The following is a 55,609-nucleotide window of genomic DNA, read 5'->3' on the forward strand; positions in this document are numbered from 1 at the left end:
CGCGATCACCACACCGAGCGACGAAGCGAGCTGTTTGGTGCGCCGGGTGTCCTCGGCGGCGACGACATCGGCACTACCAAGGGCATCGCGCAGGCGCTGCGAGGCATCACCGACGTCGCCCATCGGAGTGGCGGCAAGGATCAGCATGGGTCCAGTGTCCCGCATGCCGAGTAGTGGCTTCTCGCGCACTCCTGATCAACGCCTACGATCGGGTACGTGACCTTGTTGACCTCTGAGCGCTCCGGCGACCGGTCGATGGTCAGTCCCGGGCCGACCGTTGCCGCGCGGGACTGGTTCCACGACACCGATGCCCGACGCGGTTGGATCGTCACCATCGTCGTCACCGTCATCTGCGCGGTCACTCGTTTCACGATGTTGCGCTACCCCACCGACGCGGGGACCCCCGTGTTCGACGAGAAGCATTACGCGCCGCAGGGGTATCAGGTACTCACCGGCGGGGGCGTCGAAGACAATCCGGCGTACGGACTCGTCGTGCATCCACCGGTCGGCAAACAGCTGATCGCCGTCGGCGAAGCCCTGTTCGGTTACAACGGATGGGGTTGGCGTTTCTCGTCTGCAGTGGCCGGAACCTTGTTGGTGCTGTTGGTGATTCGGATTGTCCGACGCCTCGCCCGATCGACCCTCGTCGGTGCGATCGCAGGCATTCTGCTGACCGTCGACGGTGTGACCTTCGTCAGCAGCCGGATCGGCATGCTGGACATCTTTCTCGCATTGTTCGTCACTGCCGCGCTCGGCTGCTTGATCGTCGACCGCGACGACATGCGGCGAAGACTGTCGAGGGTGCGCGACGAGGGCCGGATGGACGTCAGTGCCCTCGGTCCGCGAATGGGCGTGCGGTGGTGGCGGTTCGGGGCCGGAGTCATGCTGGGCCTGGCCTGTGGCACCAAGTGGTCCGGTCTGTACTTCATCGCGTTCTTCGGGTTGCTGAGCGTGGCCTTCGATGTGGCTGCACGCCGCTCGTACGGCGTGCAGCGCCCGTGGCGCGGAACTGCTGTGCGTGACGTCGGGCCTGCGCTCTACGCACTGGTGGTCGTGCCGGTGGCGGTGTACCTCATGACGTACTGGGCGTGGTTCACCTCCGAGACCGGTGTAGACCGGCACGAGATCGGTAACGGAATCGGTGCAGGCGGACCGTTCTCGTTCGTGCCCGAAGCGCTGCGGTCACTATGGTACTACAGCGGCAATGTGTTGCAATTCCATGAGGGACTGACCAATTCGGCCGGCAACCGACACCCGTGGGAATCGAAGCCGTGGACGTGGCCGATGGGCCTGCGCCCGATGCTCTACTACTTCGCCGACGGCGAGAACGTGTCCGGCTGCTCGGCGTCGTCGTGCGTGAAGGCGATCATGCTGATCGGCACACCCGCGATGTGGTGGCTGGCCTTGCCGATGCTGGCCTGGACGATCTGGTCGGTGTTCGTCCGACGTGACTGGCGCTACGCGGCAGTGCTGGTCGGCTACTCCGCCGCGTTGCTGCCCTGGTTCGCCACACTCGATCGGCAGATGTACTACTTCTACGCGGTGGCACTCGCCCCGTTCATGGTGATGGGCTTCGCGTTGGTGCTGGGCGACATCATCGGAAAAGCCACGGCGACAGCGGAACGGCGAGGTACCGGACTGTTGCTGGTGTCCCTGTACCTCGCCGTGGTGATCGCGAACTTCGTCTGGCTGTGGCCGATTCTGACCGCAATGCCGATCACGCCACAGATGTGGCAGGAGCAGCTGTGGCTGCCGAGCTGGCGCTAGGCGAGCAACCAGCCGCCCGTCTATGCCAGTAGCGCCGTCTTGCCCTTGGTGAGACCGTCGATGCTGATTCGTCCCGCACCGAATGCGGCGAGAAGCAGTGCGCCGACCCCGAGTGCGACGACCAGTTCGTAGCCGTTCTCGGTGACGAACACTCCGCTGTCGAAGTGGACGAAGATCGCCGCACCGAGCATGTCCAGGAACAGCAGCAGGCCGGCAATGGGCGTGAAGATACCCAGTACGAGCGCCCCACCGCCGACGAGTTCGACGAACGTCGCGAAGTAGGCGGACGCAGTGGGAAGAGGCACGTTCATCATCTCGAAGCTGGCCGCCGCACCGTCGAGGCCGTAGGTGTGCAGTTTCTGCCAACCGTGCGCGATGAAGACGACCCCCAGTCCTATTCGGGCTACGAGGGCGACGGCGTCGCGGACGAGGGTGGAGTTCATCGGTACATCCTTCTGAAGCGGCTACGTGGGCCGCACCACCCTGTCAGAAGTATGTTGAAGCGTCAACTTAACGCCCGCTCGCCCCTTTGAGTGCCGATTCGAGAAAAGAACGCGCCTGATCGTCGTCCAAACCGATGGATCGAACCGCTTTGACGAACTCCGTCGCCGCCCGAGCCGCGATGTCGCGCGACGGGTCGCCGCCCGAAGCAACGAACGACCCCGATCGTCCCCGCGTCTCGATGACCCCTTGCTGTTCGAGTTCTCGGTACGTCTTGGCGACCGTGTTCGGCGCAATTTTCAGTTCCTCTGCGAGGCCGCGAACCGTCGGAATCTTGGTTCCGGCGATGAGGTCTCCCGATCGCACCAACCCGAGAATCTGCATCCGCAACTGCTCGAACACCGGGGTCGTGTTCGATGAATCGATCCGTACGCGCACAGCCGGTCCCTCAGCCGAGAGCGTCGACTGCGTCGACGATCGGCGTCGAACCCGACATCAACATCAGAGTCTTGTGCACTGCACCGCCGGTCTCGAGCAGTTGCGCGATCACTGCGGCCACATCGGCACGAGGCACTTCACCGTATTCCGCCGGCGGCTCGGTCAGAGACACCGAGTTCGTCGGATCCTCGTCCGTCAGCTTACCGGGACGCAGAATTGTCCAGTCCAGGCCGCTCCTTGCCGAAACATTTTCTTCCGCAGCAGTTTTGGCCTCGATGTAGGCCTTCCACCCGTCGTCCACGTCGTCGGCAACCGGCTCACCGGCACCGACCGAACTGATCAGCACGTATCGGCTGACACCGGCCTTCTCGGCTGCATCGGCCAAGAGCACGGCACCTGCGCGATCGACGCTGTCCTTGCGCTCGGGACCGCTGTCGGGCCCGGCACCTGCCGCGAACACAACTCCGTCGGCCCCGTCGAGCACTGCCGCCAACTCGTCGACGGACGCCGACTCGAGGTCGATGATCTGCGGCAGCGCACCGAGCGCCGTGACCGCATCGACGTGGTCGCTGTTGCGAATCAGCGCCACCGCGCGGTCCCCGCTCGCCGTCAGTACCTGGGTGAGATGTTGGGCAATCTGGCCGTGCCCACCTGCAATGACAATCCGCTTGTCGGTCATGAAAGATTACTCCCGTTCCTAGCGTGCATCTGTGCAGGTGGACCTACCCGCGTGGCAGGATTGCAAACATGACAGGGTCTGCGACGATTTATCACAATCCGCGCTGCAACACCTCTCGCACCGCATTGAAACTGATCGAGGAAGCCGGCGTCGTACCGCACGTGATTCGGTACCTCGACACTCCGCCGACCGAGGACGAACTTCGCACGTTGCTCGCGAATGCAGGGCTCGAACCTCGTCAGGCCATCCGCACACGCGAGAGCATCTACAAGGAACTCGGCTTGGCGAACGCCGATGCGGATGCCTTGATCGCTGCGATGATCGAGCATCCCATTCTCATCGAGCGCCCGATTGTGGTGACCGAGAAGGGAACCGTGCTGGCGCGGCCCGCCGACAAGGTACACACCGTCCTCTGACTGCTACGCAGCTCGGGCCGACGACCTGAAGTATTGTCGAGGTCGTGCCGATGCCCGAGTGGAACGTCCGCGAACTGACTCCCGGCCAACTGTCCGAGCGCAGCGGAGTTGCCGTCTCGGCGTTGCACTTCTACGAGAAGCAGGGGCTGATCAGCAGCCGGAGAACCTCGGGCAACCAGCGCAGATTCCACCGGGAGACGTTGCGACGCGTGGCGTTCATCCGCATCTCGCAGAGGGTCGGAATTCCACTGGCCAGCATCCGGCAGGCTTTGAGCGAACTACCGGACGAGCGGACGCCTACGCGCGAGGACTGGGCCAGGCTCTCGACGCTCTGGCATCGCGAACTCGATTCTCGGATAGAGCAATTGACGCGCCTTCGCGACAACCTGACCGGATGCATCGGCTGCGGCTGCTTGTCCCTGGCCAGCTGCGCTCTGGCCAATCCTTACGACGAGCTGTCTCACTCGGGCCCGGGTGCGCGCACGCTGGACGTCGAGTTCGACGATCCCTCGCCTCGACGCGGGACCAGCAACTTGGAGAACTGATCGTTGGCCCGCTGCAGCACGAATTCGTAAGGCGGAGCGAACTTTCGAGCCATCCAGTATCCGAACCGAATGTCGTTGGAGGAGTAGACGAGGTACTTGCGCTTGGCGATTCCGGCGAGAATGGCGTCGGCGACCACGGACGGCTCGACGGCCCGCTTCTCGAATCGATGCTGCAACTTCTGCACTCGTGGATCGTCGCGATCCACACCGGCGATCTGAAGTGTCTGCACCAGACCGGTTCTGACGCCACCCGGCACTACGAGACTGACGCCGATTCCATGGCGTTTGAGGTCGTACTTGAGTACCTCGGACACTCCCCGCAGCCCGTACTTGCTCGCGCTGTACGCCGCGTGCCAAGGCAAGGGAATCAGGCCTGCAGCGGAGGAGACATTGACCAGGTGGCCGCCGCGTCCGGCATCGATCATCGGCGGTAGGAACTTCTCGATGATATGAATCGGGCCCATGAGGTTGACGTCGACCATCGACTTCCAATGTCGGTGCTCGAGATTTTCGACCGTCCCCCAGGCCGACACTCCGGCGACGTTCATGACCACGTCGAGGCTGCCGAATTCGGCATGAATGTCGTCCGCGAACGCGGTGACCGCCTCGAAATCGGACACGTCGAACGGCAGCGAGTGGCTGACGGTGCCGCCCACGCGGCCGACCATGTCCACTGTCTCGGCCAGTCCTGAGCCGTTGATATCGGTGAGAAAGAGCTCGGCTCCCACTCCAGCAGCAGCGATGGCCGTCGCCCGGCCGATTCCGCTACCCGCGCCCGTGATCAACGTCTTCTTTCCGCGCAGATCGTATGTAGCCATCGAAGCCTGTATCCCCCACCGGTTGCCACGTGCAGTTCGATTTCGATGTCGACCCTACGCGGTGACGCCCGGGAGGGTCGTCACAATCTCTGCGACATCTCGTCCCGGTAATCGGCGATGGTTCGCTCGATGCGCGCAGCGTCGTCGTCGGCGCCGCGCTTGTGCGCGTCGTCCGCGCGCTGCTGCAGCGTGCCTATCGCTTTCCGGAGCTCGTTGTCCGACATCCTCGACCTCTGTGCTGTGTGTTCCATATCACACAGTGTGCCCGGCGGCGTGCCGCGCGGCAAGAGGTAGTGGAGCACGAAGCGATCAGACGGTGACGGATCCCGACGTGATGTTCTCGCGCACGAAACTGGACAGACTGCGCGCAGCGAACTCACGGAAGTAGGCGAGCTTGTCTGCAGGTACCAGCGAAGGGAGGACCGTGTTCCAGACCTTCTCCATCCGCGAGGGAGCATCGTCGAGACGCGACTGCGCCTCGGACACCATCAAGACACCGGCGAGCATCTCGCACACCAGCAGCGCCGCGTTGCCTGCGTCGAGATGGTCGGCCACGTCGCCGTGCTCGATAGCCCGCTCGAAGAGATGCTCGAAGATGTTTCCCCAGGTCCCGAACACGCTGCCCCGGGCGGTATCGGACCCGTCGATCTCCATCTGCAATCGGTACATGACGCGAACCAAGGGGTCCGACGCGGCGAGCTCGAGCACCGAGTACGAAATTCCGATGACGGACTCCAGCGCCGGGCTACGACTGTCGACCAGGCCGGCGCACGCAGTGGACACGCGCTCGTGCCCCTCGTCGACTATTGCGCGGGCCAGCTCCTCCTTGGACGCGAAGTGGAAGTACAGCGCACCCTTGGTCACACCCGACTGCGCCGACACCTGGCTGAGCGTGGCATTGGCATGCCCCACTTCGAGGAAGAGATCTGCTGCAGCGCGCAGTGCGGCCGCGCGCGTTGCTTCTGCCCTGAGTTGTCTCACCATGTTGCTACACCCCTGCTCTGTCGACCTTGCGATGACATCGACGCCCTGTACGTGCTGCTACCCCGTCGACCGAACGAAGTGAACTCCGAATTCACGTCGCTCCAGCGGGATGCCAGCGCTCGACAATGGTAACCGGTCCAGCGGTGATGTTGTGATTCGAACGTGACAATTGCATGAATAATGCTCGTTCATAAAACAATTGAAATGAAAAGTTCCACTTCTCCGGACCTTGTAACGACTTCGACTTCCTCCTTGTACGCCCGGAATATAGTGCCGGACGCAACGCACTCGTCGACCTGCGCCCACACATCCTCGAGAGGGTCGGACAACGAACCGCTCGGCGTGAATACCGCGAACACCCCGGTCGGTATCGCAACGAACACATCTCCCACCGCCACGTCGGCGGGAGAATCCACCGGCACGGCGACCACGGCGTTGACCGTGCCGTGCGGATCCGAGACGTAGACCGTGGTTACCTCGTCCACGCCGATATGCTTCTCGTGCACACGATCTCGTAAGAATTGCATCCACTCGCTACCACTCGATTCCGCGCCCGGTTCCACGAGGGGTGCCACCAGACCGCTGAACAACTCCGCGCTGCGCGCGGTGACCCGAAAGCTCATCACGAACGACCGGGCAGTGCGATTGCCAGATAGAGATCGATTTTGTACGCGTGCGGGTAACACTCGTAATCGCCGGTGAACGACCGCACTATCTCACCCTGCTCCTCGGCATGATCGATCTGATTCCACAACCGGGTGAGAACCTCCGGAAAAGACCCCACTGCAGAAAAGCGTGCATATTTCGCGGCGGGCACTTTCGCAACCAGGTGTCCGCGGACGACATCGCCGAGCGAAGAACACACATATCCGACTATTTGGGTGTTGTACGAGCCGATACCGGGGGCGAAGTCGGTATAGATAGCTGCCAACGGTCCCGAAGTGTCCTGATTGAGTACGGCAGACCACGCCTGATCCAGAGCCGGGTCGTTGATGCGGCCGAGAGCCCGTTTGGGGCTCCGAACCGGAAGACCGGCAACCCATGTTTCGGGCAGGTCGACGATCTCGAACGACATTCACACTCCGTAGAGACATTGCATGGGCGGATCTTGTGCTCGGAACCGGTCCGTTCACGATATCGCCCGTCAATCTACCGTCGCGGCGGCCAAGTCGATCGTCAATCGATCAACCATACTCGAGGCCCGTTTTGATCGCTACGCAACTTGTGGTCAGCACCCGACCGCACGAAGCCGTTCGACCGGGCAGAGCGCAGGTCGAGAGCGTGGGCTCCACCACATCCGAACTCGACGCTCGTCTGCCGATCGATCCGAGCCACCATGAGGTGTGATCGTGCGAACAGCATCGAGTTCGGTGAGTCCAGCTGAGTTCGGCAATTCCGGTGCGGGCCGGGGTGTCGGACGAAACGGACTGTATCGACGTCGATGCCGGGCGAATTCCGAGGTATGCGGCGAACGGTCGGGGCAAACAGAGGGCTATGAAGTCGATGCATACGAGCGTCACTGGATCACTTCATGCATTGCTGTCATCGACGAACAGACGTCGACGAAAATTCACTTACCGGATGCCGAAGTCGCAAATTCATTCTTGCCGATAGGTGACAAATTCCGGTCGGACGTAACGCTGGTACCGGAATGCGAAACCGGAAGAATTCGCGAATCACACGTGGACAGCATGCGCGTCAGGGGCCAATGAACTGTGTGCAGGATCATGTCCATGATCAGCAGCCGACCCAGTGCTCTACTGGCCAAGTTGTGGTGGTCCCACGTTCGATACGAACTCGACACGTAATGCCGGTACTCGAGTGGCGGCGTCAGCAGTCGACGTCCCGATACCTCGACACACATGGACTTGATCTGCGCGATACGCAGTCCGATGCGGTGCAGGCACAGCGACAGATCGATGTCCTCGTGCAGGTCGGTTCGAAGACTCACTCGGTCGCGTGCCGCCTGCCACGCAGAGCGACGAATGGCGAAGTTGTTGCCGGATGCGGCCGATACCCACAGCTCATCGGGCTTGCGCTTGGTGGTGTAGTTGACGAAGGCCCGGTAGGGCGCGGCCCAGGGAGAGTCGTACAGGTGGATCGGACCGGTCACCGCGGCGTAGTCCAGCCGCCGGTCGAAGAAGTCCAGTATCGACTCCGCCCAGCCCGGACCGACGTGGGTGTCGGCGTCGATACGTCCGATGATCGAACCGCCGGCGTGATCGAAACCCGTGTTCCGTGCGTGCACGACGCCTCGCTCGGACTCCGCCACGAGGGTGACCATCGGAAATCTCCGGCGACGATCCAGGACGATCGCAGCGGTGTCGTCGGTGGAATTGTTGTCGACGACGATGATCTCGTGAATGTGTTCGCGCTGCCCGAGCAGTGCATCGAGACATTCGCCCAAGTGGGCGGACTCGTTGAATGCAGGAACTACGACCGAAAGAGTGTTCACCGAAGCCAACCCCTGACAAATTGTTTTGGCAAACGTGTGGCTCGATTCGATTACAGCAATTTCCGTGCAATGGAATGGGAGCCGCGGACGCACCCGATGCTACATCATTACCACAGGAAAAGAATTCGCCGAATTATGCGGCGTAAACAATACGAATTACGATATCGCCTCTTCGAGCGAACCTCAATTATTTTGCGAAGCTATTAAACGGGGAGTATTCCGGTTTCATTCACGGTGATCCGACTGATCGCCCAGGCTTCGGACTCGTTTCGCCGGGCTCCCCACATAGACCCCGTCGGGATCGCAATCCTTGGTGACCAGAGAGCCGGCACCGACGATGCAACCCGCCCCGATCCGGACGCCAGGCATGATCACGGCACCGGAGCCCACCCAGGTTCCCGCTCCGATCGTCACCGGGATGCCCACCAGTCGTCCGGCCCGGCGAGTCTGCGTGCCGATCTCGTGGGTGCTGGTCAGTACCCGCACATGATCGGAAAGGAAGACCCCGTCACCGATATCTATGTTCGCCACCGTGTCGAAGTAGCAGCCGTGATTGACGAACGCGCCCGCACCCACGCGAAGCGTGCCTCGCCCCTGAACCATCTGCCCGCCGTACACGAGCGTCGTAGACGCCACTCGTACGCGTGCGCCGCGCAGTGCACGCCCACGCAGGATGGCGGGTAGAACCGGGCAGTTGGCCACCGAGACGACCGACGACTGCCGCAGTTGAAACAGAGCCCAGCGGACATCGTCGGCTACATACCCCCGCCAACCGCGCATGAGCGAACTTTAGCCGTGCGCACTGGACAGTCCGAACGACACACCCGGATCGATGGGGGCGGCTTCGCTGCTGCCCGCCTTCGGAACCGGAGGGCTGTCGAGGACCATGATCGTCATCGGCTTGTTGGACTCTGTGTTCCCCTGACAGACGAAAGCCGCCACTCGGTCGAGTGGCGGCTTTTCTGTTCGGGGTGGAGCTGGAGGGGAATCGAACCCCTGACCTTCTCGATGCGAACGAGACGCGCTACCAACTGCGCCACAGCCCCGTTGCCGTCGTCCGGACCGGCTGCGTAACTTTAGCAAAGCCGCTTGGGACAGTTGCTACGCGCCCTGCACTCTCCGCAAGTCGCGATCTTCGTCACGACTGGCCTGGAACGGCTCGTCGTAATGGTCGAGGTGCTCGAATTCGGGATCCTCGTCGTCGATCTCGAGTACCACGGCACCGGGTCGACGCAGACGCTGCGGGACGAGCTCGAGCTCGTCGTCGGTTTCCGATTCCACGCCGAGTCTGGAACGACCCATTCGAGTCAGGCGGCGCCGTCGTACCTCTTCCTCGATCTGTACCTGCCGACGCAAGTAATACAAGTATCCGACGAGAACGGCGACGGACAGACCACACAGCCACCAGATCGTCGGGGAGATGATGAAGGCCAGTGCCGCTGTGGTTATTGCTGCGAACACCAGACCCAGGACTGCCCGTTGCCGGAAGCTGTATCGCGCAGCTCGGGCGATCGAGTCGGCTTCGGGATCGAATCCGCCGCGGCCGTGTCGGCGGGGCACGAAGTCGTCGTCGACCACGCCTGGCTCGTGTGCAGGCGAACTCGCGCGAGCTGCTGGGGCGTCGCGGTCGAGATCCTTCTCTGCTGCGTGAGTGTCCATCGGGTCCTCCGCGGTACCGGGTAGATCGAGTGAGTCTGGACGAACAGTCGCCGTCGTCGCGCCGAAGATCTCGCTGGCCGGTGCCGAGACCCGGAGGTCGTCCTCCGGTCGCCAGTGGGGATCGCTGCGGTGCCCGGTCGCGGGTCCGCGCTGCTTGCGCTTCGTCCCACCTCGGTAGAGCACACGCGTGGCCAATGCTGCGTCGGTCGTCTGCATGATCTGCGGGCGCTTGGTCATCAGCATGGGAAGAAGAACGAAAAGCCAGACGGCCACGAGACCGATCCAGATGATCGAGTTCGGCATCGGCGACGTTCTCCTCTCTTGGGCGACGGCGACAGTGAAAGACGTCCTCAGGCTATGCGGAGGAGGTACGAGAACGACGCAGACGCGCCGACTCGAATTACACTCCTGTCACTTTGACAACATCGGTGCCCGACTCAGGTGTTGCTCGTCAGGCCCACGCTGCGCGGCCCGCGCGGACCAACCGATCGACGACGGTTCCCTGCACCTCACCTGAGGTGATCGCGACGAGCTTGTGATCGCGCCATTCGCCGTCCACGTCGAGGTATTTGCGGAGCAGTCCTTCTTCGCGGAAGCCGACGTTGCGCAGCACTGCCTGACTGGCGAGATTTTCCGGCCGCACCGTCGCTTCGACGCGGTGCAGTCCGACCGGGCCGAAGCAGTGATCGAGTCCGAGTGCGAGTGCTGCGGTCGCGACGCCTCTACCGTTGACGTCCTTGGACACCCAGTAGCCGATCCATGCCGACCGCAGAGCGCCGCGAACGATGTTTCCGGCGGTGATCTGCCCGCAGAATTCGCCGTCGACCTCGATGACCATCGGCAGCATGTGCCCTTTGCGTGCCTCGGACTTGAGACCGGAGCACAGGGTGGGCCACGACGAGATGTGGTGTCGTGAATTCCAGCTGCCCTCGCCGCTGGGCTCCCAGGGTTCGAGGTGGGCGCGGTCCGCGGTGCGAATCCGGCTCCACGCGGCCGCGTCCCGCATCCGCACCGGCCGTACCGTCACGGTTCCCCCGGCCACTCTCACTGGACCCAATTTCGCCGGCCAACCTGGGTGGCTCGACCACGTTCGCGGCATCCGTCGATGGTATGCGCTCCGCGCAGTAGTGCGGTCGAGCGCCCCAGGGGGGCACTCGCACCACTGGCGTCAGCCTCGCTGAGCGAGGAACGAGACCTTCACTTCTTCGCCGGTACGGATCTCGGTGACCTCGGGATCGATGACGACCAGGCAGTTCGCCTCGGCGAGCGTCGCGAGCAGATGCGAGGACGATCCGGGCGCGCCGCCGAGTGCCTGAACCAGGTACTCCCCGGTCCCCTCGTCACGCATCAGCTGGCCGCGGAGAAATCCTTTGCGGTCTTCGATCGAGGTGATCGGCGCGACGGTGCGCGCAGTGACGGTTCGCCGCATCGGCTGGCGTCGGCCCAGGGCGATACGGATCAGCGGGCGCACCATCACTTCGAACACCACGAGCGCGCTGACGGGGTTCGCCGGCAACAAGAAGGTGGGGACTTCGTCGCGTCCGAGCTGGCCGAACCCTTGGACGGATCCGGGGTGCATGGCGACTCGTTCGACCTCCATGTCACCGAGCTCGCCGAGCGCCTCGCGCACCCCCTCCGACGCGCCGCCGCCGACTGCCCCGGCGATGACGACGATCTCGGATCGGATCAGCTGGCCTTCGACCACCTCGCGCAGACGCTTGGGGTCGTGCTGACGATTCCGACGCGGTTGACGTCGGCTCCGGCATCACGCGCCGCGGCGGCGAGTGCGCAGGAATTGACGTCGTAGACCTGGCCGGGACCGGGCGTGCGATCGGTGTCGACCAGTTCGCCGCCGACCGATATCACCGACAGCCGCGGACGCGGATGCACCAGCACCTTGTCGCGCCCCACTGCTGCGAGTAGTCCGACCTGGGCCGCGCCGATGATCGTGCCGGAGCGAACGGCCACGTCGCCGGGCTGTACGTCATCGCCGATCTTGCGCACGTACTCGCCCGACCGGACCGGCCGGAACACCTTGACTCGGGCGCGGCCGCTGTCGGTGCGATCGAGCGGCAGCACGGCATCGGCCAGCGTGGGCAGCGGCGCGCCGGTATCGACTCGCACTGCCTGACGCGGCTGCAGACGGATGGGTTGACGCGACCCGGCCGAGACCTCGCCGACGACCGGCAGCGTCAGATCGATGCGTTCGTCCTCCTCGTTGCGCAGGTCCGTTCCGGCTGCTGCCACGTCGACGCTCCGTACGGCGTAACCGTCGATCGCCGCTTGATCGAACCCCGGAAGGGGGCGCTCGGTGACCACTTCTTCGGCACACAGCAGGCCCTGCGCTTCCGAGATGGCGACCCGAACAGGCCTAGGAGCCACCGCCGCGGCGGTCACTCTGGTCTGCTGATCTTCGACCGAGCGCATCTGGCCCTTCCTCTAAAGCATCGACCCGCGATGCTATTCGTACGTCGTCAGTTCCGGTGCCCAGCTGTCGCTCAAGCGTTCGTTCAGCCATTCACGCAGCGCCGGACCGTAGTCATCACGCTGTAGAGCAAAGTCAACCGCAGCACGGAGGTATCCCCCGGGATTTCCGAGGTCGTGTCTCGATCCGCGGTGCACGACCACGTGTACCGGGTGGCCCTCCTCGATCAGCAGCGCGATGGCGTCGGTGAGTTGCAGCTCGCCGCCGGCACCGGGCTCGATCCGACGCAGCGCGTCGAAGATGGCGCGGTCGAGCAGGTAGCGGCCCGCAGCGGCCAGGTTGGACGGGGCATCCTCCTGCTTCGGCTTCTCGACCATACCGGTGACCTTGAGGACGTTCGGGTTGACCGCGTCGGGCACGATCTCGACGGAGAAGACGCCGTAGGAGGACACCTTGTCGTCGGGCACCTCGATGGCGCACAGCACCGAACCGCCGCGCTTGGCGCGGACGCGGGCCATGACGTCGAGCACACCCCTGGGCATCACCAGATCGTCGGGCAGCAGAACTGCGACCGAATCCTCGTCGTCGTCGAGAGCTTCCTCTGCACATGCGACGGCGTGACCGAGTCCGAGCGGTTCGCGCTGAATGACCGATTGCACGTCCAGAAGCTTCGGCGCGACGCGCACCTTCTCGAGCATTTCGAGCTTTCCGCTCGCTTCGAGCTTCTTTTCCAGAACGAGGTCCTCGACGAAGTGGGCGACAACGCCGTCCTTGCCCGGAGACGTGACGATCACCAGTCGCTGCGCGCCGGAATCGGCGGCCTCGCCCGCGACGAGCTCGATGCCTGGAGTGTCGACTACTGGAAGCAGTTCTTTCGGAACGGTTTTCGTGGCCGGGAGAAACCGGGTACCCATACCTGCCGCGGGAACGATTGCGGTGCGGAAGTGCTCAGGCGTGGCGGCGGTCGTCGCTGTAACGGCTTCTGTCATGGTGCTCACCCTATCCATGGTTTCTGGTGATCTGCTCGCCGTGTGCTGCGTTCTACCCCCGAGTGCATATCGTTGAACGACTGCACAGAAAGGGTGGGTGAACCGTTGTGACCGTTCCCGAATTGTCGGAGAACACGCCCAAAGATCGATGGCGGGCACATGTCCTCGCCGAACGCCGACTGCTCGACGATGCGCAGCGCGCGATGGAGTCCTTCGCACTCTGCCACGTCCTCGCCGAACTGGCGGTGAAACAGCCGTCCGTGGCCGCGTACGTGCCGATCGGCACGGAGCCGGGTTCGATCGAGATGCTCGACGCGATGGCCGCGGCCGGGTCGGTAATCCTGCTCCCCAGTGCGCACGAACCCGGCCCGCTGCGATGGGTTCGCTACAGCGGACGCGACTCCTTGGTGGCAGCTCCGTTCGGACTGCAGGAGCCGTCCGGCCTTGTTCTCGACCCCGATGCTGTTGCGGCGTGCTCGCTGGTGCTGATTCCGGCATTGGCCGTCGATCAGCGCGGCACCAGACTGGGGCGAGGCGCAGGTTTCTACGACCGAACGCTGGACCTGTGCAATCCCGATGCGCTGCTGGTGGCGGTGGTGCGCGACAGCGAGGTGGTGCATCGATTACCGGACGAGCCACACGACAGACGGGTGACTCACGCGTTGACCCCCGGCGGTGGGCTCGTACGCTTGGGTTCGGAATAACGTTCCGATTCGATTGGTTGGCACTCCTGACTGTAGAGTGCTAATGCTCTCCCCAGTTTCGACGAACAGAATAAGACACCGGCGGTGTTCGGCCTCGGCTCAGACAGTGGCCAACCTCTTCGGTGACCAGCGCGGAGGAAATACGATGCCCACTTACTCATACGCATGCACCGAGTGCGACAACCGCTTCGACATCGTTCAGTCCTTCACCGACGACACGTTGACGGTGTGCCCGGCCTGCTCGGGCAAGCTGCGCAAGCTGTTCAATTCGGTCGGTATCGTCTTCAAGGGCAGCGGCTTCTACCGCACCGACAGCCGAAGTGGCTCGGGCACCTCGAGCGAGGGTGCAGGCGAGAAGAAGTCCGATGCCGCGGCTGCAAAGTCCGACTCGAAGTCCGAGAGCAAGTCCGAGTCGAAGCCCGCCGAGAAGAAATCCTCGGATTCGTCCTCGTCGAGTAACTCCTCGTCCGCGTCCACCACGAAAACTGCTGCCAGCAAGTAGCTTTCCGCTTCATCCACAGGCCGGGCCGTTATCCACAGCCCGGCCTTTTCGGTGTCTCGAGGCCGATTGCGGCCGATAGCGTGTCGACCATGGCTGCCGGCAAGAATCGACTCGACTCGACGCTGCTCGATCGCATCACCCTGCGCCCGGCATGGGTCCACTCCGCGAAATTCAGACGGATCGCGGCAGGCGCATTGGTTGCTCTTGCGACTGTCCTGTTCGTCGACGACGCCGCCGGTGACGACCGAGTGAGAGTGATCACCGCAGGACGCGACCTGACGCCGGGAACCGTGCTGACGGCCACCGATGTGGCCGTTGCGGAGTGGGATTCGGCACTCGTGCCCGAGGGCGCTCTCGTCGACTCCGGGGGCGTGGACGGACAGACCCTCACCGGACCGGTTCGAGCGGGTGAACTGCTCACCGATGTACGCCTACTCGGATCTCGGACGGCCACGACGGCGCTGGGGACCGAGGCACGCGTCGTACCGGTGCATCTCGCCGACGCCGGGGTGACCGACCTGCTTCGTGAAGGCGATCGGGTCGACGTGTTGACCGTCGAGGCGCAGGAAGACCCGAATGCCGTTCCAGCGGCACGGGTGCTGGCGTCGGGAGCCGTGGTTGTCCTCGTCTCTGCGGACGCCGGTGGCAGCCGTCAGCGAGACCGCGTGGTGCTGCTGGCACTACCGACCGTGGATGCGACGACGGTTGCTGCCGCATCCCTGGTCAGCGCGCTGACGGTGACGTTGCACTGAAGTCGACGCTCCTGCGGTTCCCAGCGTCCGAAAGAGCGCGATCTGGGTTAACGTTTCCCGAAACCAACAATCAGAACACGGGGAGATCGGCTCATGCTCAAGGGCTTCAAGGACTTTCTACTGCGCGGCAACGTCGTGGACCTCGCAGTTGCTGTGGTGGTCGGCGCGGCCTTCACCGCCATCGTCACCGCATTCACCACCAATGTCATCAACCCCCTGGTCGCAGCGGTGGGCGGCAGCAACGAACTCGGCTGGGGCGTCAGGATTTTGGGGGACAACGACGCCACGTTCATCAATATCGGGGCCGTCGTCACGGCGGTCATCAACTTCGTCATCATCGCCGCGGTCATCTACTTCGTACTGATCCTGCCGGTGAATACCGCCAAGAAGCGCTTCGTCAGCCAGCCCGAGAAGGAACTGAGCGACGTCGACATACTGGTGCAGATCCGCGACATCCTCGCAGGCGGAACCGTAGCGGGACAGAAACTCTCGACCTCGGCAGACGCCACCGGCGGCAGCGGCGACGCTATGGACTCGTCCTCCCCGGATCTCGACAAGCCCTGATACTCCCTCGGCTCGCGCGTGGTGGGCCGTCACAACGAATGAATGCGCCATTCACGCTCTCTGAGAGCGTGAATGGCGCATTCATTCGTTCGTGGGGTGGTGGGTAGAACGGGCCGAGAGGGGCCGCCAGTAGATCAGTTACCGAACGTGGTCAGCGGTAGCTCGTCGAGAGTGATCGAGGTGCCGTCGGCCTCACAGGCAGACTTCACTGCTCCGGCATTGTCGACGAATGCCTTGCCGGACTCGCTGTCGGTGCTCGACAGCTCGAGGGTATCTGCGGGGAGCGCATCGACGAACGTCGTCAGGGAACTTGCGACATCACCGGAAGCAGTGCTGGGCAGCGTGTTCAGCTTGTCGACGGCGGCCTGCTTGTCGGCAGTCCACTTGTCGATGTTCTCAGCCGATCCCGGTCCCGCCTTAACCAGGCCGACAAATGCGTTGTGATCGGCGGCAAAGGTGTTGCAGACGTCGGTGTTCTGACCGGAGGCTGCGGACTCGTCGCTGCTGCAACCAACAGCGAGGCCGAGAGCAAGGACAGCCCCTGCAGCGACAACTGTGAAACGGGCTTTCGAGTGCATCTTTGCTTCAGTGCCTCTCTGTACAAGTCTGACTATCGTGTGCCGAACATAGTTCAGGCCCGCACGGAGTGATCCGTGCGGGCCTGAACTTGTCTCGATTCAAAGCAGGTGAAGCGATGTCACCGAGCTACAACCGATCAGTAGATCAGTTGAGGCGAACCGGGACGCCGTAGGTGATGGCCGTGTCGCCCGTTGCGCTGGTCAGCGAAACGTACGGACGGATGGTGACGTTGCCCAGGATCTCGGTTGCAGTTCCGTGCAGGTTCGCGACCTGGATGGATCCGCTCGTGCCTGCAGCGTCGCCCTCAGCGGAGGTGATGTCAGCCGAGTCGTTCTTGACTGCGTACGCGCTCTCGGACTGAACGACGCCGGGGCCGTTGGTCAGGGCGATGGTGCCGGTTGCCTGCGGGAGAAGATCGACACCGACGTCGAGGCCGGACGTGCTCGCACCGGCACCCTCGATCGCTGCGCCGGCGACGAATGCGCCGAGTCCGCCGGGAGATAGGAGCTCGCCGGCCGTGGTCGTGCCCGTCACGGTGCTCGTGTTCGAGGAACCAATTCCGAGCGAAGCGGTGGGCGATGCCCAGGAAACTGTGACACCTCCGCCGAGGCTCATCGGGTAGCCGATCTGGTAACCGATCTTGAGGGTGCCCTCGAAGTCGTCGGCCGAGGGGCCCTGGACGTCGTAGGATGCCTTGCCGTTGGCGAACCACTCACGGGTGAGCGGGCTGCCGTCGAGGGGAGCGACACCGTTGATGAAGGTGTCGGACAGCGTCACCGTGATGGTGTTGCCATCGGCGTCGACAACCGAGTTGGAGCTGTCGACTGCGGCGGAAGCGGTTCCGGTACCGAGTACCAGGCCAACTACCGAAGCGCTGGCAGCAACTGCGACGCTCATGGACTTGAGTCCCCGGCTACGCCGCGACTTCTGGATCTCCGTCATTTACTTCCTCATCATGTTCAGTCCCAGCGCGGTGTCGCACGGGGAAGCTTGTGGCTTTCACCCTCGAACTGGTTCGGACGCGACGATGCGTACGAGGCCCGAGCCGGATGGAGCCGTGAAGGCCACATCCTCGTCTTGCTGTCCCGCGATCGAGGGCGCGGTACCTGTTGGTCCCACGCCCTCGCTGTCGGAAGCTGAGGGGAACATTAGAGGACATGCCGGATCGAGACAATCCCTACGACAACGAGCGCAATGTTGCTGTCGCGTGATGTGTTTCGACGACGTGAACAGTTTTCACACACGATTACGTGGTAACGCTCGTCACACCATCTGTGAAGTTGGCCAAACCGTTACACGTTGCGCAATCCTGCAAAGCCGCCCTGATATGGGAAGACAGGCGGCCAGCCGTGCCCGGTTCGGGCGGATAGTCGCGACCGCACCACGGTCCAACGGCCCCTATCCACCCTCGAACCGACCCCCGAGGCGATCGTTCGGGACTAACGACAGGTAAACGAACGACTAACAGACCTGTCATTCCGGACAACAAAATGTGTTGTGGATCACATCAAAAGTAATGAGGCGGGCGCTGTTGCTTCAACCATTCATCCGACGCGGAAACGCCGGTGTCGGTAGTCGCATCCCCGCCCCGCTCGTCTCCGGTCGTCTCGGGAAGTACGTCGCCGAAGATGCGAGCGAGCCGGGCCCGTTCTGCTCGGGCCCGGCTCGGTTCGTCTTCGGCCGATCGATCGTCGCTCGGCTCGTCGTTCATCGGTGTCGCTACGCGTCCAGCCCCGACAATTCGGCGATGACCTGACTCGCCAGTGGCGTCAACGTGGCCATCCCGTCGCGAATGGCAGCCCGCGACGATGCCAGATTGACCACCAGCGTGCTGCCGGAGACGCCGACCAGCCCCCGAGAGAGCCCCGCGTCCAGCGAGCCGGCCGCCAGACCCGAGGAACGCAGCGCTTCGCTGATACCCGGAATCTCACGATCGAGCACCTCTGCGGTGACATCGGGAGTCACATCGCGCGGCGAGACACCCGTTCCACCGATGGACACCACCAAGTCGACTCCACCGATGACTGCGGTGTTGAGTGCGTTTCTCACGTCCACCTCGTCGGCTGTCACTGCGACGACGCCGTCGACGAGAAAACCTGCCTCGGTCAACAGTTCGGTCACGAGCGGGCCGGTCGAATCCTTCTCGTTGCTGTGCGCAGTTCGGTCGTCCACGATGACGACCAACGCGCGCCCTGCCAGTGGTGCGTCGAGTTCCATAGTGCTCACCGTAGTAGTAAGGCCTCCGCCCGGCTCACGCTGTGCGTAAATAGTTGCCACCGTGCCGTGCCTGCCTGCTTCTCTCGACATCAGCGACCGCCCGGGAACGACGGGACCTGGAAGGGCAATTGCTGTTCCTGCTGCCGAGTCTGCGTCTGAGGCTGCGCGGGGGCCGTCTCCGCAGTTCCGAGCGTCACCTTCGCAGTCTTCTCGCTGCCGCCCTCGGTGTAGGTGATGGTCACCGAATCCCCCGGAGCGTGCGAGCGCACCGCCGCGATCAAGGCATCACCACTGGCGATGATGCGATCGTCGACCTTGGTGATCACCGCGCCCTTCGGAATTCCTGCCGACGCTGCCGGTCCGCCTTCTGTCACCTCGACGACGGTGGCACCGTTCGCGTCGTCCTGAGAGGGCACCTGCACACCGATCATGGCCTGGGTGGCCTTACCGGTGGTGGTCAGCTCGTCGGCAATTCGCTTGGCCTGATCGACCGGAATCGCGAAGCCGAGTCCGATCGAACCGCTCTGTGAGCTGGAACTCTGGCCGCCGCCCAGCGTGGCGATCGCAGTGTTGATACCGATCAACTGCCCCTCGGTGTTGACGAGCGCTCCACCGGAGTTACCCGGGTTGATCGCGGCGTCGGTCTGGATGGCGTCGATCACCGAGTTCTGATTGCCGGACTCACCGGAAGTCGACACCGGCCGGTTGAGCGAGGACACGATGCCCGTGGTGACGGTGCCTGCCAGTCCGAGCGGCGACCCGATCGCGACCACCTGCTGGCCCACCTCGAGGTTCGAGGACGTACCGAGTTCGATGGGCGTCAGGTTTGACTTGCCCTCGGCCTTGATGACGGCCATGTCCGATACCGAATCGGCACCGACGATCGTGGCGTCCGCCACGGAACCGTCCGCGAACGCGACAGTGAGCTTGCCGTTGGCACCTGCACCGGTCGCCACGTGATTGTTGGTGAGAATCAAACCGTCGCTACTGAGAATGACGCCCGATCCCTCGCCCTCCTCCTGTGAACCCTTCACCTGAATCTGCACCACGCTCGGCAGAACCTTGTTCGCGACGGCCTGAACCGAGCCGTCCGGGAAGTTCGCGGCCGGCTGAGCGGCTGTGACGGTGGAGTTCAACGAGCTGGTGACTCCCCCGCCGTTACCGTTCGCATTGTTCGTCGCGATCGCACCGACCGCTCCGCCGATTCCGCCGCCGACGAGAACGAGAGCGATAGCTCCGGCCACCAAGGCAGACCGACCCGAGCGGGTCTTCATCGCACCCGGTGCCGAGTTCGATTGCGGTGCAACGTGTTGCGGCTGTGCATGCTGGGATGCCTGCGGGTCACCCTGCTGACCGTACGGGCCGTAGCCGGGCTGGTACGCGCCCTGCCCATAGCCCGCGTACTGCTGCGGGTAGCTCTGTTGCGGGGGCTGAGATCCGGGATGCTGAGCATGCTGGGGCGGGAACTGCTGCGTCGGATGCTGTTGCGCTGGATGCTGCTGGGTCGAGTAGTTCTGCTCGTCGCCGCCCGAAGCCCGGTCCGCCGGTTGCTGCTCGCCGCCGGCACTGCGTCCCGGCTGTTCGGATTCGTTACGGTCGTCACTCATCGTTGCTGCTTCCTTCAGTAGAGACCTCGCCTTCGAGGTCCGCCCGCCTTCTTGCCACCCACTGTGCAGGGCGGTACTGAGAGCGCGCTGAGATCCGGCTATCAGTTTGCCGAGAGTGTCATCGGATCCGGCGAACCTTCGCCCGGCAGCACGATTCGAATCAGAGCGCCGCCGCGCTCGGACACCTCGACGCCGATGGTGCCGCCGTGCTTGACGACCACCTGCCGCACGATGGCAAGGCCCAGACCGGATCCGGGCATCGAACGCGACGTCATCGAGCGGTAGAAGCGCTCGAACACCAGCTCGCGATCTTCCTCGGGTATTCCCGGTCCGGCATCGTCCACCGTCAACTCGAGCAAGCCATCACCGATCTGCCGCATGGCGATTCGGACCTCGCCGCCGCTCGGGCTCCATTTCGCGGCATTGTCGAGCACGTTCAGCACGGCCCTCGACAGTCCCGCCTGATCGCCGTAGACGAACCACGGCATCAGTGATGCATCGAAGTCGATCTCGTTGCGACGACGGCGCGCTCGTTCGAGGCTGCGCTCGACGGCGTCGGCAAGATCGACGCGCTCGAACACCGTCTCCGGCGCATCCTCACGCGCCAGATCGACCAGATCCCCTACCAGCGTGGACAGTTCCTGAATCTGCGCCACCACGTCCGTTCGCAGCTCGGCCATGTCCTCGTCCGGAATGGACGGCGCACCGGGACGCCCGGCCGCGATGAGCAGCTCCATGTTGGTCCGAAGCGAAGTCAACGGGGTCCGCAGTTCGTGACCCGCGTCGGCGACCAATCTGCTCTGCCTGCCCCGAGATTCGGCGAGAGCGCGGAGCATCGTGTTGAAACTCTCGGTCAGGCGCGCCAATTCGTCGTCGCCGGTCACCGGGATCGGCGTCAGGTCGTCGGTGCGCGCCACCCGTTCGGCCGCTGCGGTCAATCGTCCGATCGGTCGTAACCCGGTGCGTCCCACAGCCATACCCGCACCCGCGGCCAGAACCACGCCGCAGGCACCGACGATCAACAGCACCCAGGCCAGGCGGTCGAGCACCTCCCCGGTGGGCAGCAATCGTTGTGCCACGATGAGGGTGCTGCCATCGGTGGTTCTTTGGGCGAGCACCCGCTGATCGTCGAGCGTGCGCAGCGAAAATTCCTGATCGCCGCGCACCACAGCGAGTTCGGCATCACCGATCGGCACCTTGGGTCCGGGTGGGTTGTAGCTGGACATGTCCGGATAGACCAGCGCCACGCTCACATCGGTGCTGTACAGGGTGGCACCGGCCACGAATCTCGGGTCGTAGGCCACCAGCGTGGACTCCGCCAACGCCGAAGCACGAGAACGCAATTGCGTGTCGACATCGCCGTACAGTGCCCGAGAGACCACTGTGTACGCGGCAATGGCCATGACCGCCACCGCGATCGCCACAACCGAGGCCGCCAACAGCGTCACCCGCCAGCGCAACGACACCGACCGAGTCAGCGGAGTCGGCGGCCGCATCGGCGTCGGCGTCAACGGTGGACTGTCGGCAGTCTTGCGCCCGAAGGAGGTGACCATCACGGGGGCGTTTCGCGCAGGACGTATCCGACACCGCGAACGGTGTGAATCAGCCTCGACTCCCCCTCCGCTTCGGTCTTGCGCCGCAGGTAACCGACATACACCTCCAGCGCATTGCCCGACGTCGGGAAGTCGTAGCCCCAGACTTCCTCGAGAATTCGACTCCTGGTCAGTACTCTGCGCGGATTCGTCATCAACATTTCGAGCAGCGAGAACTCGGTTCGAGTCAGGCTGATGGAGCGTTCTGCGCGGATGACCTCACGGGTGACCGGATCCATCGACAGGTCTGCGAACGTCATGGTTTCCGAATCGATGCCCGCCTCCATCGCGGTACGCCGGAGCAACGCACGCAGCCGGGCGAGCAGTTCTTCGAGCGCGAACGGCTTGGGCAGGTAATCGTCGGCACCCGCATCGAGACCGGCGACCCGCTCCGACACCGAGTCCCGAGCCGTCAACACCAGAATCGGCAGGTCGTCGCCCACACTGCGCAATCGCCGGCATACTTCCAGGCCGTCGAGCCGGGGCATCATCACGTCGAGTACCAATGCATCCGGACGCGCCGCCGCAACCTGCTCGAGCGCATCGAGTCCGTCCACCGCCAGGTCCACGGTGTACCCGTTGAACGTCAGCGACCTGCGCAGCGACTCGCGCACCGCCCGATCGTCATCGACCACCAATATCCGCATTCGTACAGTTTGTCCTGGTCGACTGAGACACACCTGAGAGGGGCGCCCACTCCACCTACGGGGTAGGCAGGTCCTTTGCCAGCGGGAGGTTCCACTTTCGCCACAGCGCGAGCAAACGTAAACCCGTCGCGAGCACCGTTCCCACTACGAGACCCACGTTCTGCGGCAGCGCGAGGGCGTCGGCCAGCACGACTGTCGTTGCGCCGAGCAACGCGGGCAGAGCGTACAGATCTCGATGCAGCAGCAGCGGAACCTCGTTGACCAGGACGTCTCGAATGACGCCGCCGGCCACAGCCGTCGTCGTACCGATGAGCGCTCCCGACAGGGCGCTGCCGCCGGCCGCCAGGGCGATCGTCGCTCCCGTCGACGCGAACAGGCCCATTCCGAAAGCGTCGAGCACCAGGACTCCGCGCCGCACCTTGCCCATCTGTCGATGCGCAACGAACACCACCAGCGATGCGACAAAGCCGACGGTGATGTTCGGCCAGGTGTCCAGGGACGTCGGCGGATGTATTCCGATGAGCAGATCGCGGATGATGCCGCCGCCGATGCCTGTCGTGATACCGACGACGCAGACCCCGAACAGATCCAACCGACGATGAACTCCGATCAGCGCACCGGAGGCCGCGAAGGCCGCGATACCCACGAAGCCGAGCAGGTCGAGAAGCACCGAACGAGCATGTCATGCGACAGACAGCAGACCCAATCCCCGCCACGTCCTGCGCGAGTATCCGAACTGGTCGACGGCTCAACTCAACCGAACGGTCCCGTCGTCGTCGACGCTCCAGCCGGGGTTGTGGCAGATTTCCGAGATCACGCTGCCAAGGTCGTGAAATGGACTCGCTGCTGCATCGTGTGATTGTTCCAGGCAACAGTCGTTTCAGGCGATAGTCTCGATCGGGTGCCGTCCGGCACATATCTTTCTGGAGCCGAGGTGACCCGAAGTGCCGATCGTCGACAATGCCGTCTACGTCGAGGGGAAGCGAACCGCCAATCCGGAAAGCCTGGACATCACCTTCGAGCTGGTGCGACAGCGACACGGACTTGCCTGGATCGGCCTGTACCGGCCAGGCAAAGACGAGATAGGTGCAGTAGCAGCCGAGTTCGGCCTACATCGACTGTCCGTCGAGGACGCAATTTCTGCGCATCAGCGGCCGAAGATCGAACGCTACGGCGAACAACTGTTCGTCGTACTGCGCCCCGCCAGATACATCGACGAGACCGAAAAGGTCGAATTCGGCGAATTGCACATTTTCCTCGGGCCGGATTTCGTCGTCTCGATTCGTCATGCCGAGTCACCCGATCTGAGCGCGGTACGGCAGCGGCTCGAGGAAACCCCGGAATTGCTCACACTCGGCCCGGAAGCAATTCTCTACGGCATTCTCGATCAACTCGTCGACGAATACGCGCCCGTGGTCGCCGGACTGCAGAACGACATCGACGAGATCGAGGATCAACTGTTCACCGGCGAGCCGTCCGTCTCCCGCCGCATCTACTCACTCTCCCGCGAGGTGAACGAGTTCGATCGGGCGGCAAAGCCGCTCGTCGAGATGATCGAATCGCTCAAACGGGGATCCGACAAATACCACGTCGACGTCGAACTCCAGCGAAACCTCCGCGACGTGCTCGATCACGCGATCCGCATCTCCGATCGAATCGAAACATTTCGCGGCAACCTGCAGAACGCGCTGTCGGTGCACACCACCTTGGTAGCGCAGCAGCAGAACGAGGAAATGCGCAACATGACCCAGGTCAGTCTCGAGCAGAACGAACAGGTCAAACGCATCTCGTCCTGGGGCGCAATACTGTTCGCCCCGTCCCTCATCGCCGCCATCTACGGCATGAACTTCGACGACATGCCGGAGCTGAAGTGGCAATTCGGCTATCCGATGGCACTGATCGCCATGGTGATCTGCTCGAGTGCGCTGTACGTGGTGTTCAAACGACAGAAGTGGCTGTAGAGCGGCTTCGCCGCATGTGAGTGGAACTTCGTAGCAGGGACCGAAGTTCCATTCACATGGGTGTCAGGACGAACCGAACCCGGCGGTGATCGGAATGTCCCGCTGGAAGGTCAGGCGATCGAATTCGTTGCCGTATTCGTCGATGGCTCCGATGATCATTCTGCTGGGCGTGATTCCCGGGATTCCCGGCACCACATCGACTCTGACGAACGAGTAGTTCAGGAAACGCACTCGCGACCAGGTGATGGACTCTGCCGACTTGGTGCCGTCGGGTGCCCACACGTAGCTGTTCGGCACTGCGGTGTCCGGCAACTCGTTGCCGCGGTAGCTGACGCCTTCGCCGTCCTGGAACGTGTACCGGGGACGACCGCCTCCACCGACGGTGTAATACACAGTGCCGTCGGTCTTCCCACTCACCGTCGCGTTGTCCCCCGCGACCCGTGTCGCGCGATTGCCGCGGATGGGATCGGTGCGCTCGAAAACGTGATTGTGAGCCTGCAGCACCACATCCACCTCGTACTTGTCGAACAGCGCCGCCCAGGCGTCGCGCACACCGCCGTCGCTCGCATGGGTGGACGTCGTCGAGTACGCGCAGTGGTGGAAGAAGCAGACGATGAAGTCGATGTTCGGATCGGCACGGTATTTCGCGAGAGTCTGCTCCACCCAGGTGTTCTGGGCTCCCCCGCTGTAGCCGGTGTTGGCCTTGATCTCGTAGCTGACGTCGTTCGCGTCGAGCGAGAGAACCGCGGTGTTGCCGTAGACGAACGAGTACGCCGACGGGCATCCCTTCGGTCCGTTGGTCGGTTGATCGAGCCGGGCCGCGTGTCCGCCGTAGCCGTTGGGGCTGTAGAGCGCTTCCATGTCGTGGTTGCCGGTGGCGAACAACCACGGAGCGCTGGACGCGCTGGCTTCGATCGCTTGAAAGTAGCCGTCCCAGACGAATGGGTTGAACTTGTCGAATCCCTGTGGCGGCTTCTGCCCGTGCTTGGCGAACTGGGGCGGAAGACCGGCACCGGACGGGTCCGCGTACGCGATATCACCGGCGAGGATGTGGAAGTCGGGGTGCGAGGCCTCGATCTGCCGATTGATGTTGCGGGCGTGCTTCACCGACGGTTCGTTGTCCGGCTTGTAGTAGAGGTCGTCGTAGTCCCCGGCTTGCAGACCCGCTGGCTGCGAGGGAGTTTCGTCGACGCCCTGATCGCCCATCATCGTGAACCGGAACGGCGCGATGCGGCCGGACGGCAGAGCTGGAGACGCGCAACGAACGTCGCTGACGAACCCGTCGGCGGTGCGCCAGCGGTAGTAGTGCGGCAACTTCGGCGTGAGATTGTCGACGGGGACGTGCACGTAGTACTGCTCCGCCGAGAGAATTCCGCCGTCGGTCTGCGGCACCTGACTGATCAGATTGCGCACCTCGGCCGAGGTCGTCGCGCCCAATGCAGGCGTGGGACCGTGATCGAGAAATACGCCGGTGATCCCGGGATTGCGCGAGAGCTGCGCAGAGAACCGCAGCTGCGTCGCCGGGTCGTTTCCGAATCCCATGTGCCGACCGGCCACCGCCAGCGGAGCGTCCTGGGCGTACGCGGTGCGTGCGAACACCGAATTCCCGACGCCTACCGCGGCCGCCGTCGCAGCCGCTCCCACCAGGAAGTTTCGACGACTCACCGGGTGCCGCCGCAGGAACGACCGATGCCAATCGTGCTGCTCGGCCATGGTCATGTTCTCGGCGAGAGTGCCCGGGATTCCGGTCGCGACCGTCTCGCCTGCGGGATTGAGCGTCATGAATCGATGGTGACGGTGACGTCCGCTCTATCCGTTAACCGAGCGAAGCAGTTAGGTGAACAACGCGAGAACAGCGACGCACAACGGGACGAACGCGGACAATCGGGCTTCGCCCGTCGTGCGCCTTTTGTACCCTTCCAGGTACGCAAAAGGCGCACGACGGGATCAGGTCCCCTTGACGTTGAGAATCTGCCGAAGCTCGTGCTCGATGCTCACCAGGTCTCGCGCGTCCTCCATCACGACATCGATCGGCTTGTAGGCGTCGGGAATCTCGTCGATGAAGTCGGCATCGCGGCATCCTGAGCAGATCGCGTCCTATTCAACTGGGAAGTGAACCGCCGTCGCTGTCCGCTCATGCATCAGCACCGTCCGCGTGCCGCAGTCTCCAGCGACGGATGACTACGGCGCTCTCCGTTCGTCCGAGCACTCTGGCTGCCTCCTTCACGGTCGAGGACAGCGCAATAGCGTCCTCGTCCGCCGCCCACGACCTCTTCCCAAGGAGTGGGCGAGCACGCATGCCCGGTGGCCTGACCCAAGCAGCGACTGACTCCGCCGCCAATCGCTTTCGATCCAGCGCGAAGCACCCTGGAGGGTAGGCCCACTCAGCCAGACGCGCCGCTGGGTCGTTCGCGACAATCAACGAGAACACGTCGTCGCGAGTGTTGCGTTTTGCCGTGCGAAGGGCCCCGCTAACTGTGCGTACCGTCGAGCAGAAGAAGTCCGCCAAGCTGGACGAGGCCGTAACGAAACCGACGAAAGGCACACCCGTCCGAGTGAATCCGACACTGCCATCGCCATCGAGCAATCCTCGAAAATATCCCCGCTGATGAAACGGACCGACAGGCGGAGCCACCTGGTTGGACTTGCGACCAGCCGGAACTCCACATGATTCCAGTTCGCGCCGGAATGCGAGGTTGCAGACACGCCAAGTGGCACTTGTGTAATCAGAAGAAAAGTTCGTCGTGCGGGTTCTCGTCGACACGGACGACCTGACATCTTCGAACAGTTGCGGAAGCCGCATCAGCAAGTCGACGTCGACGGCCGCTAGTTCGATTGTTGCTTTCCCCTTTTGCCCTTTCCCGCTTTCGAGATGACCGTCGGTTTGAAACAGTCCGATGAAGTAGGCGTGGTCCTCGCGAGTCAGATCGATGAAGGGCATGCCGACATTATCGGCCGACCCACCGACAAGAACAGGTAGTCGGGATGCCCCCCCCCGTCAGCCGGGACCTACACTCCCCCACCGAATGCGAGTCCCAGTAGATACGTCGCCCCGGCCGCGCCGTAACCGATAGCAAGTTGTCTCAGTGCGCGTTTGACCGGCGGCCCACCGCTGAGCAGCCCCACCACCAAACCGGTGCAGATCAGGGCAATTCCGACCAGAACGGCGGCAACGGCAAGGGCCACATAGCCTTCGAGGCCGAACAGGTACGGCAACACCGGAATGACGGCACCGGAGGCGAAGAAGCAGAAGCTCGCTCCGGCCGCTCCGAGTCCGGTTCCGATGGACTCGTGCTCGTCGACGTCGGGGGCCATCTCGTCGTCGGTGGGCAACAGACGCAGTACCTCAGACGCTTTCGCGTCGGCTTCTTCGGGCGTCATTCCGCGAGCGCGATAGACCAACGCAAGTTCGTTGGCGTCGACGTCCAAATGCTGCACGGCCTCGCGGGCAGCGTCGTCCGGCGACGACGCCTCGAGCAACTCCCGTTGTGAACGGACCGAGACGTATTCGCCTGCTCCCATCGACAACGCACCGGCGAGCAGACCCGCCAGACCGGTGACCAGGACGATCTGGTTGGATACCCCGGATCCGCTGATACCCAAGACGAGCGCCAGGTTGCTGACCAAGCCGTCGTTGGCTCCGAACACGGCCGCTCGAAATGTGCCGGACAGTCGATTGCGACCGCGGGCTGCGAGCGCCCTGATGACCTCGGCGTGGATCTGCTCGTCGGCGGTCATCGCCTGCGTCGCGTCGGCCTCGGTGGCGTACGGCGAGCGAGTTTCGGCTCGCTGTGCCAACGCGAGCACGAACACCGAACCGAAGCGACGCGCGAGGACTCCGAGGATGCGGGTGCGAACGTCACCCCTGAGCGGCTTGCCGACGCGCTCGCCCAGCAGATTTCGCCAGTGCTGCTCGTGGCGGCCTTCGGCGTCGGCGAGCGCGAGCAGAATCTCACGCTCCTCGCCGGTGCGTCGGCCCGCCAGATCGCGATAGACGGCGGCTTCGGCCTGCTCGTCGGCGAGGTACTGCCGCCATCGCTTGACGTCCTGTGCCGACGGAGCCGTTCGGTTCATCGGACCAATTTAGCGGGCTCCGCCCGTCGTGCGCCTTTTGCGCCCTTCCAGGTATGCAAAAGGCGCACGACAGGGGGGTCAGCTCGGGTCGTACACCCCGGCATGCACCGCTTTGACCAGTCTGCGCGGCACCCGGAACTCCTGGCCGCCCACCCGCACCGTCACCAGATCCGGGGCAACGGCCTTCCACTGAGCCCGTCGACTCCGAGTGTTCGAGCGCGACATCTTTCTCTTCGGAACAGCCATGACTCAGAGGTCCTTTCGGCTTCGGCGACCGTAGCGCTTCTCGAACTTCTCGACGCGACCCTGCGTATCCATCACACGCGTAGCCCCGGTCCAGAAGGGGTGCGATTCGGACGAGACGTCGACGACGATCAGCGGGTAAGTGTTGCCGTCCGCCCATTCGGTCTCTCGAACCGAGGTGACGGTGGACCTGGTGAGGAACTTGTTGCCGGTACTCGAATCCTGGAACACCACCGGGTGGTAGTCGGGATGGATGCCTGGTTTCATTCTGTTGCCTCTCGTGATTGTTCTGCGTACGGGGATTCACTGCTCTCACAGGGATCTTCGTGCCACTGACCGAACGGATCGGTCCAGGTGGACCACCGAGCGGGGTTCGCCATCTCGTCGTCGGACACCAACGCCCACTGCAGAGTTCGGTCGATCTCGGTGGGATCGGCCTGATGGACCAGGATCACCAGGGAGGTGTCCCGATCGCCGAATTCCGCATCCCATCGCAGCGCCGCCATCGCCCGACGGGTGGCGTCGACGCGCTCCTGCTGCTGCGGAGTCATTGCAGCCAGCCACGTTCCGGCACTCGCCACGCGCAAGCCGCCGCCGGCCGATTCGATCCACAGCGCTTCGTCGGGCTGAGTCGCGACCCACGCTCGTCCTCGTGCAGTGACCACGCCGTCGAGCAGCACGTCGATGGCCTCGTGCAATCGCTCGGGATGAAACGGCCGGGTGGCGCTGAATTCGACAAGGCCGACTCCGCAATCGACGGTCAAGGGCGGCTCACCCCGCAAGAGCGGGGAGTGGGCGTCGGTGATCTCACCGCGTCGGGCATCGGTGGGCACAGAGGCGAGCAGCGCTGGGGCGTCGACCATGGCGTCCTGAGACACCCAGACGACGGGAGCGTTGGGTGCCAGCCGCGCGAGGACGGCAGCGAGCCGGGCCCGCTCCCACGCGTCGACGTCGGAGCCGGCAGTGACGACGAGTGCATCGGCGTAGTCGACCTGCCCCACCACCAACTGCGCGACGGTTCGATCGTCGTCACCGCTCGCGACGATGCCGCGGTCGGCCAAGGTGTCGTCCCCGGTGGCGTCGGCCAGCCAGGTTGCCGCGTCGAGGCACCCGATCACGGCGTCGATGCGAACATCTCGCGACGCCGGGCCGTCGATCTGTCCGACGACTCCGGCCACGACGACGTTGTCGACGGCCCAGCACAGCGCCTCGGGCTCGAGCGCCGGGTCCATCGCGAGCACGATGCGATCGACGTTGCTACGCATGGACAGTGCGCGCAGCAATGGCAGCAGGTCCTCGCGGAGCGTGCACGAGACACACCCGTGCGCCAGTTCCAGGATGGTCTCGCGGGGGCTCTCGCCCGATACGTACAACGTGCGACGCACGACCCCCTCGGTGACGCGGCCCAGGTCGTGGCGAACCGCGACGGTTCCCGGCGCGAGTAGTGATGTCACGACCGCGTCCATTGCTCCGGTCCAGCCGGAGACGAGGACCATCGGGGTTCGATCGTCCGGTGTGTTGTTCACGAGCACCCTTCTTTTAGACAACGATTTTCATTACCTGCGGATGCACGCTACATTCGTGAACACGCTTTGTCGAAAACGATTGTCATAACGATAAGAAAGGAGTGCTCATGTCAGCGCACTGCCAAGTCACCGGCCGCACCCCCGGATTCGGAAAATCGGTCTCGCACTCCCACGTGCGCACCAGCCGCCGATGGGATCCCAACATCCAGCGCAAGACCTACTACGCGCCGAGCTTGGGACGCCGCGTCACCCTCACCCTCTCGGCCAAGGGCATCAAGACCATCGACCGCGACGGCATCGACGCCGTGGTGGCCAAACTGCGCGCGCGCGGGGAGAAGATCTGATGGGCAAGAGCACGGACGTTCGTCCGATCGTCAAGCTGAAATCGACCGCAGGCACCGGCTACACCTATGTGACCCGGAAGAACCGTCGCAACGACCCCGACCGACTGGTGATGAAGAAATACGACCCGGTCGTCCGCCGGCACGTCGATTTCAGAGAAGAGCGCTGAGCCGTGGCCAAGAAATCGAAGATCGCGAAGAACGAGCAACGCAAGGTCGTCGTCGCCCGGTGGGCTACCCGTCGTGCCGAGCTCAAGGAAACCATCCGCAAGCCCTCGAGCAGCGACTCCGAGCGCGCGCAGGCCCAAGCAGCACTGCAGCGTCTGCCGCGAGACTCGAGTCCGGTACGATTGCGCAATCGTGACGCTGCGGATGGACGTCCGCGCGGTTACCTGCGGAAATTTGGGCTGTCCCGTGTGAAAATGCGCGAGATGGCTCACCGTGGGGAGCTGCCTGGCGTCCACAAGTCGAGCTGGTAAAGGGAAAAGGTTTCAGATGGCAGTCAAGAGAGCACCGTCGAAGAAGGTCCGCGCAGAGGCAGGCCGTCGACCGAAGAAGAATCCGTTGAACGCCGCCAAGGTCACCACGGTGGACTACAAGGACATCAACCTTCTTCGTCAGTTCATTTCCGACCGCGGCAAGATCCGTAGCCGTCGGGTCACCGGGCTCACCCCGCAGCAGCAGCGCCAGGTCGCTGTCGCAGTGAAGAACGCTCGTGAAATGGCATTGCTGCCGTTCACCAGCCGCTGATCCAACTGTCAGGAAAGCCACGTAGCCATCGGCTACGTGGCTTTTCTGTTGCTACACGACAAGAGATGAGCACTTCCCGATGGCAGGCGTCCTCGAGGGCTTCACCGTCATCTTCGTCGTCATCGCACTGGGCTACCTTCTGGCGCACTTCGATGTCCTGGGCGAGCATGGCCAATTCGTACTGAGCCGTCTCGTCTTCTTCGTCGCGACGCCTGCGCTGCTGTTCGTCACCTTGGCGGGCTCCGATCTGGCGGTCATCCTCTCGCCCACGCTGGCCGTCGCCGGTGCCACGGCATTGCTCGTCGGGGCCATCTACTTCGTCATAGCCAAGCTCGTCCTGAAACGCGCCGTGCCCGACGCGACCATCGGCGCACTCGCAAGTTCGTACGTCAACTCCGCCAACCTGGGCATCCCGATCGCAGTGTTCGTACTCGGCGACGCGACCTTCGTCGCTCCCCTGCTGCTGTTCCAGATCATGATCTACACACCGCTCGCGGTGACGATTCTCGACATCTCGACCAAGATCGACAAGGTCTCGCTGCTCCGGACCGTCACGACGCCGTTCCGGAACCCGATCGTGCTGGCAGGCGCAGCCGGACTGGTCCTGTCGATCACCGGCTTCGAGCTGCCCGAGGCGCTGATGCAGCCGTTCCGACTCGTCGGAAACGCGTCCGTTCCGGGCGCGCTGCTCGCGTTCGGTCTGTCGCTCTACGGTGCGCGAGTACTCCAGAAGGGCATCAGCCCGCGGCGTGACGTGGCCCTTGCGACGGTGTTCAAGATGGCGTTGCAGCCGGCGCTCGGTTACCTCATGGCTCGGTTCGCCTTCGGCTTGGACGGGCACGATCTCTTCGCCATCGTTGTCATCTCTGCGTTGCCGACCGCGCAGAACGTGTTCGTCTTCGCCAGCCGCTACCAGCGTGGCGTGGTGCTCGCGCGTGACACGGCATTCGTGACCACGATCGTCTCCATCCCCGTCATCGCGCTCGTGACGGTCTTCCTCGCGTGAGACGAACGCAAAGGTTCTCCTCAGCTCCCGGCGCTACTTTGGAAGCATGAGGTTTCTCGCTGCAGGTGTCATGTTGTGCCTGCTGCTGGTCGGCTGCAGCACCGCCTCCAGTGGCGACGAGGAGACAGAGACAACGACGCCCACGGTCGCTTCCACCACAGCCGCGGGCCTCGTCCAACCGCCCAGCGCGCCTCCGGTTCCGCACGAGGTACCCGTCGGCGACGTCGGCACGATGTTCGAGCCGACTCCGGATCTGATCCGCGCCACCACCACTCCGTTCGAGTCGTGGAGCCAGGTCTCCCCCAACACCATTGCGGTGCACTTCGTGACCGGGACCCCCGAGTGCTACGGGGCCGACGCCACGGTGACCGAGACCGACACCACCGTCACCATCGAATTGCGTACGGGTACCAGGCCCGACGCCGCCGACAAGTCCTGCATCATGGTCGCCGTCTACGCCACCATGCAGATGACACTGGCATCGCCGCTCGATCACCGCACCATCCTGAATGCGGCCTGAGCTCCACGACGGTAGGGTCCGATCGGTGAGCGATCATCTGCCCGACCGAGATCGAAGCCGAGTGCGCGCCGCCGATGCCGACAGGAATCTCGTCGCACAGTTGCTCAGCGATGCGTGCGCCAACGGCCAACTCACCGTGAGCGAGTTCGACGAACGCACCGCAGCGGTCTACCAGGCGAAGACCTACGGCGAGCTCGATCTGCTGACCGGAGATCTGGTGCTGTCCCCGCCTCCCGCCGGCGCACCCTCCGGCGGTTCCTCCCACGACCGCGTCATCGCGATCATGAGCGGTGCAGTCCGCAAAGGAGAGTGGACCGCCGCCGCGCGCATCGATGCCGTCGCGTTCTGGGGAGGCATCGAACTCGACCTGCGCCGGGCGTCGTTCAGCGCCGAAGAAACCACCGTCAACTGCGTTGCGATCATGGGCGGCATCGAGGTCACCGTGCCACCCGGGGTGAGCGTCGAAGTCCGCGGCATGGGCATCATGGGCGGCTTCGAACACGTCAGTGCGGCCCACCCCGGCGCGCCGCGCGTGGTCATCACCGGCTTCGCCTTCTGGGGCGGCGTCAGCGTCGACATCAAGCCGGCCGGTAAGGGATCCAGGCTCGACAAATGAACTACGCTCTCCGACGCTTGAGGTAGTCGCTCACCACCGCAGCACCGAGCCCGTCCAGATCCGGCGCGATGACCCGTCCGCCCACTCGCTCGGCCATCTTGTCGACAACCCTGGCCAGTCCCGGATCGTCGCCGAGTCGGAAGATCGTCACCTGCGCACCGAGTTTGGCGACGGTATCGAGCTCACGCACCGTCAATCCCAGTGTCTTCGACGACGGCGGATAGTCGAAGTACGCGTGACCGTCCGGTTCCAGATGTGCCGTCGGCTCACCGTCGGTGACGATCAGCACCACCGGCTGCGCATTGGGGTGACGGCGTAGATGGCGTACCGCGAGCATCAGCGCGTGGTGCAGATTCGTGCCCTGATCGTAGGCACCGTCCAACCCGGCGAGCTCCGACGCCGTCAACGTCTGTGCGTGCCTGCCGAACCCGATGAGCTGTAGATCGTCTCCACGGAACCGGGTGCTCACCAGGTGATTGAGTGCCAGTGCTGTGCGCTTCATCGGCACCCAGCGGCCGTCCATCACCATCGAGAACGACGTATCGACCAACAGCGCCACGGCAGCCTGCGTGCGCGTCTCGGTCTCGCTGATCTCGACGTCGGTCACCTGCAGCTGCACCGGGAAGCCCGATCCTGTTGCCGCCGATCGCAAGACCGCATTGTTGACCGTGCGTGTCACGTCCCATGGTTCGGTGTCACCGAACTCCCAGGCCCGCGATGCTCCGGTGGGCTCCCCCATCGCGCCGGCCTTGCGGGTGTCCCGCTCGCCGCCGCGTCGAGACAGCGTGCCTGCCACGTCCTTCAACGCAGACTGCCCCAGCTGACGCATCGCCTTCGGAGACAGACGCCATTGACCGTCGGCACCCTTGTCCATGAAACCCTGCTGCTGCAGTGCTTTCTCGAGTTCCGAGAGCATCCGCGCATCCGCCGCAGCCTCCGGCCCGAGTTGCTTCAGCAGCGCATCGGCGTCGATATCGTCCAGCGCGGCCCCGTTGTACTGCTGCGAGAGTTGGTTTCCCAGGTTCTCCAGATCGGCGATGTCCTGAAGCGCGCCGGTACCGTCGCCCAGACCCATTCCGTTCTCGCCCCGGAAGTTCTGCGAGCCGTCCCAGTCCTCACCGGGCCGGGCCTGTTGCAGATTCTGATCGAGTTGATCGAGCTGGTTCAACAGGTTCGAGTCACCGAAGGCCTGCTGCGCCAACGCATCCAACTCGGCCCGCTGCTCGGGTGTCAACGAATTACGCAACCTTTGCGCCGCCGCAGCCCGCTGAGCGAGCGAATCCAACAGCTCGTCGACGTTCGATGGGTTTTCCGGGAAATGCTCGCCGTGCTTGTTCATGAACTCGGCGAACTGCTCGTCGGTGTCCTCGCCCTTGTTGTGCGCGTCGAGCAACTCGTTGAGATCCTTCAGCATCTCGCTGATGGCCTGGCGATCCTCTTCGGTGGCACCTTCGAGGGCCTGCTTCATACCCGCGAAACGCTGGTCGAGCATCTCGCGTCCGAGCAGGTCCTTGATCTTCTCGTAGTTCTCCCGCCCCTCCGAGGAGCGCCAGTCGTAGTCCGAAAGCTCCTGTACCGCTTGCGCTGTGGACGGCGACAGATCACCGATCTGCATTTCCTGGAACCGCGCATCGTCGTCGAGGGCACGCGCCAATGCCTTGCGCTCCTCGAGCACGGCCTTGTCGAGCAACTCTCGCACTTCCTGCAGAGTGCCGTCGAGGTTGTTCTTCTTCAACAGATCTCGGCGACGCTTGGCTGCCTGCGCGGCCAGGTCGTCGAGCCCGCGCATGTTCTTCGTCCCGCGCCGCAGCATCTCCTGCAGCGCCCGACGCGGTGACGCACCCTCGAGCACGTCCTCACCGATGGCATCGAGCGCCTCCCGCAGATCCACCGGCGGCGCAAGGGGATCCGGCCCGTCGTGATACCGCCCGTATCTGGAACGACGCATCAGCTGTACACCGTCTGACCGTCGTCGTCGGGGTCCTTGGAGATCCGACGCGCAAGGTAGAGGCCTTCGAGAGCGAGTTCCACGGCAGCGGCCTTCTCACCGTCCGAGGTCGCGTTGAGCCGCTCGTGGATGTCGCCGATCACCTCGACGTCGGGCAGCTCGTCGAGCAAAGCCTTGGCGGTGATGCGGTCGCCGGTGACGATCGGCTCGCCCGTCTCCACCGCCGTCACCAGAGCAGCGAGGTTGATACCGCCGAGGTGAGCCCGAACGGTATCTGCGGTCGCGCGTCGCAGCATGTGCTCGAGTACTTCGACTTCGCGGCCTTCTTCGCCGGACTCGAATTCCACCTTGCCACGCAGCACCTCGATGATGGTGCCCAGATCCACCGGCCGGGCCACCGGCTCGGCCTCACCGAGTATCGCGGCCCGGTGCACGGCTGCGGCAGCGATGGTTTCGGCCGCAGCGATCGCGAATCGAGCAGACACGCCCGAGCGCTGATCGACAGACGGCGACTCACGCAGCAGTCGGGTGAATCGAGCCAATACCTCGAGCAGATACGTGGGGACAGCGGCCTGCAGATCCGCTTCCTGCTCGATGACGGCAACCTCGTCGTCGAGCTCGAGGGGGTAGTGCGTCCTGATCTCGGCACCGAAGCGGTCCTTGAGCGGGGTGATGATGCGGCCGCGATTGGTGTAGTCCTCGGGGTTCGCACTCGCCACCAGCATGACGTCGAGCGGCAGACGCAGGGTGTAGCCACGAACCTGGATGTCGCGCTCCTCCATCACGTTCAGCAACGACACCTGGATGCGCTCGGCGAGGTCGGGGAGTTCGTTGATCGCCACGATGCCGCGGTGGCTACGCGGGACGAGTCCGAAGTGAATGGTTTCCGGGTCGCCTAGACTGCGGCCCTCGGCCACCTTCACCGGATCGACGTCACCGACGAGGTCGGCCACCGACGTGTCCGGAGTTGCGAGCTTCTCGGCGTACCGCTCACTGCGGTGCCGCCACTCGATGGGCAGATCGTCGCCGAGTTCCTTCGCCTTACGGATGCTGGCGGGAGTGATCGGCTCGTACGGATGCTCACCGAGCTCGGCCCCGGCGATCACCGGCACCCACTCGTCGAGCAACAGATTCAGGGTGCGCAGCAGACGCGTCTTGCCCTGCCCACGCTCACCGAGCAGAACCACGTCGTGACCGGCGAGGATCGCGCGCTCGAACTGCGGCAACACAGTGGAGCCGAATCCGAGGATCCCCGGCCACGGATCTCTGCCGTCCCGCAATGCCGCGAGCAAGTTCTCGCGCAATTCGGCCTTGATCGACCGCTGCCGATGTCCGGATGCCTTGAGTTCGCCGAGAGTGGAGATGCCAGGTTTGGTAGAGGTCACTTCTCCACGCTACGAGCGTTTGCCGATTGCTGCCATGTAGTCCCGAAGCTCGCCCCCGCCGAACTCGCACCTATGCCGCCTGAACTGGACAAATCGCCTGCAGAAGTGCGAGTTCGCTAGACCGGAGCACCCGCGGCTCGAAGCTTTGTTCCGACGCGCGCCACTACATCGTCGGGCCGCAGGCGTAATTGCTCCGAGTTGACGCGCACGATCTGCCACGTGCACTCGTGCAGATCCTCGAACCGCTCGATGTCGCGGGTCCGCTGGCGCTCGTCGAGCCAATGATGAACACCGTCGTACTCGACGCCGACCCGCCAATGCCGCCACCCGAGATCGATGCGTCCCACGAACCTGCCGGTGCTGTCGCGAACCTCGATCTGCGTCTCGGGCTTCGGTAAGCCCGCCCCGATCAGCAGCAGCCTGGTTCGCGTTTCTTGGGGCGACTCCGCACCACCATCGACAACGTCGAGCGCAGCGAACAGTCGACGGATTCCCCGAGTTCCGGGTCGCCGCAACGCAAAGGCTCGCACCGTCTCTGCATCCAGTCCCGTTGCCGCCATCAACGAGTCGAGAAGAATTGCCGACTGCGGTGACGCAACCCACCGCCCGATATCGAACGCCGTGCGCACAGGTGTGGACACATCGAACCCATCGACGATCATCACATCGCACGGGTCGAACGCGTCGTGGTGGATTCTGAGCCCGGGTAGTTGATGCGATCTACCGATTGCCAGCACGCTAGGTGGCGCGCCGGAGTCGATCCACTTCGCGCCATGGACGGCAGCGGCAGAAGCACCTGCGATGACGGCATCTTCGCCGACGCACACCGATGCAGCGAAGGCCATAGCCCGTGCATCGCGCGTGGTTCCCTTGCGAGCGTAGGTGTCGCGAAGAACCTTCTCGTAGTTGCGGCTCAGCTGATGCCTGGTCATCACGCCCGAACGCAGCGCCTCAGATCCCCGAAACGGCCCACCCTCGATCCCCATCGGTCAACCTTGGCAGGGCTGACGCCCACGAAACGGCCTGCACACACATCTGTGGATAGCTTCTTACTCATCCACAGATCGCCGAACTCGCAGTTATGCGGCCGAAAATGGGGTAAAGGCCTACATAACTGCGAGTTCGGCGGAAGGACTAGTGCGCGAAGTGTCGCGAACCCGTCAGATACAGCGTCACTCCCGCATCCTGTGCTGCGGCGATCACTTCGTTGTCGCGAACCGAACCACCAGGCTGCACAACGGCTTTGACGCCGGCATTCGTCAGTACCTGCAGTCCGTCGGGGAACGGGAAGAAAGCATCGGAGGACGCCACCGAACCCGCGACCCGATCTCCCGCGCGCTGCACTGCGAGATGTGCAGCATCGACGCGGTTGACCTGCCCCATTCCGACGCCGACCGACGCGCCGTCGTGCGCAAGCAGAATCGCATTGGACTTCACCGCTCGCCCTGCACGCCAGGCGAATTCGAGATCCTTCAAGGTCTGCTCGTCAGCGGGCTCACCGGCAGCGAGGGTCCAGTTGGCCGGATCGTCGCCGTCGGCGTCGAGTACGTCGCGCTGCTGCAGCAGGGTGCCGCCTGAGATCGGCTTGAGTTCGACGCCGGACGTGGGCGGCGCCTCCGCCAGCAGCACGCGAATGTTCTTCTTGCGCTGTAGCACTCCGAGTGCGCCGTCAGCGTAGGACGGCGCGATGATCACCTCGGTGAAGATCTCCGCTACCTGCTCGGCCATCTCGACGGTGACCTCGCGGTTGGCTGCGATGACGCCGCCGTACGCACTCACCGGATCGCAGGCGTGCGCTTTGCGATGGGCCTCGGCGATGTCGGCTGCCACTGCGATGCCGCACGGGTTGGCGTGCTTGATGATCGCGACCGTGGGCTCGGCATGGTCGAATGCCGCGCGCCAGGCTGCATCGGAATCGGTGAAGTTGTTGTACGACATCTCTTTACCGTGCAATTGCTGCGCCTGCGCGATGCCGGAGCCCGCAGGATCGACGTACAACGCCGCAGCCTGGTGCGGGTTCTCGCCGTAGCGAAGCACGGCCGAGCGGTCCCAGGTTCCACCGATCCACTCGGGGAACGGAGACTCGGACTCGACGAGCACGCTGCTCATCCACGTTGCAACGGCAACGTCGTACGAGGCGGTGTGCGCAAATGCCTGCGCTGCAAGCGAAGTGCGCTCGGCGAGGGTGAATCCGCCACCGGTGACGGCCGTCACTACGTCCTCGTACCGCGCCGGGTCGACAACCACGGCAACAGAGGGGTGATTCTTGGCCGCGGCACGCACCATCGACGGGCCACCGATGTCGATCTGCTCGACGCATTCGTCCGGTGTTGCGCCGCTCGCCACCGTTTCGGTGAACGGGTACAGGTTCACCACGACGAGCTCGAACGCTTCGATGCCCAGTTCCTCGAGCTGCGAAAGATGTTCGGGCTTACGGGTATCGGCGAGCACTCCGGCATGCACGCGCGGGTGCAGCGTCTTGACGCGACCTTCGAGGGTCTCGGGAAATCCGGTGAGGTCCTCGACCTTGGTGACCGGGATGCCGGCGTCGGCGATCTTCGCTGCGGTCGAACCGGTGGACACCAGAGCGACACCAGCACCGTGCAAGCCGGTCGCCAGTTCGATCAGTCCGGTCTTGTCGTAGACGCTGACCAGCGCGCGACGCACTGCTTTACGTTCACTCATCGGATTATCTGAGCCTTTCGTCCATCGGAGGTGATACCTGTGGCGGCCACGGCTGCGATCACGTCGACCAGCAATCGTCGCTCGACAGTTTTGATGCGTTCGTGCAACGCGGCTTCGTCGTCGTCGTCCAGAACCGGCACGGCTTCCTGAGCCAGGATCGGGCCGGTATCGACGCCGGAGTCGACCAGATGAACCGTCGAACCGGTCAGTTTGACGCCGTGGTCGAGTGCGTCTCGCACGGCGTGCGCGCCGGGGAACGACGGCAGCAGTGCGGGGTGGGTGTTGACGATGCGTCCGGCGAAGGACTCGAGAAACCGCGCGCCGAGGATCTTCATGAAACCGGCGGTGACAACCAGATCCGGCTCGAAACCGAGAACGGCATCGGTCAGTGCGTGGTCCCAGGCCGATCGATCGGCGAAATGTTTCAGGGCGATCCGAACGTGCGGGATACCGGCCTCGTCCGCACGGCGGACGGCATCGCAGTCTCGGTCCACTCCCACCGCAATGATGCGGGCTGGATAGTCCTGTGCTTCGGTGGCGGCGATCAGCGACTGCAGGAGCGAGCCGGTCCCCGATGCGAGGACGACGACCCGCGCGGGTGTCTCACGCAAGGCAGTCAGCGCACTACTCCTGAAGTATCGAGGCGGATCGTTCGAGCCAGCCGAAATCTTAGTCGCTGCGCCTCGCACACCTACCGGGCAGGTCCGTCCTGCTCCCCGGGTGGGGCAACGATCTCGACGTCCAATGGTTCGTCGGTGCGTGCATCGACGGTCGCGGCGGCCGGCTCCGCAGCCGGCTGCTCGACCGTTGCGGCCGGAAGTTCGTCCACGACCACTGCCTCGACGACTTCCTCGACCCGCTCGTCGTCTGTCTGCTCGGGATCGGCGTCGACGGCCGCTTCGGCGGCCGGCACCGGCGTCGGGGCAGCTTCCTCGAAGGCCTGCTCGGGTTCTGCTCGACGCCACACGACGAAGGCAGCGGAGACCGAACCGGTGACGGCCAGCCACGCGAAGGTCAGTAACCCGAAGCTCCACACCGTCACCTCGACGGTCCCGAAGGTGCCGAGATTGCCGCCCGCGGCGTATCCGAACAAGGCGGTCAGCGCTCCGGTGGCGGCCGCCACGGCCCACACAGAGGACAACGCAACCTGCGTGTCGGCGCTACGGATCGCACAGTCACGGCCGAGCAACAGACCCGCACCGATCGGTACGACGAGCATCACGGCCCAGATCGCCTGTGCCGGGCCTTCGGGAAGGACGGCCAGGATCGGCAACGGCGGGAGTGGTCCGCCCGTCGTCGCGAACAGACTGACCGACGCGTCGCCGAATCCAGCGGTCGATCCGGTCGCCACCGCGAGCGCACCGATCAGGACGTTGGGGAGATAGAGCACCGACATGACGGTCAGGCCGAGCATGCCGACGACACCTTGTCCGTTGTCGACCAGCGCGCCGACGGTCTCCCACGAGGCGAGTAGAGCGAGCAGCACAACGGCCGCGCCGCCGGCCACGAGGACCGAGACCGCGCGGACGAAGGGCGCGACGAGGGCACGGATCCACTGCGGCAATCCGCGGCGGACCACCAGAGAATCCCAGCGCGCGAAGATCAAGCCCGTTCCGGATGCTGCCGCGTGCACGCCTGCGACCCAGGCGAATGCGACGAGTGCATTGGGGCTCGACAGCCCGATGACGGCCGACGCGTCTTTGGCGACCGCCAGAGCGATGGCGGTGACGGCGAGCGGGCCGGCCATCGACGCGGCGAACACCCACCGGACCATGCGATTGTCGGTGTCGGCTTCCACCGCGCGGTGGACCGTCCGTGCAGCGGACCAGCCGATCAGCAGAGTCGGCAGCAGCGGTGAGACGCCGAGAGTTGTACCGCCGATGCTCAGAGGTACCAGGTGCACTGCAAACCACGACGCGGCGATCGCGCCGAGTGTTCCGGTCAGATCACTGTTCACCGAGACCAGAGAGATCAGGACGAGGGTCGTGGCGATCACCACGACCAGTCCGGAGGTCTTGAACGCGACCGCGGCAAGCATCCGCGACTGATCGGGGGTCGGCCCGGTACCGACGCGTGCCGTCCGAGCGGCTGCGCGTCGGGTGTCTCGGTTCAATAGATCGCTCATCACAACGAGAGTCGCATCAACTTCGCAGCGCGCCGGTCAGGCGCGCCGCGAAGTCGATTGTGATGCCTGAATCAGTCGCGTTTGTCCTCGTCGTCCGCCGGAGTGGCACCGAAAGACTGCGTGGGCGCACCGTACGGCGTCGACTGTTCGCCCGTTGTCGGTTCCGTGGACCTCGCCGGCTGCTGGCCGTATCCCGACGGCTGACCGTACTGGTACTGGCTCGGAGGGTAGGCCTGCCCGGCGCCGGGACCGCTCGGACCGGTGTACGGCGGCGGCGAGTAGCCGCCCTGCTGCGGGTTGTTCGGGGCCGGTGGGCCGCCGTACTGCGGCTGGCCGCCCGGGTAGGAATGCTGGCCCGAAGCCTGCCCGCTCGGTGTCTGACCGAAGTTGGACGGGCTGTTCGGGTTCGAAAGTCCCCCGGTGGCCTGTCCGTAGGACGGCGGATTGCTGTAGTTCTGGGACTGCGACGGCCCACCGAACGATGTCGTCGGCGCGTTGTACGGGTTCTGCTGGCCGTAGCCGGATGGTTGGTTCTGGTTGCCGAAGCCCGCAGTCTTGGGACCCGCAGGCTTGGAAGCCGGAGCCTTGACGATGCCCGCGTCGAGCAACAATGCGACCACCGCGGCGGCGGTCTGGACGAAGCCCAGCACGAGCACCAGTATCGCGCCGATACCGAGTGAGGTGGTGGTGGTGGCGAACTCGTTACCGTCACTGCTCGGCAGACTGAACGACTGGAAGACCAGCACCAGGAAGCCCGAAAGCGTCAGGGCCGCAACCACGGCCTGGTTCCTGGCGTCCTTCTGGACGAGCGACGCGCCGGCGATCAAGCCTGCAGCGAGCAACAGCGCCACCGAGACCGCGCTACCACCGGATCCGAAGAACGTGGTGCTGAACGACGTCTGGATATTGCTCGGCAACTGCTGCGCAGAGCTGACTTCGGCGGTGACCAGATCGAGCAGTCCGAGCAGGAAGTTGACGACACCGAGACCCAGCACCACGAAGGTGAGAATCCTCGCCAGATCGAGCGACCCGCCACTCGACGACTTCGGCTGGGGCGCGGGGCTTCCTGGTGCCGAGGTGCCCGGCACCGGAGGTCCGAAGGGATTGGACACGGACGGCTGATGGAACTGCTGCCCCTGACCGGGCTGGCCTGGGCCCTGCGCAGTAGACAGGGGCTGATTCGGCGAGGACTGATTCGGTGAGGAAGGTGGGCCGTAGGACGGTCCACCTCCGCCGTAGCCACCAGAGTTGGAGCCCCCAGATTCAGGGCCGCCGGGCGAGTAGGTCATCGCGTCTCCTCATCCTGATAGATACGTACCCCAGGTCGGTCGGGTCCTTTGTTCTCACGCTACTGCAAGGACCCGACCGATCTCGGCACTCCAGGTCAACGGGCCGCGACGAGCTTCTGGTCGTTGGCCTCGGCCGCCTCGAGTTCGCGCACCAGCGGCAGCACCCGGGCTCCGAAGTACTCGATCTCCTCCTGGAAATGCAGGAAGCCACCGAGAATCAGGTCGACGCCTCGGCGGCGATAGGCGACGATGCGCTCGGCGACCTGCTCCGGGGTGCCGATCAGTTGGGTCTTGAAGCCGTCGTTGTACTGAACGAGGTCCTCGAACGTCGAGTCGGCCCACATCCCTTTCTTGTCTCCCGTCGCGCTACCCGCCTGCTGCACCGCACCCTTGAAACCCTCGACGGCGGGCTTGTTCGCCTTCTCGATGATCTCGCGCAGGGTGTCTCGGGCTTCCTTTTCGCTGTCCCGCGCGATGATGAAACCGTTGAGCCCGAACTTGACCTCGCGCTGATGATCCCGCGCGACGCGGCGGAGGTTGTCGAGTTGCTCGGTGACGCCGTCGAAATCTTTGCCGTTGCTGAAGTACCAGTCCGAGTACCGTCCGGCATTCTCCTGCGCTGCAGAAGAATTGCCGCCCTGGAACAGTTCGGGGTTGGGACGCTCGGGGGTGTTGAGCGGCTTGGGCTTGAGGGTGAAGTCGTGGATCCGATAGAAGTCGCCCCGGAAATCGACGTCGTCCTCGGTCCAGATCTTGCGCAGCACCTGCAGGAATTCGGCACTGCGACGGTATCTTTCGTCGTGCTCGAGCCACGGCTCACCGAGGTGGGTGAACTCGTCCTTGAACCAACCACTGACGACGTTCACCGCGAACCGCCCGTTGGACAGATGGTCCGCCGTCGCACCGAGCTTGGCCAACACCGCCGGCTGCCACAGACCGGGATGCACTGCTGCAATGACTTTGAGCCGCTCGGTGGCCAACAGCAAGGCGAGCGAGAAGCTGGTCGACTCGTGTTGGAACTCGGCGCCGTAGCTTGCCTCGTAACGAACCTGACTCAGGGCGTACTCGAAGCCGTTGTTCTCGGCGGTCTGCGCCAACTTCTTGTTGTACTCGTAATCCCAACTGGTGCGCTGCTCGATGGTGCTGGTGACCAGGCCTCCCGAGACATTGGGTACCCAGTATGCGAATTTGACGGCGTCGGCTATCTTTTCGGTGCTCATGTGTGTGTCGTCCTTAGGTTGTGTCAATGGTTCATTCACGTGCTCAGACAGGGGTGAATGGACCATCGACTCGGAAAATATGGGGTGGACGGGGCTACGAGTACCAGGTGGGCTCGGGCAGCTCGCCCGTGAGAACCCAGCGCCCCACCTCGCGTCGCTTGTATGCGACCGGATCGTGCAAGGTGTGCGTGCGCACGTTGCGCCAGAAGCGATCGAAACCGTATTTGCTGGCCGTGGCCCGCGCACCGAGTGCCTCGAAAACGGTCGAGGTGATCTCGAGCGAGACCTCGGTGGCGCGAGCCTTGACTGCGGCGACCCGTACTTCGTGATCGCCGCGCTCCTCGGCGGTGACATTCCAGGCGTTGTCGTGAATCTTTTTCCCTTCCAGGGCAACTGCGTCGGCGAGGGCCTCGACGGCCCAGAGCTTGGCGGTCAGGTCTCCGTAGATGTCGATGATGTACGGCTCGTCGACGGCCTTGTCCACATCGCTGTGCAGCCACGCACGGGTCTTCTCCTTGGTGTACGACGCCGCCTCCTCGAGCGCACCCCTCGCGATACCCAGGTAGAAGTTGACGAACACCAGCTGGATGGTCGGCACGTTGAGAGTGTTGTAGACACGCGGCTGAAAAGCCTTGTCCACGAACCCTGCTGCGCTGGACCAGTCGACCCGAACCTTGTCGATGGTGACGCTGCCGCTCTCGGTCTGGCGAAGCCCGATGTTGTCCCAGTCGTCGTGGAAAGACAAGCCCTCGATGTTCGACGGCACGATCGCGAACACGTGATCGGTACTGCCCTCGAGAGCACCTTCGAGCACGGTCACGTCCGACACGCGGCTGCCGGTGGAAAAGGTCTTGGAACCGTCGAACACGATGGTCTCGCCCTCGTCGGTGACGGCGACGTCGTTGTCGCGGGGATTGACTGCACCGCCGAAGAACCACCTGTTCTTCGTGGCGTCCGCCTCGACGGCCTCGATCTGCTCGGGGGTCCCGACGAGGCGAGCGGCCCAGAACCACAACAGGTGGTAGCCCAGCAGCTGGCCGATGGAACCGTCGGCTGCGGCGACGGTTCTGATCACCTGGTACGCCGTCGGCCAATCCTGGCCGCCGCCAGCATGTTCGACGGGGCCGAGCAGCGTGACGAGACCGGCGTCCTTGAGCAGTTGAACCTCGTCGGTGGGCGCCGCACGACCCTTGTCACGGGCAACGGCGTCGACTGCGAGGAGTTGAGCTACCTCACCTGCGCGCGAAATCCATCCGGTCGCTGTGGTGGGAGCGTCGGGCCAGTTCTTGGTGAGTCCACGGTTTTCGGTAGTTGTCATGACGCACAGTGAAGTCCTTCGCCGAAGCAATGACCATACTTCGAGTCAGCGTGATTTCAAGAAGGTCTGTCCCGATCTTCCGTCGACGGGGACTAAGTTCAGCTCTCGAGCAACGTTCTGATCGATTCGCTCTTGTGACGCAGCGCCTCGCGTTCGACCTCGACTGCATCCAACGTGCGCTGCATCTGTGCGACGACCTGCGGACACATGTCGATGTGCAGAGCAGGGCCGGAGACGCACGGAAGAATCTCGCGGATCGATTCCGTTCCGAAGCCGGCCCGGAGGAGCCCGCGGATCCGGTAGACCGTCAGCTCGGCTGATTCCGGATAGCAACGATATCCGTTGGCATCGCGGATCGACTCGATCAGCGACTGCTCTTCGTAGTAGCGCAGTGAACGGGTCGACACTCCGCATCGCCGGGCGAGTTAGCCGATCAACATGATCCGAATCCTTTCGGCTCCGACTTGACCTTCACACCAGTGTCAATGCTTACCGTGACGACATGATTCCTTCAACCGATACTCTCGCCGGCTCGGACACCGTCGATGTGGTGATCGAGGGCTCCGGTCCTCCGTTGGCCCTGGCTCACGGAGCGGGCGGCGGCATTCGACTGAACTTCGGCGAGTTGATCGCCCGTATGAGTACCGTGCGGACGATGGTAGGCATCGACTACCCGGGTTCGGGTGGAACGCCGATTGCTGACGCGCCGTTGACACTCGATGCCCTTGCCGACAACATCGTCGAGGCGATGGTCGATGCCGGACACCACAGATTCCCGGTCCTGGGACTCTCACTGGGTGCGGCGGTCGCGGTGACCGCCGCCGTCCGCCACCCCCAGCACGTATCGGGGCTCCTGCTGACCGTCGGCTTTGCCGAGTCCGACCAGCAGCTGGAAGGCTTCATCGCACTGTGGCAGCGTCTTGCAGAGCTGAAGGAGTGGAACACGTTGGCACAGTTGATGGTCAACAGTGGCTCGCCCGCGACGTTGGGTGCAATGACGGCAGCCGACCACACGGCTGCTATCGCGGCGGCGCGAGCGAATTACCCAGCCGGGGGCGCGGCCCAGGCTGAGCTGGCCAGGTCGGTCGACATCAGGAACCTATTACCGGAAGTGCGCGTGCCGACACTGGTCGCCGTAGCTGGACAGGACCGAATTGTGCTGCCCAGCAACACTCGTGCCCTCACAGACGCGATTGCGGATGCCGAGTCCGTCGAATATCCCGGTGCCGGGCACATCTTCACACCTGCCGAAACCGAGCTTTGGATCGACGACATCTCCGAATTTTTGAATCGACGCCGGTTGTGACGACAGCGGTGGTACTCGGCGGTGGCGGCCTGGCCCGAACCGGTCGGACGAAGGGATTCGGATCGGGCCGATGTCGACTCGGATGATTCTCGGTGTCGTGACGCAGCTCGACTACGCGGACGGTGTCGCAGCGTTCGGTGCCGTCGACATTCCGTCCTGATGGCGCAGGATTTTCTCCATCACCTTTCCCTTGGCGAGTTCGTCGATCAACTTGTCGAGGTACCGTATTTTCTGCATCAGCGGGTCCTCGATGTTCTCGACGCGAATTCCGCAGACTACGCCCGTGATCAGCGTCGCGTTCGAGTTCAGGTTCGCTGCCGCGAAGAAGTCCTCGAATGTCGTGTCGACCTCGAGATGGTGCTCGAGAGTCGTTTGATCGAATCCGGTGAGCCACCGAATGATCTCGTCGACCTCGGCTTTCGACCGGCCCTTTCGCTCGACCTTGGTGACGTAGAGCGGATGGACTCGACTGAACGCCATCGCGAAAATCTTGTGCACGTCCGTCAATCTAGCCCACTGGCGACCCGGTGAAGTAGGTCCGCACTCGAGGGGTGAACAGCAGCACCGTCACCGCCAGCAGCAGTGCAACTTGAACTCCTTGAACCACATGGGTCCATGCCAAATTCGGGGTGAAGATCAGATAGGAGTAGGCGGCAACTCCGAAGATGCTCCAACTCAACAGGAGTCGATGTTCCGACGGGGTGCGCTTGGACAGTCGTCGGACGAGATACGAGTAGCCGAAGATCAGGCTGATCACAGTGATCACCCGCAGCGAGTAGGCACCGTAGACGATAGTCTTCGCCGACGACGGCAGTGAGCCGTCGTCCATGCCCTGCCTGTGCATCTGGAAATCCGCCAAAGACTTTGCCAGCACCACCGATGCGAATGCATACAGGCATGAGACCACCATGGCCGCGATCATCAACCTGCCGATTGGTCGGACGGCGCGGTCTGCCTGCCACCCTTCCCGATACAGTCGGCGCAAAAATTCGAGCATCATCCCTCCCTGAACAGTGTCTCGACTACTATGGCATCAGCTCATTACTTTGGCTATTGATCTGTCTTCACAAACCACAAGGCAGGGGGATAGAAGGACATGACACGCAAGAGGTTCGAATACTTCAAAGTCGCACTGTTCTTGGTCTGCGCAATCTTCATGGCGTGGACAGCTGGGACGTCGGGGTCCTTGTACTACGCAGCGATGGCAGCACTGTTCGGCGCGATGACCGTGTTCGTCCTGTGGCGAGTCGACAAATTCGAGACCGAGTAGCCACCGTTGGACCGCGTGAATGTCACATTGCCGCGCCAAGACGTATGCAGTGGTCCATTCACACGCCCGGATCGCGGCGGGAACCGACACGAAAAAGCCCGCCACGAAAACGTGGCGGGCTTTTTACGAAACGAAACTTACTTCACAGACATCGATTCCAGGATTTCGCGCGCGAGGGCAGCGGTCTCGGACGGCGTCTTGCCGACCTTGACGCCTGCGGCCTCGAGTGCGTCCTTCTTCGCCTGAGCCGTTCCCAGCGAGCCGGACACGATGGCGCCGGCGTGGCCCATGGTCTTGCCCTCGGGAGCGGTGAAGCCTGCGACGTAGCCGACGACCGGCTTGGTGACGTTGGCCTTGATGTAGTCGGCTGCACGCTCTTCGGCGTCGCCGCCGATTTCACCGATCATGACGATGACCTTGGTCTCGGGGTCCGCCTCGAACGCCTCGATGGCGTCGATGTGGGTGGTTCCGATGACCGGGTCGCCGCCGATGCCGATGGCCGTCGAGAAGCCGAAGTCACGGAGCTCGAACATCATCTGGTAGGTCAGTGTGCCGCTCTTGGAGACCAGGCCGATGGGGCCGGTTCCCGAGATGTTCGCGGGAGTGATGCCGACCAATGCCTCACCGGGAGTGATGATTCCGGGGCAGTTCGGACCGATGATGCGGGTCTTCTTGCCCTTCTCCACGTTGTAGGCCCACGCGTATGCGGAGTCCTGCACGGGGATGCCCTCGGTGATGACGACGAGCAGCGGGATCTCGGCGTCGATCGCTTCGACGATGGCGTCCTTGGAGAATGCCGGCGGCACGAACGCGATGGACACGTCGGCTCCGGTCTTCTCCATGGCCTCGGAAACCGAAGCGAAGACGGGCAATTCGATGTCGTTGCCCTGAGCGTCGACGTGCTTGACCGTGGTGCCGGCCTTGCGTGCGTTGACGCCGCCGACGACCTGAGTGCCGGCCTTGAGCATCAGTGCGGTGTGCTTGGTGCCTTCGCCGCCGGTGATGCCCTGGACGATGACCTTGTTGTCCTTGTTCAGAAAGATAGACATGGTTTCCTCTACTTCGCTGCCAGCTCGGCGGCCTTGTCGGCGCCCTCGTCCATGGTTCCGGCGAGCGTCACCAGCGGGTGCGCGGCGTCGGCGAGAATCTTGCGGCCCTCTTCGACCTTGTTGCCGTCGAGACGGACGACCAGCGGCTTGTTGGCGTCGTCGCCCAGCTTCTTCAGCGCGCCGACGATGCCGTTCGCAACGGCGTCGCAGGACGTGATGCCACCGAAGACGTTGACGAACACGCTCTTGACCTGATCGTCGCCCAGGATGACGTCGAGACCTGCGGCCATGACCTCGGCCGAAGCGCCGCCGCCGATGTCGAGGAAGTTGGCGGGCTTGACTCCACCGTGCGCCTCGCCTGCGTAGGCAACGACGTCGAGGGTCGACATCACCAGTCCGGCACCGTTTCCGATGATGCCGACCTGTCCGTCGAGCTTGACGTAGTTGAGGTCGTGCTCCTTGGCCTTGGCCTCGAGGGGATCGGCTGCGTCCTTGTCCTCGAACTCTGCGTGGCCGGACTGACGGAAGTCCGCGTTGGCGTCGAGCGTCACCTTGCCGTCGAGAGCGAGGATCTGATCGTCCGGGGTGCGAACCAGCGGGTTGACCTCGACCAGGAGAGCGTCTTCGTTGATGAAGACCTCCCACAGCTTCTGGATGGTCACCGCAGCGGTGTCGAGCACCTCGGCGGGAAGCTTGCCCTTTTCGGCGATTTCACGAGCGAAAGCAAGATCGACACCCTTGACGGCGTCGACCGGGATACGTGCAAGTGCGTCGGGGTTTTCCTCCGCCGTCACCTCGATTTCGACGCCACCCTCGACCGAACACATGGCGAGGTAGGTGCGGTTGGTGCGATCGAGCAGGAAGGAGATGTAGTACTCCTCGGCGATGTCGGAAGCTTCCGCAACGAGAAGCTTCTTGACGACATGGCCCTTGATGTCGAGGCCGAGAATCGCTTCTGCGTTCTCGGTGGCTGCTGCGACGTCCTTGGAGTACTTGACGCCACCGGCCTTGCCGCGGCCGCCGACCTTGACCTGTGCTTTGACCATTACTGGCTTGCCGATTTCTTCGGCAATCTCTGTTGCTCCGGCGACCGTGTCGGTGACACGACCGGCGGAGGTGGGTACGCCATGCTTGGCGAACAATTCCTTCGCCTGGTATTCGAAGAGATCCATCAGCTCACCGTCTCGTCTACGTTGACGCCCGCTCCAGGGGTGTGAGCGGGTCTGAGCATGGACTTTATCCAGATGCCCCGACGGCGCATCGGGCGCATCCATGCTATGTGGCCTATCTCACCGCCGAAAGCCCGATGCAGCGGCGGTCACCGATCGGCACGACGAGCCGAAAGTGCCGCGGCGACAGCGAAAACGACGATTCCCGCCACCAAGGGCAGGACGGCAGGCCCCATCTGCGGATCGCCGGCACGCGCGGATGTCAGCGGCCACGAAGCCAGATGAACGAGACCGGCGACCACTGCTGCGGTGAGCAGAACGCTGCCGCGGGCAGCCCGAGCGCGTGCGGCAACGACGGCCCCGACGACCACTCCGACGGCGAGCAGCAGCTGACCCCACGTGTCCCAGCCCCACGGAAATTCGGTGACGGTGGCTGCTGTGACATCGCTGCCCCGGTACAGCGGCAGGGCCAGGCCCAGGGCGAGGAGCACGGCACCGAACAACCCGGCACCCAGGACGACGCCGTCGGTCCGGGCATCGGTGGACGTGTCGACATCGTCGCGTTCGGCCGATCCGGCGAACAGCGCCAACAGTCCGGTGACCGTCGCTGCGACGACGCCCGCGATGATCGCGAGTGCGCCGGTGCCGGTGCCTACGCCCTCGACGTCCTCGGCGAGCACCACCGATTGCAACACCGACGCTGCCGCCGACACCGCACCGAGCCAGAACAGCGCCACGAACGGACGTGTGGACGAGGCGAACTCGGAGAACAGCAGCGGCACCGACCCCAGAATCAGCACGAATCCGGCGACCAACACCACCCGGGTGGCCAGGATCTGCGGCACGGCGGTTCCTGAGCTCGTCTCGAGAATCGGCAACAGCGATCCGACGACCAACAGCACTCCCGCGAGGACGCCTGCACTGCCCGCTGCGGCATGCCATCTGATCGCTCCGGGGCCCGCCACCCCGCGGGCACCGCGCGCTCCCCTCTCGCGCTGCTGCGCTCTCTCCAGCGCCCTACGGTCGCGGACCGCGGCAACGGGTGCGAGCACTGCGCCGCAGATCAGCAGCCCGAGCCCGGCGACGGTTCCCAGATACGCTCCGACTCCGGCGTCCACCCGGGCACCGGTGCTCAGCCCGGCGAGCAGACCGACGCCGGCGAACCCGAGCATGCCGAGCCCCGCACCGACCGACGCTCCCGACGCCACCGTCGGCGACAGGGACGCCAGTGCGGAAGCCGCCACCACCAGTGCCGCGATTCCGACCACGCCGGATCCCACCGCGACGAATACCGGCGACTCCACCACGGCCGTCACGATCACCACCGGGTCGTCCGAGCGATACAGCGACGTGAACGCCGCGACGGCAGCCAGCACACCGAAGCCGCCGAGCAACGTCGAGAGCAGCGGACCGACACGACCCGCCGCCGCGCGCCCCACATGTTCGGAATACACCGAGTGGCCGTATCCGTCACCGAGCCCGGCGCGGTGCACCGCCGACCACCCCGCAACACCCGCCAGAACCGACGCAGCGTGACCGACGAGCAGAACTTGGGCCCCCGCGGTGGCGTCGAGCATCGCGGCGCTCAGGGGACGGAACAGCTCGAGCCTGTTCGCGTCGATGGGATCCGACAGCAGGGCAACGTCGAGCAGGGTCGTACCGAGTGCCACGGCGCCGTATCCGGCCAGCAGTGCGGCAGCGCTGTCGACACGTCCCCGGGCAGCCCCCGCCGCCGCGAGAACAGCGACCAGAACCGGCAGTGAGACGGCCATGATCGCGGCGGACGGCGCACCGGTTCCCACCGGTGAACCGTCGACGCTCTCCACCACCCCGATCAGCAGCGCCGTCACCGCGGCGGCTGCGGCGAGCAGAGCGAGGACGACGGCAACTGCAATGCGAGAGGTGGGAGACGGATCGTCCGCTCGGCCGTGCTGCTCGTCCTGCGGTTGTATTCGCTGCGGTTCCGCACGCTCGGCCCGGCGGGCGGACGAGTCGTCGAAGGTGGGAGTCGGCATTCGGATCACGGTATCGGCTCGACCGGCGCGGTGACCGCTACTGTGTCAGCGTGCCTCCGATCCGGAGCGTTGGTCACGATCGGGTGACAAGCCGTGTCCGATTGCGAATGTGGCTCGTCACGACAAACCCGGTGGTCACCCTGTGAGCCATCTCACATATGATCCGAGTTTGGTCCGTTAACTTGCGCGCCCCGCAATCATTTCGTTACCGTCTGCCGAGTATTTCAGTAACAGCCGGATCACGGATAACGGAGGTTGTAGGTCTTGCAGCAGCACCGCGCGTCCTTCGCCTCGAGTCGATTCTCTCGACCTTCAGGTGACGACGCCACTACGGTCTACAGCTACGAGCCCTCCTTCGAGGCCGAACTCGCAGACGAGTCGAGCGCCTACGACGCGTACTCCTACCCCGCTTACCAGTACTCGGCTAACGACTTCGTCGAGACGCCTTCCTTCGCTGCCGACGACACACCGACTGTCGTCACCACGTTTGCCACCACCGCCGACGCCACCCCGGTGGCCCGTCGCGGCGGCGCACACCGAATCCCACTTCCCCCCAGTGCCCTCAAAGGCCGCGCTGCCGTTCTCGCGGTGGCCGCAGGTGCCGTCGTAGCCGCCGGACAGGCCGTCATCAACAACGACGCGCCCGCCACAGTCGCCACCTCCGAGTACGCACTCGCAGCAGGTGAAGCACCGGCCGCTGCCGCAGTCGCCGACACCACTGCCTCGCAGACCGTCGACCTTGCCGAAGAGTCGTCGAGCGCGGCCCCCTCGCAGGCACCGCAGATTCTCAGCGTCGCTGCACCGGCCGATCTGAGCCAGTTCAACGACTTGCTCGCCAAGGGCCAGCGCTTCAGCGACGAGCGTGCTGCCCGCGAAGCTGCTGCCCGCCGGCCTTTGTTCGCTCTTCCCGCGCTGGGCACCTACACCTCCAACTTCGGTCAGCGTTGGGGCGTCATGCACGCCGGAGTCGACGTCGCCAATGCCATCGGAACCCCGATCTACGCGGTCGCCGACGGCAAAGTGATCGACTCGGGCCCCGCCGCAGGTTTCGGCATGTGGGTGCGCCTCCAGCACGCCGACGGCACGGTCACCGTGTACGGCCACATCGACAGCACGCTCGTCACCGTCGGTCAGGACGTCATGGCCGGCGATCAGATCGCACGCATGGGCAACCGCGGCTTCTCCACCGGCCCGCACCTGCACTTCGAGGTCCACCTACCGGGCGAGGTCAAGATCGACCCGCTCCCCTGGCTCGCTTCCCGAGGAATCTCCCTCGGGCCCGAGATGGACTGAATCACCTCACTCCCAGCAACGCCGAAGCCGGACCCCGCTTTCGCAGGGCCCGGCTTTTCTGCTCTCCGATTCGCTACAGCTTGGTCATCGGGACGCCGCCGATCAGCATCATCTTGACGCGGCCGGCGGAACCGAAGTCGATCAGCACCATCGCCTTGACTCCGGCACCGGTCGATTCCAGCACCGTACCCAGGCCGTACTTGTCGTGACTGACTCGATCCCCCACGGCGAGAACGAGATTGGAATTGCGCCCTTTCGCGGCGCCGAAACTGGGCGACGAACTCTGGCCACGCGACGAGGACCCGCCGTAGCCACCCGAGCCTCCTGAGGCGTAGCCACCCGACCCATAGCTGTTGGACCCATAGCCACCGGATCTGCCACCGCCGATTGCCCGGCCGCCCCCGGTGCCGGGGTCCTCACGCCGCCAGTCGATCAGGTGCTGCGGAACTTCTTGCAGGAAGCGCGATTCCGGATTGGCGATGGGTTGGCCCCAGGCCGATCGCATGATCGCCCGCGTGAGGTAGAGCCGCTGCCGGGCACGGGTGATACCCACGTAGGCGAGGCGTCGTTCCTCGGACAGTTCGTTCGGATCGCCCAGTGCCCGCATGTGTGGGAATTGGCCGTCCTCCCAACCGGTCACGAAGACGACCGGAAATTCCAGGCCCTTGGCGGTGTGCAGCGTCATCAGTGTGACGACGCCGGTGCCCGAGTCGGGGATCTGGTCGGTGTCGGCAACGAGGGAGACCCGTTCGAGAAACGCTGCGAGCGAACCCGGCTCGGCCAGCCCGTCGACGCCACCCTGTTCATCACCGGTTTCGTCGTCGCCGGTTTCGAGAGCCTCCTGTGCCACCGCTGCCTGGTTACGCGCCTCGGACGTGAACTCACGTGCGACGCTGACGAGTTCGTTGAGGTTGTCGAGGCGAGCACCGTCCTGCGGGTCACTGCTGGCCTCGAGTTCGGCGCGGTAGCCGGTGCGGTCGAGCACGGCTTCGACCACATCTCCGATGTCTGCGATGTCGTTTCCGTCGCCGTCGGTCGCGGTGAGCACAGCGCGCAGTTCGTCGAGCAACTCCATGAACTGTGCAATCAGCTTCTGCTGCCGCGAGTTCAGCAACGCCACCTTGCCGTCGGCCGCGTCGCGCAGGGCGCGCGAGAAGCTGATGTCACGCTGCTCCGCGTGGACGGCGACGCAGGCCTCGGCACGGTCGCCGATGCCGCGACGCGGGGTGTTGAGGATGCGTCGCATGCTGACGGTGTCGTCCTCGTTGCTCAGCACCCGCAGGTAGGCGACGAGGTCTCGGACTTCCTTGCGCTCGTAGAAGCGGACTCCGCCGACGACCTTGTAAGGCAGACCGAGGCGAATGAAGATCTCTTCGAGCGCGCGCGAGGAGTTGTTGGTGCGATAGAACACCGCCACCTCGTCGAACCGGACGTCTCCGCCGTCGACGAGTCGGTCGATCTCCGAGGCCACGAACGATGCCTCGTCGTGCTCGTTGTCGGCGACGTATCCGACGATCAACTCGCCTTCGCCGGTGTCGGTCCACAGCTTCTTCTCGCGTCGGCCGATGTTTCGCGAGATGACCGCATTGGCGGCCGACAGAATATTCTGCGTCGACCGATAGTTCTGCTCGAGCAGGATGGTGCGAGCGTCGGGGTAGTCGCGCTCGAATTCCTCGATGTTGCGGATCGTCGCACCGCGGAAGGCGTAGATGGACTGATC

60 protein-coding genes, 1 tRNA gene and 3 pseudogenes (1 of these 64 cut by a window edge) are annotated in these 55,609 nt (G+C 64.0%); 18 read left to right on the top strand and 46 right to left on the bottom strand.

Annotated features, from left to right (window positions below):
- Positions 1-165, bottom strand: a pseudogene (locus tag RHODMAR_RS21830) (16S rRNA (cytidine(1402)-2'-O)-methyltransferase); the annotation flags it as partial.
- Between the two features lie 90 nt (positions 166-255).
- Between RHODMAR_RS21830 and RHODMAR_RS21835 the strand changes: the two are divergent.
- Entirely contained in the window at positions 256-1,767 is a 1,512-nt protein-coding gene (locus RHODMAR_RS21835; protein WP_008718945.1) for a dolichyl-phosphate-mannose--protein mannosyltransferase, read from the top strand.
- A 20-nt stretch (positions 1,768-1,787) separates the two neighbouring features.
- Here RHODMAR_RS21835 and RHODMAR_RS21840 read toward each other — a convergent pair whose 3' ends face one another.
- From RHODMAR_RS21840 to RHODMAR_RS21850, 3 genes are all read right to left on the bottom strand, one after another.
- On the bottom strand, positions 1,788-2,210 hold the full coding sequence (locus RHODMAR_RS21840) for a DoxX family protein (RefSeq protein ID WP_008718948.1): 423 nt from the start codon (positions 2,208-2,210) through the stop codon (positions 1,788-1,790).
- 67 nt (positions 2,211-2,277) lie between these two features.
- Positions 2,278-2,646 (bottom strand): GntR family transcriptional regulator, encoded by a 369-nt coding sequence (locus RHODMAR_RS21845; RefSeq protein WP_008718950.1) that lies wholly within the window; start codon positions 2,644-2,646, stop codon positions 2,278-2,280.
- A 10-nt stretch (positions 2,647-2,656) separates the two neighbouring features.
- Positions 2,657-3,325: an SDR family oxidoreductase gene (locus RHODMAR_RS21850; RefSeq protein ID WP_042940082.1), complete on the bottom strand. Its 669-nt coding sequence runs from the start codon at positions 3,323-3,325 to the stop codon at positions 2,657-2,659.
- 68 nt (positions 3,326-3,393) lie between these two features.
- Here RHODMAR_RS21850 and arsC point away from each other — a divergent pair, with 68 nt between their 5' ends.
- Both arsC and soxR read left to right on the top strand, forming a co-directional pair.
- The gene (arsC, locus tag RHODMAR_RS21855; protein ID WP_008718953.1) at positions 3,394-3,741 is read left to right on the top strand and encodes an arsenate reductase (glutaredoxin); all 348 of its coding nucleotides are present in this window, start codon (positions 3,394-3,396) and stop codon (positions 3,739-3,741) included.
- A 50-nt stretch (positions 3,742-3,791) separates the two neighbouring features.
- On the top strand, positions 3,792-4,286 hold the full coding sequence (soxR, locus tag RHODMAR_RS21860; RefSeq protein WP_008718955.1) for a redox-sensitive transcriptional activator SoxR: 495 nt from the start codon (positions 3,792-3,794) through the stop codon (positions 4,284-4,286).
- Here soxR and RHODMAR_RS21865 read toward each other — a convergent pair.
- From RHODMAR_RS21865 to RHODMAR_RS21930, 13 genes are all read right to left on the bottom strand, one after another.
- Positions 4,202-5,104, bottom strand: coding sequence for an SDR family oxidoreductase (locus tag RHODMAR_RS21865; protein ID WP_008718957.1), 903 nt, complete (start codon positions 5,102-5,104; stop codon positions 4,202-4,204). The genes soxR and RHODMAR_RS21865 overlap by 85 nt on opposite strands.
- Before the next feature lie 80 nt (positions 5,105-5,184).
- On the bottom strand, positions 5,185-5,355 hold the full coding sequence (locus RHODMAR_RS28755; RefSeq protein WP_198289508.1) for a hypothetical protein: 171 nt from the start codon (positions 5,353-5,355) through the stop codon (positions 5,185-5,187).
- A gap of 58 nt (positions 5,356-5,413) precedes the next feature.
- Positions 5,414-6,088, bottom strand: a complete 675-nt coding sequence (locus RHODMAR_RS21875; protein WP_008718960.1) for a ScbR family autoregulator-binding transcription factor — start codon at positions 6,086-6,088, stop codon at positions 5,414-5,416.
- Positions 6,089-6,276: 188 nt separating this feature from the next.
- The gene (locus tag RHODMAR_RS21880; RefSeq protein ID WP_008718962.1) at positions 6,277-6,711 is read right to left on the bottom strand and encodes an effector binding domain-containing protein; all 435 of its coding nucleotides are present in this window, start codon (positions 6,709-6,711) and stop codon (positions 6,277-6,279) included.
- A complete protein-coding gene (locus RHODMAR_RS21885) occupies positions 6,711-7,163 on the bottom strand; it encodes a GyrI-like domain-containing protein (RefSeq protein ID WP_008718964.1) in 453 nt (150 codons plus the stop codon). The genes RHODMAR_RS21880 and RHODMAR_RS21885 overlap by 1 nt, the downstream gene beginning before the upstream one ends.
- Before the next feature lie 495 nt (positions 7,164-7,658).
- On the bottom strand, positions 7,659-8,543 hold the full coding sequence (locus tag RHODMAR_RS21895) for a glycosyltransferase family 2 protein (RefSeq protein ID WP_008718966.1): 885 nt from the start codon (positions 8,541-8,543) through the stop codon (positions 7,659-7,661).
- Between the two features lie 225 nt (positions 8,544-8,768).
- Positions 8,769-9,323 (bottom strand): acyltransferase, encoded by a 555-nt coding sequence (locus RHODMAR_RS21900; protein WP_008718967.1) that lies wholly within the window; start codon positions 9,321-9,323, stop codon positions 8,769-8,771.
- Between the two features lie 192 nt (positions 9,324-9,515).
- Positions 9,516-9,589, bottom strand: a tRNA-Ala gene (locus RHODMAR_RS21910).
- Between the two features lie 55 nt (positions 9,590-9,644).
- Positions 9,645-10,505: a divisome protein SepX/GlpR gene (gene sepX, locus RHODMAR_RS21915; protein WP_008718969.1), complete on the bottom strand. Its 861-nt coding sequence runs from the start codon at positions 10,503-10,505 to the stop codon at positions 9,645-9,647.
- A gap of 148 nt (positions 10,506-10,653) precedes the next feature.
- Complete coding sequence (locus tag RHODMAR_RS21920; RefSeq protein WP_042940086.1) at positions 10,654-11,301, bottom strand: GNAT family N-acetyltransferase; 648 nt, start codon at positions 11,299-11,301, stop codon at positions 10,654-10,656.
- Between the two features lie 69 nt (positions 11,302-11,370).
- Entirely contained in the window at positions 11,371-11,907 is a 537-nt protein-coding gene (locus tag RHODMAR_RS29625; RefSeq protein ID WP_008718974.1) for a molybdopterin-binding protein, read from the bottom strand.
- Positions 11,889-12,629 (bottom strand): molybdopterin molybdotransferase MoeA, encoded by a 741-nt coding sequence (locus RHODMAR_RS29630; protein WP_008718976.1) that lies wholly within the window; start codon positions 12,627-12,629, stop codon positions 11,889-11,891. The genes RHODMAR_RS29625 and RHODMAR_RS29630 overlap by 19 nt, the downstream gene beginning before the upstream one ends.
- A 33-nt stretch (positions 12,630-12,662) precedes the next feature.
- Entirely contained in the window at positions 12,663-13,616 is a 954-nt protein-coding gene (locus RHODMAR_RS21930; RefSeq protein WP_008718978.1) for a UTP--glucose-1-phosphate uridylyltransferase, read from the bottom strand.
- A gap of 107 nt (positions 13,617-13,723) precedes the next feature.
- Here RHODMAR_RS21930 and RHODMAR_RS21935 point away from each other — a divergent pair, with 107 nt between their 5' ends.
- From RHODMAR_RS21935 to mscL, 4 genes are all read left to right on the top strand, one after another.
- Positions 13,724-14,320, top strand: coding sequence for a 5-formyltetrahydrofolate cyclo-ligase (locus RHODMAR_RS21935; protein WP_008718980.1), 597 nt, complete (start codon positions 13,724-13,726; stop codon positions 14,318-14,320).
- A gap of 145 nt (positions 14,321-14,465) precedes the next feature.
- Positions 14,466-14,822 (top strand): FmdB family zinc ribbon protein, encoded by a 357-nt coding sequence (locus tag RHODMAR_RS21940; protein WP_008718982.1) that lies wholly within the window; start codon positions 14,466-14,468, stop codon positions 14,820-14,822.
- Between the two features lie 89 nt (positions 14,823-14,911).
- Positions 14,912-15,574 carry an SAF domain-containing protein gene (locus RHODMAR_RS21945; RefSeq protein ID WP_008718984.1) on the top strand — a complete coding sequence of 221 codons (663 nt, stop codon included), beginning with the start codon at positions 14,912-14,914 and terminating at the stop codon, positions 15,572-15,574.
- A 93-nt stretch (positions 15,575-15,667) separates the two neighbouring features.
- On the top strand, positions 15,668-16,138 hold the full coding sequence (gene mscL, locus RHODMAR_RS21950) for a large conductance mechanosensitive channel protein MscL (protein ID WP_008718986.1): 471 nt from the start codon (positions 15,668-15,670) through the stop codon (positions 16,136-16,138).
- Positions 16,139-16,272: 134 nt separating this feature from the next.
- Here the strand turns inward: mscL and RHODMAR_RS21955 are convergent, their stop codons facing one another.
- The 7 genes from RHODMAR_RS21955 to RHODMAR_RS21995 all read right to left on the bottom strand — a co-directional run bounded on the left by RHODMAR_RS21955 (position 16,273) and on the right by RHODMAR_RS21995 (position 23,450).
- Positions 16,273-16,716 (bottom strand): hypothetical protein, encoded by a 444-nt coding sequence (locus RHODMAR_RS21955; RefSeq protein WP_008718988.1) that lies wholly within the window; start codon positions 16,714-16,716, stop codon positions 16,273-16,275.
- Between the two features lie 145 nt (positions 16,717-16,861).
- Positions 16,862-17,659, bottom strand: a complete 798-nt coding sequence (locus tag RHODMAR_RS21960; protein ID WP_008718990.1) for an MspA family porin — start codon at positions 17,657-17,659, stop codon at positions 16,862-16,864.
- A gap of 777 nt (positions 17,660-18,436) precedes the next feature.
- Positions 18,437-18,934: a MogA/MoaB family molybdenum cofactor biosynthesis protein gene (locus tag RHODMAR_RS21970; protein ID WP_042940087.1), complete on the bottom strand. Its 498-nt coding sequence runs from the start codon at positions 18,932-18,934 to the stop codon at positions 18,437-18,439.
- 89 nt (positions 18,935-19,023) lie between these two features.
- Complete coding sequence (locus tag RHODMAR_RS21975; protein ID WP_008718996.1) at positions 19,024-20,541, bottom strand: S1C family serine protease; 1,518 nt, start codon at positions 20,539-20,541, stop codon at positions 19,024-19,026.
- A gap of 101 nt (positions 20,542-20,642) precedes the next feature.
- The gene (locus tag RHODMAR_RS21985; RefSeq protein ID WP_008718998.1) at positions 20,643-22,094 is read right to left on the bottom strand and encodes a HAMP domain-containing sensor histidine kinase; all 1,452 of its coding nucleotides are present in this window, start codon (positions 22,092-22,094) and stop codon (positions 20,643-20,645) included.
- Positions 22,094-22,780, bottom strand: coding sequence for a response regulator transcription factor (locus RHODMAR_RS21990; RefSeq protein ID WP_008719001.1), 687 nt, complete (start codon positions 22,778-22,780; stop codon positions 22,094-22,096). The genes RHODMAR_RS21985 and RHODMAR_RS21990 overlap by 1 nt, the downstream gene beginning before the upstream one ends.
- 55 nt (positions 22,781-22,835) lie before the next feature.
- Complete coding sequence (locus RHODMAR_RS21995; protein WP_008719003.1) at positions 22,836-23,450, bottom strand: trimeric intracellular cation channel family protein; 615 nt, start codon at positions 23,448-23,450, stop codon at positions 22,836-22,838.
- 274 nt (positions 23,451-23,724) lie between these two features.
- On the opposite strand from RHODMAR_RS21995, the gene RHODMAR_RS22000 reads away from it, so the two are divergent.
- On the top strand, positions 23,725-24,741 hold the full coding sequence (locus RHODMAR_RS22000) for a magnesium and cobalt transport protein CorA (protein ID WP_008719005.1): 1,017 nt from the start codon (positions 23,725-23,727) through the stop codon (positions 24,739-24,741).
- Positions 24,742-24,804: 63 nt separating this feature from the next.
- On the opposite strand, the gene RHODMAR_RS22005 is transcribed toward RHODMAR_RS22000, so the two are convergent.
- The 6 genes and pseudogenes from RHODMAR_RS22005 to mrf form a co-directional block, all read right to left on the bottom strand.
- The gene (locus RHODMAR_RS22005; RefSeq protein ID WP_008719007.1) at positions 24,805-26,523 is read right to left on the bottom strand and encodes a metallophosphoesterase; all 1,719 of its coding nucleotides are present in this window, start codon (positions 26,521-26,523) and stop codon (positions 24,805-24,807) included.
- 165 nt (positions 26,524-26,688) lie between these two features.
- Positions 26,689-26,811 (bottom strand): annotated as a pseudogene (locus RHODMAR_RS28355) (RtcB family protein); the annotation flags it as partial.
- Between the two features lie 939 nt (positions 26,812-27,750).
- On the bottom strand, positions 27,751-28,815 hold the full coding sequence (locus tag RHODMAR_RS22015; RefSeq protein WP_008719011.1) for a VIT1/CCC1 transporter family protein: 1,065 nt from the start codon (positions 28,813-28,815) through the stop codon (positions 27,751-27,753).
- 78 nt (positions 28,816-28,893) lie between these two features.
- Positions 28,894-29,061, bottom strand: coding sequence for a 50S ribosomal protein L32 (gene rpmF / locus RHODMAR_RS22020; RefSeq protein ID WP_008719013.1), 168 nt, complete (start codon positions 29,059-29,061; stop codon positions 28,894-28,896).
- Positions 29,062-29,064: 3 nt separating this feature from the next.
- A complete protein-coding gene (locus tag RHODMAR_RS22025) occupies positions 29,065-29,325 on the bottom strand; it encodes a type B 50S ribosomal protein L31 (protein ID WP_008719016.1) in 261 nt (86 codons plus the stop codon).
- Positions 29,322-30,554 (bottom strand): ribosome hibernation factor-recruiting GTPase MRF, encoded by a 1,233-nt coding sequence (gene mrf, locus RHODMAR_RS22030; RefSeq protein ID WP_042940097.1) that lies wholly within the window; start codon positions 30,552-30,554, stop codon positions 29,322-29,324. The genes RHODMAR_RS22025 and mrf overlap by 4 nt, the downstream gene beginning before the upstream one ends.
- A 137-nt stretch (positions 30,555-30,691) precedes the next feature.
- Between mrf and rpmB the strand changes: the two genes are divergently transcribed.
- The 7 genes from rpmB (at position 30,692) to RHODMAR_RS22065 (ending at position 33,817) form a co-directional block, all read left to right on the top strand.
- Positions 30,692-30,928 carry a 50S ribosomal protein L28 gene (gene rpmB, locus RHODMAR_RS22035; RefSeq protein WP_008719020.1) on the top strand — a complete coding sequence of 79 codons (237 nt, stop codon included), beginning with the start codon at positions 30,692-30,694 and terminating at the stop codon, positions 30,926-30,928.
- Positions 30,925-31,095, top strand: a complete 171-nt coding sequence (gene rpmG / locus RHODMAR_RS22040) for a 50S ribosomal protein L33 (protein ID WP_198289511.1) — start codon at positions 30,925-30,927, stop codon at positions 31,093-31,095. The genes rpmB and rpmG overlap by 4 nt, the downstream gene beginning before the upstream one ends.
- Before the next feature lie 3 nt (positions 31,096-31,098).
- Positions 31,099-31,404, top strand: coding sequence for a 30S ribosomal protein S14 (rpsN, locus tag RHODMAR_RS22045; protein WP_008719025.1), 306 nt, complete (start codon positions 31,099-31,101; stop codon positions 31,402-31,404).
- A gap of 16 nt (positions 31,405-31,420) precedes the next feature.
- Positions 31,421-31,675, top strand: coding sequence for a 30S ribosomal protein S18 (rpsR, locus tag RHODMAR_RS22050; protein ID WP_008719028.1), 255 nt, complete (start codon positions 31,421-31,423; stop codon positions 31,673-31,675).
- 79 nt (positions 31,676-31,754) lie between these two features.
- The gene (locus tag RHODMAR_RS22055; RefSeq protein ID WP_008719030.1) at positions 31,755-32,681 is read left to right on the top strand and encodes an AEC family transporter; all 927 of its coding nucleotides are present in this window, start codon (positions 31,755-31,757) and stop codon (positions 32,679-32,681) included.
- A gap of 46 nt (positions 32,682-32,727) precedes the next feature.
- Positions 32,728-33,201, top strand: coding sequence for a hypothetical protein (locus RHODMAR_RS22060; protein ID WP_042940089.1), 474 nt, complete (start codon positions 32,728-32,730; stop codon positions 33,199-33,201).
- A gap of 25 nt (positions 33,202-33,226) precedes the next feature.
- Complete coding sequence (locus RHODMAR_RS22065) at positions 33,227-33,817, top strand: DUF1707 SHOCT-like domain-containing protein (RefSeq protein ID WP_051048235.1); 591 nt, start codon at positions 33,227-33,229, stop codon at positions 33,815-33,817.
- A gap of 1 nt (position 33,818) precedes the next feature.
- Here the strand turns inward: RHODMAR_RS22065 and RHODMAR_RS22070 are convergent, their stop codons facing one another.
- From RHODMAR_RS22070 to RHODMAR_RS22115, 10 genes and pseudogenes are all read right to left on the bottom strand, one after another.
- Positions 33,819-35,765 (bottom strand): vWA domain-containing protein, encoded by a 1,947-nt coding sequence (locus RHODMAR_RS22070; RefSeq protein ID WP_008719037.1) that lies wholly within the window; start codon positions 35,763-35,765, stop codon positions 33,819-33,821.
- Positions 35,765-37,150: an ATP-binding protein gene (locus RHODMAR_RS22075; protein WP_008719039.1), complete on the bottom strand. Its 1,386-nt coding sequence runs from the start codon at positions 37,148-37,150 to the stop codon at positions 35,765-35,767. Before RHODMAR_RS22075 ends, RHODMAR_RS22070 begins: the two co-directional genes overlap by 1 nt.
- Before the next feature lie 116 nt (positions 37,151-37,266).
- Positions 37,267-38,136, bottom strand: coding sequence for an endonuclease domain-containing protein (locus tag RHODMAR_RS22080; protein ID WP_008719041.1), 870 nt, complete (start codon positions 38,134-38,136; stop codon positions 37,267-37,269).
- A gap of 148 nt (positions 38,137-38,284) precedes the next feature.
- On the bottom strand, positions 38,285-39,835 hold the full coding sequence (gene purH / locus RHODMAR_RS22085) for a bifunctional phosphoribosylaminoimidazolecarboxamide formyltransferase/IMP cyclohydrolase (RefSeq protein WP_008719043.1): 1,551 nt from the start codon (positions 39,833-39,835) through the stop codon (positions 38,285-38,287).
- A complete protein-coding gene (gene purN / locus RHODMAR_RS22090; protein WP_008719046.1) occupies positions 39,832-40,446 on the bottom strand; it encodes a phosphoribosylglycinamide formyltransferase in 615 nt (204 codons plus the stop codon). Before purN ends, purH begins: the two co-directional genes overlap by 4 nt.
- Before the next feature lie 80 nt (positions 40,447-40,526).
- Positions 40,527-41,960: a cell division protein PerM gene (locus RHODMAR_RS22095; RefSeq protein WP_008719048.1), complete on the bottom strand. Its 1,434-nt coding sequence runs from the start codon at positions 41,958-41,960 to the stop codon at positions 40,527-40,529.
- 71 nt (positions 41,961-42,031) lie between these two features.
- Positions 42,032-43,249 (bottom strand): DUF5336 domain-containing protein, encoded by a 1,218-nt coding sequence (locus RHODMAR_RS27130; protein ID WP_008719051.1) that lies wholly within the window; start codon positions 43,247-43,249, stop codon positions 42,032-42,034.
- A 95-nt stretch (positions 43,250-43,344) separates the two neighbouring features.
- Positions 43,345-44,469, bottom strand: a complete 1,125-nt coding sequence (sfnG, locus tag RHODMAR_RS22105; RefSeq protein ID WP_008719053.1) for a dimethylsulfone monooxygenase SfnG — start codon at positions 44,467-44,469, stop codon at positions 43,345-43,347.
- 94 nt (positions 44,470-44,563) lie between these two features.
- Complete coding sequence (locus RHODMAR_RS22110) at positions 44,564-45,787, bottom strand: acyl-CoA dehydrogenase family protein (protein WP_008719055.1); 1,224 nt, start codon at positions 45,785-45,787, stop codon at positions 44,564-44,566.
- 98 nt (positions 45,788-45,885) lie between these two features.
- Positions 45,886-46,200, bottom strand: a pseudogene (locus RHODMAR_RS22115) (MerR family DNA-binding transcriptional regulator); the annotation flags it as partial.
- 89 nt (positions 46,201-46,289) lie between these two features.
- On the opposite strand from RHODMAR_RS22115, the gene RHODMAR_RS22120 reads away from it, so the two are divergent.
- Entirely contained in the window at positions 46,290-47,093 is an 804-nt protein-coding gene (locus RHODMAR_RS22120) for an alpha/beta fold hydrolase (RefSeq protein WP_008719060.1), read from the top strand.
- Between the two features lie 111 nt (positions 47,094-47,204).
- Here the strand turns inward: RHODMAR_RS22120 and RHODMAR_RS22125 are convergent, their stop codons facing one another.
- The gene (locus RHODMAR_RS22125; protein WP_198289513.1) at positions 47,205-47,573 is read right to left on the bottom strand and encodes a DUF2200 domain-containing protein; all 369 of its coding nucleotides are present in this window, start codon (positions 47,571-47,573) and stop codon (positions 47,205-47,207) included.
- Between the two features lie 28 nt (positions 47,574-47,601).
- Positions 47,602-48,093, bottom strand: a complete 492-nt coding sequence (locus RHODMAR_RS22130) for a hypothetical protein (RefSeq protein WP_008719065.1) — start codon at positions 48,091-48,093, stop codon at positions 47,602-47,604.
- 96 nt (positions 48,094-48,189) lie between these two features.
- Here RHODMAR_RS22130 and RHODMAR_RS28360 point away from each other — a divergent pair, with 96 nt between their 5' ends.
- Entirely contained in the window at positions 48,190-48,363 is a 174-nt protein-coding gene (locus RHODMAR_RS28360) for a hypothetical protein (protein WP_157226173.1), read from the top strand.
- A 137-nt stretch (positions 48,364-48,500) separates the two neighbouring features.
- On the opposite strand, the gene sucD is transcribed toward RHODMAR_RS28360, so the two are convergent.
- The 3 genes from sucD to RHODMAR_RS22145 all read right to left on the bottom strand — a co-directional run bounded on the left by sucD (position 48,501) and on the right by RHODMAR_RS22145 (position 52,596).
- Positions 48,501-49,412 (bottom strand): succinate--CoA ligase subunit alpha, encoded by a 912-nt coding sequence (gene sucD / locus RHODMAR_RS22135; protein WP_008719068.1) that lies wholly within the window; start codon positions 49,410-49,412, stop codon positions 48,501-48,503.
- A gap of 8 nt (positions 49,413-49,420) precedes the next feature.
- The gene (gene sucC, locus RHODMAR_RS22140) at positions 49,421-50,584 is read right to left on the bottom strand and encodes an ADP-forming succinate--CoA ligase subunit beta (protein WP_008719070.1); all 1,164 of its coding nucleotides are present in this window, start codon (positions 50,582-50,584) and stop codon (positions 49,421-49,423) included.
- A 146-nt stretch (positions 50,585-50,730) separates the two neighbouring features.
- Positions 50,731-52,596, bottom strand: coding sequence for a hypothetical protein (locus RHODMAR_RS22145; RefSeq protein WP_008719072.1), 1,866 nt, complete (start codon positions 52,594-52,596; stop codon positions 50,731-50,733).
- 264 nt (positions 52,597-52,860) lie between these two features.
- Here RHODMAR_RS22145 and RHODMAR_RS22150 point away from each other — a divergent pair, with 264 nt between their 5' ends.
- The gene (locus tag RHODMAR_RS22150; RefSeq protein ID WP_008719076.1) at positions 52,861-53,889 is read left to right on the top strand and encodes a M23 family metallopeptidase; all 1,029 of its coding nucleotides are present in this window, start codon (positions 52,861-52,863) and stop codon (positions 53,887-53,889) included.
- A 73-nt stretch (positions 53,890-53,962) separates the two neighbouring features.
- Here the strand turns inward: RHODMAR_RS22150 and RHODMAR_RS22155 are convergent, their stop codons facing one another.
- Positions 53,963-55,609: the 3' portion of a UvrD-helicase domain-containing protein gene (locus tag RHODMAR_RS22155; protein ID WP_008719078.1), read on the bottom strand. Its footprint extends 837 nt past the window's final position; only the last 1,647 of its 2,484 coding nucleotides appear in the window; the start codon falls outside the window, past its right edge; the stop codon is at positions 53,963-53,965.

Source organism: Rhodococcus sp. AW25M09 (genome assembly GCF_000333955.1).
Lineage (GTDB): Bacteria > Actinomycetota > Actinomycetes > Mycobacteriales > Mycobacteriaceae > Rhodococcoides.

Coding starts and splice junctions, on each gene's coding strand:
- RHODMAR_RS21835 (WP_008718945.1), top strand. CDS start 256: ATGGTCAGTCCCGGGCCGACCGTTGCCGCGCGGGACTGGTTCCACGAC.
- RHODMAR_RS21840 (WP_008718948.1), bottom strand. CDS start 2,210: ATGAACTCCACCCTCGTCCGCGACGCCGTCGCCCTCGTAGCCCGAATA.
- RHODMAR_RS21850 (WP_042940082.1), bottom strand. CDS start 3,325: ATGACCGACAAGCGGATTGTCATTGCAGGTGGGCACGGCCAGATTGCC.
- arsC (WP_008718953.1), top strand. CDS start 3,394: ATGACAGGGTCTGCGACGATTTATCACAATCCGCGCTGCAACACCTCT.
- soxR (WP_008718955.1), top strand. CDS start 3,792: ATGCCCGAGTGGAACGTCCGCGAACTGACTCCCGGCCAACTGTCCGAG.
- RHODMAR_RS21865 (WP_008718957.1), bottom strand. CDS start 5,104: ATGGCTACATACGATCTGCGCGGAAAGAAGACGTTGATCACGGGCGCG.
- RHODMAR_RS28755 (WP_198289508.1), bottom strand. CDS start 5,355: ATGGAACACACAGCACAGAGGTCGAGGATGTCGGACAACGAGCTCCGG.
- RHODMAR_RS21875 (WP_008718960.1), bottom strand. CDS start 6,088: ATGGTGAGACAACTCAGGGCAGAAGCAACGCGCGCGGCCGCACTGCGC.
- RHODMAR_RS21880 (WP_008718962.1), bottom strand. CDS start 6,711: ATGAGCTTTCGGGTCACCGCGCGCAGCGCGGAGTTGTTCAGCGGTCTG.
- RHODMAR_RS21885 (WP_008718964.1), bottom strand. CDS start 7,163: ATGTCGTTCGAGATCGTCGACCTGCCCGAAACATGGGTTGCCGGTCTT.
- RHODMAR_RS21900 (WP_008718967.1), bottom strand. CDS start 9,323: ATGCGCGGTTGGCGGGGGTATGTAGCCGACGATGTCCGCTGGGCTCTG.
- sepX (WP_008718969.1), bottom strand. CDS start 10,505: ATGCCGAACTCGATCATCTGGATCGGTCTCGTGGCCGTCTGGCTTTTC.
- RHODMAR_RS21920 (WP_042940086.1), bottom strand. CDS start 11,301: ATGCCGCGAACGTGGTCGAGCCACCCAGGTTGGCCGGCGAAATTGGGT.
- RHODMAR_RS29630 (WP_008718976.1), bottom strand. CDS start 12,629: ATGCGCTCGGTCGAAGATCAGCAGACCAGAGTGACCGCCGCGGCGGTG.
- RHODMAR_RS21930 (WP_008718978.1), bottom strand. CDS start 13,616: ATGACAGAAGCCGTTACAGCGACGACCGCCGCCACGCCTGAGCACTTC.
- RHODMAR_RS21940 (WP_008718982.1), top strand. CDS start 14,466: ATGCCCACTTACTCATACGCATGCACCGAGTGCGACAACCGCTTCGAC.
- RHODMAR_RS21945 (WP_008718984.1), top strand. CDS start 14,912: ATGGCTGCCGGCAAGAATCGACTCGACTCGACGCTGCTCGATCGCATC.
- mscL (WP_008718986.1), top strand. CDS start 15,668: ATGCTCAAGGGCTTCAAGGACTTTCTACTGCGCGGCAACGTCGTGGAC.
- RHODMAR_RS21955 (WP_008718988.1), bottom strand. CDS start 16,716: ATGCACTCGAAAGCCCGTTTCACAGTTGTCGCTGCAGGGGCTGTCCTT.
- RHODMAR_RS21960 (WP_008718990.1), bottom strand. CDS start 17,659: ATGACGGAGATCCAGAAGTCGCGGCGTAGCCGGGGACTCAAGTCCATG.
- RHODMAR_RS21970 (WP_042940087.1), bottom strand. CDS start 18,934: ATGGAACTCGACGCACCACTGGCAGGGCGCGCGTTGGTCGTCATCGTG.
- RHODMAR_RS21975 (WP_008718996.1), bottom strand. CDS start 20,541: ATGAGTGACGACCGTAACGAATCCGAACAGCCGGGACGCAGTGCCGGC.
- RHODMAR_RS21985 (WP_008718998.1), bottom strand. CDS start 22,094: ATGGTCACCTCCTTCGGGCGCAAGACTGCCGACAGTCCACCGTTGACG.
- RHODMAR_RS21990 (WP_008719001.1), bottom strand. CDS start 22,780: ATGCGGATATTGGTGGTCGATGACGATCGGGCGGTGCGCGAGTCGCTG.
- RHODMAR_RS22005 (WP_008719007.1), bottom strand. CDS start 26,523: ATGACGCTCAATCCCGCAGGCGAGACGGTCGCGACCGGAATCCCGGGC.
- RHODMAR_RS22015 (WP_008719011.1), bottom strand. CDS start 28,815: ATGAACCGAACGGCTCCGTCGGCACAGGACGTCAAGCGATGGCGGCAG.
- rpmF (WP_008719013.1), bottom strand. CDS start 29,061: ATGGCTGTTCCGAAGAGAAAGATGTCGCGCTCGAACACTCGGAGTCGA.
- RHODMAR_RS22025 (WP_008719016.1), bottom strand. CDS start 29,325: ATGAAACCAGGCATCCATCCCGACTACCACCCGGTGGTGTTCCAGGAT.
- mrf (WP_042940097.1), bottom strand. CDS start 30,554: ATGGTCCTCGTCTCCGGCTGGACCGGAGCAATGGACGCGGTCGTGACA.
- rpmB (WP_008719020.1), top strand. CDS start 30,692: ATGTCAGCGCACTGCCAAGTCACCGGCCGCACCCCCGGATTCGGAAAA.
- rpsR (WP_008719028.1), top strand. CDS start 31,421: ATGGCAGTCAAGAGAGCACCGTCGAAGAAGGTCCGCGCAGAGGCAGGC.
- RHODMAR_RS22055 (WP_008719030.1), top strand. CDS start 31,755: ATGGCAGGCGTCCTCGAGGGCTTCACCGTCATCTTCGTCGTCATCGCA.
- RHODMAR_RS22060 (WP_042940089.1), top strand. CDS start 32,728: ATGAGGTTTCTCGCTGCAGGTGTCATGTTGTGCCTGCTGCTGGTCGGC.
- RHODMAR_RS22070 (WP_008719037.1), bottom strand. CDS start 35,765: ATGCGTCGTTCCAGATACGGGCGGTATCACGACGGGCCGGATCCCCTT.
- RHODMAR_RS22080 (WP_008719041.1), bottom strand. CDS start 38,136: ATGGGGATCGAGGGTGGGCCGTTTCGGGGATCTGAGGCGCTGCGTTCG.
- purH (WP_008719043.1), bottom strand. CDS start 39,835: ATGAGTGAACGTAAAGCAGTGCGTCGCGCGCTGGTCAGCGTCTACGAC.
- RHODMAR_RS22095 (WP_008719048.1), bottom strand. CDS start 41,960: ATGAGCGATCTATTGAACCGAGACACCCGACGCGCAGCCGCTCGGACG.
- RHODMAR_RS27130 (WP_008719051.1), bottom strand. CDS start 43,249: ATGACCTACTCGCCCGGCGGCCCTGAATCTGGGGGCTCCAACTCTGGT.
- sfnG (WP_008719053.1), bottom strand. CDS start 44,469: ATGAGCACCGAAAAGATAGCCGACGCCGTCAAATTCGCATACTGGGTA.
- RHODMAR_RS22110 (WP_008719055.1), bottom strand. CDS start 45,787: ATGACAACTACCGAAAACCGTGGACTCACCAAGAACTGGCCCGACGCT.
- RHODMAR_RS22120 (WP_008719060.1), top strand. CDS start 46,290: ATGATTCCTTCAACCGATACTCTCGCCGGCTCGGACACCGTCGATGTG.
- RHODMAR_RS22125 (WP_198289513.1), bottom strand. CDS start 47,573: ATGGCGTTCAGTCGAGTCCATCCGCTCTACGTCACCAAGGTCGAGCGA.
- RHODMAR_RS22130 (WP_008719065.1), bottom strand. CDS start 48,093: ATGATGCTCGAATTTTTGCGCCGACTGTATCGGGAAGGGTGGCAGGCA.
- RHODMAR_RS28360 (WP_157226173.1), top strand. CDS start 48,190: ATGACACGCAAGAGGTTCGAATACTTCAAAGTCGCACTGTTCTTGGTC.
- sucD (WP_008719068.1), bottom strand. CDS start 49,412: ATGTCTATCTTTCTGAACAAGGACAACAAGGTCATCGTCCAGGGCATC.
- sucC (WP_008719070.1), bottom strand. CDS start 50,584: ATGGATCTCTTCGAATACCAGGCGAAGGAATTGTTCGCCAAGCATGGC.
- RHODMAR_RS22145 (WP_008719072.1), bottom strand. CDS start 52,596: ATGCCGACTCCCACCTTCGACGACTCGTCCGCCCGCCGGGCCGAGCGT.